The organism is Mesorhizobium sp. M0833 (assembly GCF_040319905.1).
Lineage (GTDB): Bacteria > Pseudomonadota > Alphaproteobacteria > Rhizobiales > Rhizobiaceae > Mesorhizobium.
The window spans coordinates 54723-109928 of the sequence record NZ_JAMYOQ010000010.1; the positions used below are offsets into that span (position 1 = coordinate 54723).

57 protein-coding genes (2 of these 57 running past the window's edge) are annotated in these 55206 nt (G+C 63.1%); 23 read left to right on the plus strand and 34 right to left on the minus strand.

The annotated features are described in order from the left end of the window. From NKH98_RS13665 to NKH98_RS13680, 4 genes are all read right to left on the minus strand, one after another. Positions 1 to 379, minus strand: the 5' end (the start) of a protein-coding gene (locus NKH98_RS13665; protein WP_352899112.1) for an ABC transporter ATP-binding protein. The gene continues 719 nt to the left of window position 1, outside the view; the window shows 379 of its 1098 coding nt (coding positions 1-379); its start codon is at positions 377 to 379; its stop codon lies beyond the left edge, outside the window. A gap of 1 nt (position 380) precedes the next feature. Next, positions 381 to 1247, minus strand: coding sequence for a carbohydrate ABC transporter permease (locus tag NKH98_RS13670; RefSeq protein WP_352737234.1), 867 nt, complete (start codon positions 1245 to 1247; stop codon positions 381 to 383). 2 nt (positions 1248 to 1249) lie between these two features. Continuing rightward, positions 1250 to 2146 carry a carbohydrate ABC transporter permease gene (locus NKH98_RS13675; RefSeq protein ID WP_254818773.1) on the minus strand — a complete coding sequence of 299 codons (897 nt, stop codon included), beginning with the start codon at positions 2144 to 2146 and terminating at the stop codon, positions 1250 to 1252. Between the two features lie 142 nt (positions 2147 to 2288). After that, the gene (locus NKH98_RS13680; RefSeq protein ID WP_352899114.1) at positions 2289 to 3608 is read right to left on the minus strand and encodes an ABC transporter substrate-binding protein; all 1320 of its coding nucleotides are present in this window, start codon (positions 3606 to 3608) and stop codon (positions 2289 to 2291) included. Positions 3609 to 3767: 159 nt separating this feature from the next. Here NKH98_RS13680 and NKH98_RS13685 point away from each other — a divergent pair, with 159 nt between their 5' ends. Together NKH98_RS13685 and NKH98_RS13690 are read left to right on the plus strand one after the other, a co-directional pair. Beyond that, complete coding sequence (locus NKH98_RS13685) at positions 3768 to 4556, plus strand: IclR family transcriptional regulator (protein ID WP_352801313.1); 789 nt, start codon at positions 3768 to 3770, stop codon at positions 4554 to 4556. 67 nt (positions 4557 to 4623) lie between these two features. After that, the gene (locus tag NKH98_RS13690; protein ID WP_352899117.1) at positions 4624 to 5460 is read left to right on the plus strand and encodes an amidohydrolase family protein; all 837 of its coding nucleotides are present in this window, start codon (positions 4624 to 4626) and stop codon (positions 5458 to 5460) included. Between the two features lie 66 nt (positions 5461 to 5526). Here the strand turns inward: NKH98_RS13690 and NKH98_RS13695 are convergent, their stop codons facing one another. Genes NKH98_RS13695 through NKH98_RS13710 form a run of 4 tightly spaced genes read right to left on the minus strand, consistent with a single transcriptional unit; the run spans position 5527 to position 8660 of the window. Beyond that, complete coding sequence (locus NKH98_RS13695) at positions 5527 to 5760, minus strand: hypothetical protein (RefSeq protein WP_352899118.1); 234 nt, start codon at positions 5758 to 5760, stop codon at positions 5527 to 5529. Between the two features lie 21 nt (positions 5761 to 5781). Further along, entirely contained in the window at positions 5782 to 6924 is a 1143-nt protein-coding gene (locus tag NKH98_RS13700; RefSeq protein ID WP_352899308.1) for an extracellular solute-binding protein, read from the minus strand. A gap of 20 nt (positions 6925 to 6944) precedes the next feature. Next, positions 6945 to 8105 carry a CaiB/BaiF CoA transferase family protein gene (locus tag NKH98_RS13705; RefSeq protein ID WP_352899120.1) on the minus strand — a complete coding sequence of 387 codons (1161 nt, stop codon included), beginning with the start codon at positions 8103 to 8105 and terminating at the stop codon, positions 6945 to 6947. 3 nt (positions 8106 to 8108) lie between these two features. Beyond that, complete coding sequence (locus NKH98_RS13710; RefSeq protein WP_352899121.1) at positions 8109 to 8660, minus strand: MaoC family dehydratase; 552 nt, start codon at positions 8658 to 8660, stop codon at positions 8109 to 8111. Positions 8661 to 8850: 190 nt separating this feature from the next. Here NKH98_RS13710 and NKH98_RS13715 point away from each other — a divergent pair, with 190 nt between their 5' ends. Continuing rightward, positions 8851 to 9948: a lactonase family protein gene (locus NKH98_RS13715; protein ID WP_352899123.1), complete on the plus strand. Its 1098-nt coding sequence runs from the start codon at positions 8851 to 8853 to the stop codon at positions 9946 to 9948. Positions 9949 to 9955: 7 nt separating this feature from the next. Here the strand turns inward: NKH98_RS13715 and NKH98_RS13720 are convergent, their stop codons facing one another. Beyond that, positions 9956 to 10669, minus strand: coding sequence for a GntR family transcriptional regulator (locus NKH98_RS13720; RefSeq protein WP_254818766.1), 714 nt, complete (start codon positions 10667 to 10669; stop codon positions 9956 to 9958). Positions 10670 to 10926: 257 nt separating this feature from the next. Here NKH98_RS13720 and NKH98_RS13725 point away from each other — a divergent pair, with 257 nt between their 5' ends. The 6 genes from NKH98_RS13725 (at position 10927) to NKH98_RS13750 (ending at position 16913) form a co-directional block, all read left to right on the plus strand. Then, positions 10927 to 12015: an ABC transporter ATP-binding protein gene (locus NKH98_RS13725; RefSeq protein WP_352899125.1), complete on the plus strand. Its 1089-nt coding sequence runs from the start codon at positions 10927 to 10929 to the stop codon at positions 12013 to 12015. A 36-nt stretch (positions 12016 to 12051) separates the two neighbouring features. Beyond that, positions 12052 to 13341 (plus strand): ABC transporter substrate-binding protein, encoded by a 1290-nt coding sequence (locus NKH98_RS13730; RefSeq protein WP_352801325.1) that lies wholly within the window; start codon positions 12052 to 12054, stop codon positions 13339 to 13341. A 254-nt stretch (positions 13342 to 13595) separates the two neighbouring features. Continuing rightward, a complete protein-coding gene (locus tag NKH98_RS13735; protein WP_352899127.1) occupies positions 13596 to 14504 on the plus strand; it encodes an ABC transporter permease in 909 nt (302 codons plus the stop codon). 4 nt (positions 14505 to 14508) lie between these two features. Next, complete coding sequence (locus NKH98_RS13740) at positions 14509 to 15327, plus strand: ABC transporter permease (protein ID WP_352899128.1); 819 nt, start codon at positions 14509 to 14511, stop codon at positions 15325 to 15327. A 2-nt stretch (positions 15328 to 15329) separates the two neighbouring features. Next, on the plus strand, positions 15330 to 16070 hold the full coding sequence (locus tag NKH98_RS13745) for an aspartate/glutamate racemase family protein (RefSeq protein ID WP_352899130.1): 741 nt from the start codon (positions 15330 to 15332) through the stop codon (positions 16068 to 16070). A gap of 6 nt (positions 16071 to 16076) precedes the next feature. Next, entirely contained in the window at positions 16077 to 16913 is an 837-nt protein-coding gene (locus NKH98_RS13750; RefSeq protein ID WP_352899131.1) for a GNAT family N-acetyltransferase, read from the plus strand. A gap of 47 nt (positions 16914 to 16960) precedes the next feature. Here NKH98_RS13750 and NKH98_RS13755 read toward each other — a convergent pair whose 3' ends face one another. The 6 genes from NKH98_RS13755 to NKH98_RS13780 all read right to left on the minus strand — a co-directional run bounded on the left by NKH98_RS13755 (position 16961) and on the right by NKH98_RS13780 (position 21900). Next, complete coding sequence (locus tag NKH98_RS13755) at positions 16961 to 17107, minus strand: hypothetical protein (protein ID WP_023716676.1); 147 nt, start codon at positions 17105 to 17107, stop codon at positions 16961 to 16963. A 75-nt stretch (positions 17108 to 17182) separates the two neighbouring features. Then, a complete protein-coding gene (locus tag NKH98_RS13760; protein WP_352899133.1) occupies positions 17183 to 18475 on the minus strand; it encodes an NAD(P)/FAD-dependent oxidoreductase in 1293 nt (430 codons plus the stop codon). Next, on the minus strand, positions 18475 to 19455 hold the full coding sequence (locus NKH98_RS13765; RefSeq protein ID WP_352899311.1) for a branched-chain amino acid ABC transporter permease: 981 nt from the start codon (positions 19453 to 19455) through the stop codon (positions 18475 to 18477). The genes NKH98_RS13760 and NKH98_RS13765 overlap by 1 nt, the downstream gene beginning before the upstream one ends. Next, positions 19452 to 20360, minus strand: a complete 909-nt coding sequence (locus tag NKH98_RS13770; RefSeq protein ID WP_352899134.1) for a branched-chain amino acid ABC transporter permease — start codon at positions 20358 to 20360, stop codon at positions 19452 to 19454. The genes NKH98_RS13765 and NKH98_RS13770 overlap by 4 nt, the downstream gene beginning before the upstream one ends. Continuing rightward, entirely contained in the window at positions 20357 to 21106 is a 750-nt protein-coding gene (locus NKH98_RS13775; protein WP_352476507.1) for a branched-chain amino acid ABC transporter ATP-binding protein, read from the minus strand. Before NKH98_RS13775 ends, NKH98_RS13770 begins: the two co-directional genes overlap by 4 nt. After that, positions 21103 to 21900, minus strand: a complete 798-nt coding sequence (locus NKH98_RS13780) for an ABC transporter ATP-binding protein (protein WP_352476508.1) — start codon at positions 21898 to 21900, stop codon at positions 21103 to 21105. Before NKH98_RS13780 ends, NKH98_RS13775 begins: the two co-directional genes overlap by 4 nt. Before the next feature lie 125 nt (positions 21901 to 22025). On the opposite strand from NKH98_RS13780, the gene NKH98_RS13785 reads away from it, so the two are divergent. The 6 genes from NKH98_RS13785 to NKH98_RS13810 are packed head-to-tail and all read left to right on the plus strand — an operon-like array spanning position 22026 to position 26411. Continuing rightward, positions 22026 to 22769: a GntR family transcriptional regulator gene (locus NKH98_RS13785; protein WP_352476509.1), complete on the plus strand. Its 744-nt coding sequence runs from the start codon at positions 22026 to 22028 to the stop codon at positions 22767 to 22769. Then, positions 22766 to 23254 (plus strand): DUF3830 family protein, encoded by a 489-nt coding sequence (locus NKH98_RS13790; RefSeq protein ID WP_352899137.1) that lies wholly within the window; start codon positions 22766 to 22768, stop codon positions 23252 to 23254. Before NKH98_RS13785 ends, NKH98_RS13790 begins: the two co-directional genes overlap by 4 nt. Further along, positions 23255 to 23614, plus strand: a complete 360-nt coding sequence (locus tag NKH98_RS13795) for a TIGR04076 family protein (RefSeq protein ID WP_352801335.1) — start codon at positions 23255 to 23257, stop codon at positions 23612 to 23614. Continuing rightward, complete coding sequence (locus NKH98_RS13800) at positions 23611 to 24666, plus strand: aldo/keto reductase (RefSeq protein ID WP_352899139.1); 1056 nt, start codon at positions 23611 to 23613, stop codon at positions 24664 to 24666. The genes NKH98_RS13795 and NKH98_RS13800 overlap by 4 nt, the downstream gene beginning before the upstream one ends. A gap of 8 nt (positions 24667 to 24674) precedes the next feature. Beyond that, complete coding sequence (locus NKH98_RS13805; protein ID WP_352899142.1) at positions 24675 to 25103, plus strand: DUF4440 domain-containing protein; 429 nt, start codon at positions 24675 to 24677, stop codon at positions 25101 to 25103. A gap of 48 nt (positions 25104 to 25151) precedes the next feature. Beyond that, a complete protein-coding gene (locus NKH98_RS13810; RefSeq protein WP_352899144.1) occupies positions 25152 to 26411 on the plus strand; it encodes an ABC transporter substrate-binding protein in 1260 nt (419 codons plus the stop codon). Positions 26412 to 26485: 74 nt separating this feature from the next. Here the strand turns inward: NKH98_RS13810 and NKH98_RS13815 are convergent, their stop codons facing one another. From NKH98_RS13815 to NKH98_RS13825, 3 genes are all read right to left on the minus strand, one after another. Continuing rightward, entirely contained in the window at positions 26486 to 27403 is a 918-nt protein-coding gene (locus NKH98_RS13815) for a sigma-70 family RNA polymerase sigma factor (RefSeq protein ID WP_352899145.1), read from the minus strand. Between the two features lie 22 nt (positions 27404 to 27425). Next, a complete protein-coding gene (locus tag NKH98_RS13820) occupies positions 27426 to 27965 on the minus strand; it encodes a dihydrofolate reductase family protein (protein ID WP_352899146.1) in 540 nt (179 codons plus the stop codon). Positions 27966 to 28104: 139 nt separating this feature from the next. After that, the gene (locus tag NKH98_RS13825) at positions 28105 to 28644 is read right to left on the minus strand and encodes an Lrp/AsnC family transcriptional regulator (RefSeq protein WP_254818747.1); all 540 of its coding nucleotides are present in this window, start codon (positions 28642 to 28644) and stop codon (positions 28105 to 28107) included. Between the two features lie 48 nt (positions 28645 to 28692). Here NKH98_RS13825 and NKH98_RS13830 point away from each other — a divergent pair, with 48 nt between their 5' ends. Continuing rightward, positions 28693 to 29868, plus strand: a complete 1176-nt coding sequence (locus NKH98_RS13830) for an MFS transporter (protein WP_352899148.1) — start codon at positions 28693 to 28695, stop codon at positions 29866 to 29868. Positions 29869 to 29917: 49 nt separating this feature from the next. Next, a complete protein-coding gene (locus tag NKH98_RS13835) occupies positions 29918 to 30349 on the plus strand; it encodes a GNAT family N-acetyltransferase (RefSeq protein ID WP_254818745.1) in 432 nt (143 codons plus the stop codon). On the opposite strand, the gene NKH98_RS13840 is transcribed toward NKH98_RS13835, so the two are convergent. From NKH98_RS13840 to murA, 9 genes are all read right to left on the minus strand, one after another. After that, positions 30346 to 31476 carry an anhydro-N-acetylmuramic acid kinase gene (locus NKH98_RS13840; protein WP_352899150.1) on the minus strand — a complete coding sequence of 377 codons (1131 nt, stop codon included), beginning with the start codon at positions 31474 to 31476 and terminating at the stop codon, positions 30346 to 30348. The genes NKH98_RS13835 and NKH98_RS13840 overlap by 4 nt on opposite strands. A gap of 5 nt (positions 31477 to 31481) precedes the next feature. Beyond that, positions 31482 to 32483: a serine hydrolase domain-containing protein gene (locus NKH98_RS13845; protein WP_352899152.1), complete on the minus strand. Its 1002-nt coding sequence runs from the start codon at positions 32481 to 32483 to the stop codon at positions 31482 to 31484. Between the two features lie 69 nt (positions 32484 to 32552). Next, positions 32553 to 34301 carry an ABC transporter ATP-binding protein gene (locus NKH98_RS13850; RefSeq protein WP_352899154.1) on the minus strand — a complete coding sequence of 583 codons (1749 nt, stop codon included), beginning with the start codon at positions 34299 to 34301 and terminating at the stop codon, positions 32553 to 32555. Then, positions 34298 to 35137 (minus strand): ABC transporter permease, encoded by an 840-nt coding sequence (locus NKH98_RS13855; RefSeq protein WP_352897785.1) that lies wholly within the window; start codon positions 35135 to 35137, stop codon positions 34298 to 34300. Before NKH98_RS13855 ends, NKH98_RS13850 begins: the two co-directional genes overlap by 4 nt. After that, positions 35137 to 36096 carry an ABC transporter permease gene (locus NKH98_RS13860; RefSeq protein ID WP_352897783.1) on the minus strand — a complete coding sequence of 320 codons (960 nt, stop codon included), beginning with the start codon at positions 36094 to 36096 and terminating at the stop codon, positions 35137 to 35139. Before NKH98_RS13860 ends, NKH98_RS13855 begins: the two co-directional genes overlap by 1 nt. A 34-nt stretch (positions 36097 to 36130) precedes the next feature. Then, positions 36131 to 37651, minus strand: a complete 1521-nt coding sequence (locus tag NKH98_RS13865; RefSeq protein ID WP_352899155.1) for an ABC transporter substrate-binding protein — start codon at positions 37649 to 37651, stop codon at positions 36131 to 36133. A gap of 99 nt (positions 37652 to 37750) precedes the next feature. Next, a complete protein-coding gene (gene murQ / locus NKH98_RS13870) occupies positions 37751 to 38656 on the minus strand; it encodes an N-acetylmuramic acid 6-phosphate etherase (protein WP_502894253.1) in 906 nt (301 codons plus the stop codon). Between the two features lie 169 nt (positions 38657 to 38825). Next, positions 38826 to 39716, minus strand: coding sequence for a glucosamine kinase nucleotide-binding domain-containing protein (locus NKH98_RS13875; RefSeq protein ID WP_352899158.1), 891 nt, complete (start codon positions 39714 to 39716; stop codon positions 38826 to 38828). Further along, a complete protein-coding gene (gene murA, locus NKH98_RS13880) occupies positions 39713 to 40969 on the minus strand; it encodes a UDP-N-acetylglucosamine 1-carboxyvinyltransferase (protein WP_352899160.1) in 1257 nt (418 codons plus the stop codon). Before murA ends, NKH98_RS13875 begins: the two co-directional genes overlap by 4 nt. A 186-nt stretch (positions 40970 to 41155) precedes the next feature. Here murA and NKH98_RS13885 point away from each other — a divergent pair, with 186 nt between their 5' ends. The 3 genes from NKH98_RS13885 (at position 41156) to NKH98_RS13895 (ending at position 44284) form a co-directional block, all read left to right on the plus strand. Continuing rightward, complete coding sequence (locus tag NKH98_RS13885) at positions 41156 to 42004, plus strand: MurR/RpiR family transcriptional regulator (RefSeq protein WP_352899161.1); 849 nt, start codon at positions 41156 to 41158, stop codon at positions 42002 to 42004. Between the two features lie 228 nt (positions 42005 to 42232). After that, complete coding sequence (locus NKH98_RS13890) at positions 42233 to 43342, plus strand: carbohydrate kinase (protein ID WP_352899162.1); 1110 nt, start codon at positions 42233 to 42235, stop codon at positions 43340 to 43342. Positions 43343 to 43354: 12 nt separating this feature from the next. Next, on the plus strand, positions 43355 to 44284 hold the full coding sequence (locus tag NKH98_RS13895) for a pseudouridine-5'-phosphate glycosidase (RefSeq protein WP_352899164.1): 930 nt from the start codon (positions 43355 to 43357) through the stop codon (positions 44282 to 44284). A gap of 35 nt (positions 44285 to 44319) precedes the next feature. On the opposite strand, the gene NKH98_RS13900 is transcribed toward NKH98_RS13895, so the two are convergent. From NKH98_RS13900 to NKH98_RS13930, 7 genes are all read right to left on the minus strand, one after another. Beyond that, positions 44320 to 45735 carry an FAD-binding oxidoreductase gene (locus NKH98_RS13900; protein WP_352899166.1) on the minus strand — a complete coding sequence of 472 codons (1416 nt, stop codon included), beginning with the start codon at positions 45733 to 45735 and terminating at the stop codon, positions 44320 to 44322. Positions 45736 to 45816: 81 nt separating this feature from the next. Then, on the minus strand, positions 45817 to 47097 hold the full coding sequence (locus NKH98_RS13905; protein WP_352899168.1) for an amylo-alpha-1,6-glucosidase: 1281 nt from the start codon (positions 47095 to 47097) through the stop codon (positions 45817 to 45819). A 34-nt stretch (positions 47098 to 47131) separates the two neighbouring features. Further along, the gene (locus NKH98_RS13910; protein ID WP_352899170.1) at positions 47132 to 48172 is read right to left on the minus strand and encodes an ABC transporter ATP-binding protein; all 1041 of its coding nucleotides are present in this window, start codon (positions 48170 to 48172) and stop codon (positions 47132 to 47134) included. 21 nt (positions 48173 to 48193) lie between these two features. Further along, on the minus strand, positions 48194 to 49036 hold the full coding sequence (locus NKH98_RS13915; protein WP_254818730.1) for a carbohydrate ABC transporter permease: 843 nt from the start codon (positions 49034 to 49036) through the stop codon (positions 48194 to 48196). Beyond that, positions 49033 to 49878: a carbohydrate ABC transporter permease gene (locus NKH98_RS13920; RefSeq protein WP_352899173.1), complete on the minus strand. Its 846-nt coding sequence runs from the start codon at positions 49876 to 49878 to the stop codon at positions 49033 to 49035. Before NKH98_RS13920 ends, NKH98_RS13915 begins: the two co-directional genes overlap by 4 nt. 76 nt (positions 49879 to 49954) lie before the next feature. Next, a complete protein-coding gene (locus NKH98_RS13925) occupies positions 49955 to 51223 on the minus strand; it encodes an ABC transporter substrate-binding protein (RefSeq protein WP_352899175.1) in 1269 nt (422 codons plus the stop codon). A 36-nt stretch (positions 51224 to 51259) separates the two neighbouring features. Further along, positions 51260 to 52303: a LacI family DNA-binding transcriptional regulator gene (locus NKH98_RS13930; RefSeq protein ID WP_352645342.1), complete on the minus strand. Its 1044-nt coding sequence runs from the start codon at positions 52301 to 52303 to the stop codon at positions 51260 to 51262. Between the two features lie 226 nt (positions 52304 to 52529). Here NKH98_RS13930 and NKH98_RS13935 point away from each other — a divergent pair, with 226 nt between their 5' ends. The 3 genes from NKH98_RS13935 to NKH98_RS13945 all read left to right on the plus strand — a co-directional run. Continuing rightward, positions 52530 to 53504 (plus strand): sugar-binding transcriptional regulator, encoded by a 975-nt coding sequence (locus NKH98_RS13935; protein WP_352899178.1) that lies wholly within the window; start codon positions 52530 to 52532, stop codon positions 53502 to 53504. A gap of 44 nt (positions 53505 to 53548) precedes the next feature. Then, the gene (locus NKH98_RS13940; RefSeq protein ID WP_352645344.1) at positions 53549 to 54994 is read left to right on the plus strand and encodes an ABC transporter substrate-binding protein; all 1446 of its coding nucleotides are present in this window, start codon (positions 53549 to 53551) and stop codon (positions 54992 to 54994) included. A 151-nt stretch (positions 54995 to 55145) separates the two neighbouring features. Next, positions 55146 to 55206, plus strand: partial view of a carbohydrate ABC transporter permease gene (locus NKH98_RS13945; protein WP_254818724.1) — the start only. The gene runs 863 nt beyond the window's last position; only the first 61 of its 924 coding nucleotides appear in the window; it begins with the start codon at positions 55146 to 55148; its stop codon lies off the right edge, out of view.

Sequence of the window (55206 nt, forward strand, 5' to 3'; positions counted from 1 at the left end):
GCAACTGGTCGAGGCCGAGAATGCCGGACGCTTCGGCGACGCGACGGTCCATTTCTTCCTTCGCGGCGCCGGCTATCTTCAGCGAGAAGCCGAGGTTTTCGCGCACCGTCATATGCGGATAGAGCGCGTAGGACTGGAACACCATCGAGATGTTGCGCGAGCGCGGCGGCAGGTCGTTGACCATGCGGCCGCCGATCTCGATGATCCCGTCGCTGATCGCCTCGAGGCCGGCGATCATGCGCAGGGTTGTCGACTTGCCGCAGCCGGACGGCCCGACCAGCGCGATGAACTCGCGGTCGGCGACCTCGAGGTCGATGCCGTGCACGACCGCCACCGGACCATAGCTCTTGGTGAGTTTCTTGAGCGATACAGTTGCCATGTCAGCCTTTCACCGCGCCGGAAGTGAGGCCGCCGACGAGATGTTTCTGGACGATGAAGGTAAGCGTGAGCGCCGGTATGATCATAACCACGGCGAGCGCGCACATGCCGCGCCAGTCGATGGTGAATTCGGCCGTATAGTCGAGCAGGCCGACCGGCAGGGTCTTGGAGTTGATCGAGCGTGTCAGCTGCGAGGCGAGCGCGAACTCGTTCCAGGAGGTGAGGAAGGCAAAGATGCCGGCCGAGGCGATGCCCGGCCCGGCCAACGGAAACTCGACCTGCCAGAAGGCCTGCCAGCGCGTGCAGCCGTCGATCTGCGCCGCCTCGGCGAGGTCTTTCGGCACCTGGCGGAAAAAGCCGTCGATCAGCCAAACGGTGAAGGGCACGTTGAGCGCGACATAGACCAGGATCAGCCCGAAATGCGTGTCGATGATGCCGAGCCGCGCAAAGACGAAGAACAGCGGCAGCGACAGCGCAATGCCAGGCACCGTGCGCGTCAGCATCAGGCCAAGGAACATCGCCGATTTGGCGCGAAAGCGGTAGCGCGCAAAGGCATAGCCGCCGGCCATGCCGATAACGATGGCGATCACCGTCGAGGTCACCGAGATGATCAGCGAATTGCGGAAGTAGTCGAGCACCGGAATGCCGCCCTGGCCGACGCCGCTGAACATGGCTGTGTAGGCATCGAGCGAGAGTTGCTGCGGGATCCACACCGGCGGCTTGGCCATGATCTCGACGGTCGGCCGCAGCGACGACAGCACGATCCAGATGCCGGGCAGGCAGATGACCAGCATGGCCAGGAACAGTCCGATGCCGTGAACGATGCCGAGCGCTTTGTTGCCGACGCGATGCAGGCTGTTCTGGTCCATCCTCACCACTCCGCCGCGATCTGCGTGCGCGCCGCGGCGAGCTTGCGGTAGAAATAGACGGTGAACAGGATGGACAGCAGGATCGAGAAATAGGCCATGGCGTTGGCCATTCCCATCCGGGCATCGCCATAGGCGGTGCGGGCGACGAGCGTCCAGACCAGTTCGGTGCGGCCGGCAGGACCGCCGTCGGTCATGATCTTGACGATGTCATAGGCGCGCGCGACGTCGAGCGAGCGGATGGTCATGGCGATGAAGGCAAACGGCATGATGAACGGCCAGGTGACATAGCGGAATGTCTGCCACGGCGTGCAGCCGTCGACGCGGGCCGCCTCGACCGGTTCGCGCGGCATCGCCAGCAGCCCGGCAAGGATCAGGATCGCGAACACCGAGGTCGACGACCAGATCTCGGCGGTCAGGATGGCGATGAAGGCGAGATTGCCGTCGATCAGCCACGGGATGGCGCGGTCGGTCAGGCCGAGCCCCTGCAGGGCGTTGTTCACCAGGCCGATATTGTCGTTGAACATGAATTTGAACTGGAATCCGACCAGGATCGGCGAAAACATCATCGGAAACATCATGATGGTGCGCAGAACCCGCTGGCCGCGCGATGCCTTTTCCACCAGCAGCGCCAGCCCGAGCCCGATCACCATTTCCAGGTTGAGCGCCACCGTCAGCAGGACCACGGTGCGGGCAAAGGCAACCCAGAAAGCGCGGCTGGTCAGGATGGCGACGTAGTTGCGCGCGCCGATGAAGACCCAGAACGTCTCCGGCCTGGTCAGCCGGAACGGCGTGAAGCTGGAATAGAGCGACAGCAGCAGCGGCACCACCACCACCGCCGCAAGCACGATCACCGCCGGCAGCAGGAGCAGCAATGGCGGCGAAGGTCTCCAGCCTTTCATGGCGATCCGGTTCTGGTTGGTGCCCGGACACCGAAGGCCGCCATTGGCGAGCTGGGATCAAGACAAAGCGTGTTGCGCATGGTTCGAAAAAAGTTCGGGGCGCCGCTCTTCAATGAGCGCGGCGCCCCCCTTGGTTGAATGATCAAAGCTTGCCTGCGTCCTCGAGGATCTGGGTGGCCTTGGCGGCAGCGTCGTCCAGCGCCTGCTTGGAGGTCTTGTCGCCAAGGATGGCGGCCTGCAATTCGGGATAGACGGCGTTGGAGATTTCGATCCATTCAGGTGTCTGCGGCACGGCAAAAGCGTGCTTTGCCTCTTCCTGGAACGCGGCCAGCACTTCCTTCTTATAGGGATCGCTTGCCGCCTGCTGAATATCCCAGTCCCACACCGCCGTGCGGGTCGGCAGTGGGCCGCTTGCCGCCTCGAGCTTCTGGCTGTCCTCATTGGTCAGGAACCAGACCAGCGACGCCGCCGCTTCCTTGCTGGCGCAGTTTTCGGTGACTGAAAATCCGTGGTGCCCCGACCAGCCGGTGCGAATGCCGGCCGATCCCTTCGGCGCCACCTTCACCCCGACATTGCCGGCGACCTTCGACGACTTTGGATCGTTGAAGAAGCCTGCCCAGCCCGGCCAGTCGAGGTTGATGGCGACGGTGCCCGAGGCAAAGCCCTGGCCGAGATCGTCCCACAGATAGTTGGTGGTGCCGGCCGGCACCGCCTTGGCCTTGTAGAGATTGACGAACCAGTCGAGCGCGTGCACGCCGGCCTCCGAGTTGAAAGCGGGCCTGCCGTCCTTGTCGAGGTACTCGCCACCGTCGGCGATGAGCATCTCGTAAAAACGGCCGTTGATCGCCTCTTCCTTGCCGGCGAACTGGGTGCCATAGAAATCGGGCGGGCTGGCGAAGAATTCCGCCTGCTGGGCGACCTCGTCCCAGGTGTCGGGCGGTGTCAGTTCCTTGCCGTACTTGGCCTTGTAGGCGGCCTTCTTGGCTTCGTCCCGATAGAGGCTCTTCTGGTAATAGAGCGCCGAGACATCGAACTGCGCGCGCGGCAGCATCACCAGCTTGCCGTCGAGCGTCGAGGCCTTGATCGTCGACGGCACGAAGGCGTCGATCTCCTCCTTCGGCAGCAGCTTGTTCAGGTCGGTGTAGATATCAGGATATTGCGGCGCGAAGGACGAGTGGTTCGAGCCGACGCACCAGTTGATGCTGCCGGAGGCGATGTCCGACTTGATCTCCTTGTCGAGCTCGAAGTGGTTCTTTTTCGAGATCACGTTGACCTTGGCGCCGGTCAGTTTTTCCCATTCGCCGATGCGCGCGTAGAGCCCTTCATATTGCTGGCCGCCGATCAGCTTGGCGTCGATGGTGACGCCGTCGAATTTGCCTGGCAGGTCGGCAGCAAGGGCAGCACTCGCACCAAGTGCGAGCAGCGTTACGCCGGCCGACAGGCCGCAGAACAGTTTCGTCATTGGTATCCTCCCAAGAGCTTGCATCGATCGCCTTGTGAGGTCGATCGGCAGCTTCATTCATATACAAACAAAACATTCATGCGATCGTCAAGCCGAAAGTTCTTTCGGAAGCAATACCGTTATGCGTATATGAAAAATGCAATTCACTGGAGAGGCGGAATGGCAGAGGACGAGGAAGACGACCGCTATCGAGCCCCGGCGCTGGACAAGGGGCTCGACATCCTCGAGCTGCTGGCCGGTGTCGATGGCGGCCTGACGCAGGCGGAAATCGCCAAGAAGCTCGACCGCAGCCCGAACGAATTCTATCGCATGCTGGACCGGCTGGTGCGGCGTGGCTATGTCACGCGGCCCGATGGCGACCGTTACTCGCTGACGCTCAAGCTGTTTGGTCTGGCGCAGCTGCACGCGCCGGTGCGACGGCTGGTTTCCTATGCGACGCCGCTGATGCGCGAGCTGGCCGAGACCACGCAGCAGGCAAATCAGCTGGTCGTCTTCGATCGCGGCTCCGCCGTAGTGATCGCACAGCAGGAGGCGCCGGATTACTGGGGCATCTCGATCCGCGTCGGCTCGCATATCAGCCTGTTCGACACCGGCTCCGGCCATGTGTTGCTGGCGTTCCGCCCGCCGGAAGAGCGGCAGATGATGATCTCAGAACATCTGCGAAGCACCGACAAGCCGCCGCAATCGCCGGAGTTCTTTGCCCGCCTCGACCAGATCCGGGAACGCGGCTACGAGATGATGGCATCGATGCAGACCGCCGGTGTCTTCAACCTGTCGACGCCGGTTCTTGGCTCGGACGGCAGGGCGATCGCCGCGCTGTCGATCCCCTACATAACCCTGGTCAACGCACCCAAGGCGCCCGACATTACGAGGACGATTGAGCTGCTGCTGGCAGCGACCGAAAAGCTGTCGCACCTGGCGGGATCGACCGTCAAGCAATCGCGATGAATTCTTATTTGAATGAAGAATTTCTCCATGAGATGATCGCGAAGTCGCCAAGGAGGAGCGCGCCACCATGATTTTCGACACTCATCTGCACCTGATCGACCAGTCCGCGCTGCGCTATCCCTGGCTGGCCGGCGTGCCGGCGCTCAACCGCGATTTCTCCTACGACGAATATGCAGTCCAGGCCCGCCGCGCCGGCATCGAGGGCGCATTGCACATGGAGGTCGATGTCGATCCTGCCGACATCGAGGCCGAGACCAGCCATGTGAAAACGCTGTCGCAGCAGAAGGGCAGCCTGCTACGCGGTGCAATCGCCTCGTGCCGTCCGGAAGAGCCGGGCTTTGCCGGCTATCTCGAGCGCCAGCGTGAAGATTCTTTCGTCAAGGGCTTTCGGCGTGTGCTGCACGTCATGCCGGATGAACTGTCGGAAGGCGCGCTGTTTCGTGAAAACATCAAGCGGCTTGCCGGCAGCGGCCTGACCTTCGACCTCGTCGTCCTGCCGCACCAGATCCCCAAGGCGCTCGTACTCGCCGACCTCGCGCCGGATGTGCAGTTCGTGCTCGACCATTGCGGCGTGCCGGACATCAAGGGCGGTGCCGAGCACCCCTGGCGCGAGCACATGGCGGAGATCGCGCGGCGCCCGAATGTCGTCGGCAAAATTTCCGGTGTGGTCGCCTATGCGGATGCCGGATCCTGGACTGTCGAAACGCTGCGTTCCTATGTCGAGCACACCATCGAATGCTTCGGCTGGGATCGGGTCGTCTGGGGCAGCGACTGGCCGGTCTGCACGCTCGGCGGTGGGCTTACGACCTGGATTGCGGCAACGCACGCGCTGCTTGCCGGCACCAGCGACGATGAACGGCAAAAGCTGCTCTCCGGCAACGCCAAGCGGCTGTGGAGTTTGTAGAGCAATTTTGCAGCCAAGTGGAATCACTTGGCGTCGCACAAATGCGGCTAAAACGAATAGACGGCCTCAGATGGTCGCCGACACGCGCCGCTCGCGACCGTAGAGCGAAACCAGGAGCACGATGACCATGCCAAGTGCCGCCCAGACCGACGACAGCACCTTCTGCGGCGCGCCGTCATATTGCGCCTTCAGTTCGGCCGGCAATCCAGCGATCACGCCCGAAACGTCTTGAGCCCAGGCTATGGTCCTGAGCGATGCAAGTGCGGTTGCGGTCATAAGGCCGCGGATCAGCCTGTTCATGTTCTCCTCTGTTCGGTTGTTTCAGGCTTCTCCGCCGGCAACGCCGGACACCTGCCTCGAAAGGCTCTCCCGAAACAGGCGATTGAGATCGGCAACGACGCGAGCGGCATTGTGCCTTTCGCTCAGGCCAAGATTGATGCGATCTGACGCCGCCTGCTGGAAGGCCATGTAGCCGTCGTGCCGCGGCCTGATCCAGGCACCTTCGAGCGTGGCTCGGGTGTCCTTGTAGAAATTGCCGCTGGCGGCATTGACGGCGGCATCCGCCCAGGCTGCCGCATGGCCGGGCTGGCCGCCGGCCGAGGCGTAAGGGCCGCGCTGCACGTCACCGCTGGCGATCCAGTAAGCGAAGTCGATGGCCGCCCGCCTGGCCTTCGAAAAGGCCGACACGGCGATGCCGGTCCCGCCGAGCGCCGAGCCTTTGGGACCGACATTGCCCGCAGCAGGGATATCGGCGAAAACAACGCGGCTGGGCCGGAATCCGGCGATGGCGTAGGAGACATAGCCATAGATCAGCGGCGCACAGGCGATCCGCGATCCCGATCCGGCCATTTGCTCAAGAACCGCGATCGGGTCCATGCCAAGACAGGCCGGGTCGACGAGCGCCGCGATCTCGCGCATCATCTCGAAAACCTGCTTGCCAGTTGCTGGATCCACATGGTCCCCCGGGCCTTCACCGGCGGGCCGGCCGAGATTGCCGGCGAGCGTGTAGAGCACCATCAGCGAATGCGGCGGCCTGAGCGGCAACAACACGCGGCCCTGCCGCGCCAGATCGAGCGCATCGGCCCAGCTCGCCGGCGCAGCCGAGAGCATGTCGGGCCGCCACGCCTGCACCTGGCTGGCCGCGTCGATCGGAAACGCCCACTGCCGGCCCTGCCAGTTATAGCTGGCATAGGACCGGCCGACGCTGCCCGCCGCAAGTGCTGCGCGTTCGGCTTCCAGGCCGGCGACATCGAGCGGCGTCAGGCAGTTCTCGGCGGTGATCTGGCCGACATGCGGATGGTCGATGACGATCAGATCATAGGCGCGGGCCAGTTCCTCGACCGGAAAGGACTCGAAATCCTGCAGCGAGCGCTTGTCCCATTCGATAGTGACGCCGGTCCGTTCCTTCCACAGCGCCGAACAGGCGACCATTGGGTCATAGCCGCGCGGATGGCTCCAGGTCATGCCTTTGAGTATGACGTCGCTCACAGCCCGAACTCCGCGCGGATTTTTGCGCTGTGCTCGCCGATGCGTGGCGCGGCCCGCTCGACCTTGGCGCGGATGCCGTCAACCCTGAGCGGCGAGCGCGTGGTAAGGATCGAAACGTCATCCTCGCGCGTCACCGTCTGCAGCATGTCGAGAACCTGGAAGCCTTCGCTGGCCATCATTTCCGGCCAGGTCAAAACCTTGGCGCACCAGATGTCGGCAGGTTCGAGGATGGCAAGCCACTCGTCGACCGTTTTCGTCGCGATTTTTTGCGCGATAATCGCCTTGATCTCGTCGCGGGCAGTGAACCAGGTCGACGGCTGATCGCGGTAGGGCGCAAGTTCCTCGAGCCCGAGGAGATCGGCGAGTTTCGAGATCGGCGTCATGGCGATCGCCAGATAGCCGTCCTTGGCCGGATAGACGCCGTAGGGCGCCGACAGATAGGCGTGTGCGCTGCGGAAGCTCGACCGCCGCGGCAGCCGGCGCCCATCATTGAGATGCGTGGTCAGCACCTCGAACTGGAAGTCGACCAGCGCTTCGAGCAGGCTGGTCTCGACATGGCTGCCCTTGCCGGTCACACCGCGCCGCACCAGTGCGGCGAGGATGCCTTGCGCGGCGGCCGAACCCGCCAGCATGTCGGCGATCGCCAGGCCGAAGGGCACCGGCCCCTGGTCCTCGTCGCCGTTCAGCCACATGACGCCGGAACGGGCCTGCGCCAGCAGATCCTGCCCGGGCCGCTTGACCCATGGGCCTTCCTCGCCATAGCCGCTGATCGAGGCATAGACCAAGCGCGGATTGATGTTGCGCACCGCCTCATAATCGAAGCCCAGTCGTTCGATGACGCCGGGCCTGAAGTTCTGGATCAGCACGTCAGCCCTGGCCAGCAGGCCGCGCAGTGCCGCAAGGTCGGCCTCGTCCTTCAAGTCGATGGCAAAGCTTTCCTTGGCGCGGTTGATCGCGTGGAAAATAGTGGAATCGCCGCCGATCTCGGTGTCGCTGAGATAGAGTCGGCGCGACAGGTCGCCGCCATCCGGCCGTTCGATCTTGATGACGCGAGCGCCGAGGTCGAGCAGTCTGAGCGAGCAGTAGGGGCCGGACAAGAACTGGCTCATATCCACAACGATGAGCCCGGTCAGCGGCAGTTCGGCAATGGCAGCCATTGCCTATTTCTCCGTCCTGCCGGCGAAATCGGCCGGATTGCGGTACTTCACCGTCTGCAGGTGCTCGCAATAAAGCACGAGCTCGCCTTCACCTTTGAAGACTTCATAGCTGGCGCGGATCAGCCCCATCTCCTTGTATTTGGGTTTCTTGTCGAGGTTGGAGCGGATCGAATAGATCGTGTCGCCGATGAACACCGGCTTGATGAAGCGCAATTTGTCGTAGCCATAGGAAAAAGCGTTGATGCAATTGGTGGCAACGAGGCCGAGCCCGGCCGAGAACACGAAGGCGCCGGCGACCAGGCGCTTGCCGAAGATGCCTTCTGTTTCGGCGAACATCTGGTCCTGCACGTAAGGATGGATATCGAGCACCAGCGCGTTGAAAAGATGGCTGTCGCCCTCGGCAATGGTCCTGCGCAGCGAGCGGATCTTCTGGCCGACCGGCCAGTCTTCGTAGAACCAGTTCTCCGCGTTCCAGACGGGAAGGTCGGCGTGATCCCTAGGCATGTTGGCGGGGTGTGTCGATGCCACGCCCACGGTTGGCGCGAAACCGCTCATGACGACTTCCCCTGGGAGCGGGAATCGTCCATCAGGGCGCGCCGCAGACCAGCGAAATGCATGATCGATCCTCCCGTCAATCTTCTTTTGTGAATAGTATTTTCACATATGAGGTTGTGATGCAAGCGAGTCTCGGCGAAATTTTGGCGGCTCCGTCGCGGCCAATGCCGGCGGAACATGGGAGGAAGTGATGCAGAATGCCTGTCTGGTTTTCGTCGGCAGCCTCAATCGCGACGCCCCATATTTTCAGGGCGCGCGCGGCGTCGGGCTGGGCGTCTACAGTTTCGACGAGGGGACGCTGGAGACAAAGAAACTGGCCGAGACGGAAGACATCGACAATCCGACCTTTCTGTCGGTGACGCCGGACGGCTCCCACGTCTACGCCAATTCCGAAGTGTTCACCTGGCGCGAAGGGGTTGTCTCGGCCTACCGTTTCGACAGGCGGACCGCCACGCTGTCCTACATCAACAAGCAGCCGACGCTGGGCAGCATCACGGCGCATAACACCATCACGCGCGACGGGACCAAGCTGCTGGTCGCCAATTACGGCATGGGCGAGGGCGGCCCCGATCGCTCGGTCGTGGTCTTGGGGCTGCGCGAGGATGGCGGCCTGAGCGCACCGTTGTCGAGCGTCGCCCATAGCGGGACCGGACCAGACCCCGCACGCCAGGAGCGGCCGCATGCGCATAGCGTAACCGAGACGGTTGCCGGCGGCATGGCGATCGTCGCCGACCTCGGCATCGACCAGCTGGTGTCCTATCGCATCGGCTCAGACGGCAGTCTGGCGAAGCTCGCCGAATCGGCGTTTGCGCCGGGGGCTGGTCCGCGCCATCTCGCGCTGCATCCGGGCGGCCGCTTCGTGTTCGTCATGAACGAGCTGGATTCGACGGTCGTCTCGCTAGCGCTGGAAGACGGATCAGGCAAGCTTGCGGTGATCGACAGTAAGCCGGCGGTGCCGCCCGAGGCGCGCGACGGCAATCACTGCGCCGACATCCAGATCTCGCCCGACGGCCGCTTCCTCTATGGCTCCAACCGCGGTCATAATAGCATCGCCGTGTTTTCGGTCGACCAGCAAACCGGCAGGCTTGCCCTTGTGGGCTATACGCCTTGCGGGGGCGCCACGCCGCGCAATCTGGCCCTGACGCCTTCGGGCGGCCATCTGTTCTCGGCCAACCAGAATGCCGACCGCATCTCGATTTTCGCCCGTGATGCCGCAACCGGCCGGCTCACCGATACCGGCCGATCCATCGATATTGGCACGCCGATGTGCGTGAGGATTGTGCGTTGAAGTGACCTCAGAACTCGAGCGCCTGCCTGAGTGCCGGGCCGCTCCTGACGCGCAAATCGAGGTCGGCCTCGATATGGTCGATGTGGTGCAGCATCAGGGCGCTGCCGCGTTCGGCATTGCCATTTTCCAGCGCTTCGAGGATCTGCGTGTGTTCGTTGTGGCCGCAGCTCGAGATACCCGAGCGGCCATAGAGTGCGATCACCAGCGATGAGCGAGCGACCAATTCCTCCATGAAGCGCTGCAGGATGACGTTTCCCGCGACCGACGCCAGAAGCAGGTGAAAATCCCCCGACGCTTTGATCTCCGATCGCCTTGCGTTCGGTCCGCGTTCGGCGATGAAACGGCCTTCTTCGTCGAGCTGGGCCTTGAACGCGGCGACATGCGCCGGCGTCATCCGCCCGGCGGCGGCAATTGCGATGCCGGGTTCGATGAGCCGGCGCGAGGCAAAGACTTGCCGCGCTTCCTCCGGCGACGGATTGGCGACGAAGGCGCCGCGATTGCGCTCGGTGCGCACCAATCCCTCGAAGGAAAGCATCTGCAGTGCGGCGCGTGCCACGGTGCGGCTGACATCGAACAGCGTGCCGACTTCGCCTTCGGAAAGCTTGGTTCCTGGCGCCAGCCGGCGATCGACGATCGCGTCGCGCAACTGGTCGCGGATCGCCTGCGCGCGATCCTCGTTGGCGGCCTCGATAGCAGGGATAGTCTGGTCGGCAATGTTCATGCAGTGGTCCTGCCTTCTTCTATCCTGAATCGCATCGCTTGGACGAGAGACAAAGTGAATACAGGAACGAAAAATATTGCATACGATTTTTGCGAGGATCGGTGGCAATCGCCTATAATTTGTGCATTGCACAAGGATGCCGTATCGGCAGCCATATTGAGGCGCCCCTGATTTCTTCGAGGATTCAGTCGATTGGTGCGGCGGTGCGCAACTGGCACGCATGATGCTTTGGCTAATCCAACCAAAGGGGAAGCTGGATGTCCAAAGCCGCCGAAATCGACATTGTGTCCGTTTCGAAAGTCTATGGCGCGACGACTGCCGTCGAAGGCATCAGCCTGAAAATCCCTGCGGGAACCTATTGCTGCCTGCTCGGTCCGTCCGGCTGTGGCAAGACCTCGACGCTGCGCATGATCGCCGGGCACGAGAGCATATCGGGCGGCGACGTGCGTCTCGGCAACACAGTGGTTACCGACCTGCCGCCGGCCAGGCGCGGCACCGCCATGATGTTCCAGTCCTACGCGCTGTTTCCGCATCTCGACCTGATCGACAATGTCGCCTTCAGCCTGAAGATGAAGGGCGTCGGCAAGGAAGAGCGCCGCGCCAAGGCACTCGACATGCTGAAGCTGATGCAGATGGAGGCCTATGCCAGCCGTCGTCCGGCGCAGCTTTCCGGCGGGCAGCAGCAGCGCGTTGCTCTCGCCCGCGCATTGATCACCGATCCCGAGGCGCTGTTGCTCGACGAACCGCTTTCGGCGCTCGATCCGTTCCTGAAGATACGCATGCGGGCCGAACTGAAGAAGCTGCAGACATCGCTCGGCATCACTTTCGTCCACGTCACCCACAGCCAGGAAGAGGCGATGGCGCTGGCCGACCTGATCGTGGTGATGAACGACGGCCGAATCGAGCAGGCGGCGCACCCGCGCACGGTATTCGAGCGGCCGGCCACCGCCTTCGTCGCTCGTTTCATGGGCGACCACAATGTCATCTCCGGCCGCGTCGCCGGTAGTCGCGACGGCATGGTCGTTTTCGACGTGCCCGGCGGCGTCGCGCTCGCCGCGAGCGGGCAGGGCAGGGAGACCGGGGAGCCCATCGACATCGCCATTCGCACCGACCACGTGCGCATCGGCGAGCCGCCGGCAGCCGGGCTCGGCTTCACCGGCATTATTGCAAACGTCGAGTACCGCGGTTCGACCGTGAAGCTCTTGGTCAATGGCGCCGGCATCGAGGATTTCACGGTGATCGTCGACGACACCAGCTTCTTCGCCAGGCCGGTCGCCGTCGGCGACGCAGTGCCGATCGCCTGGGACGCCGAGGACGCGATCGTCCTTGGCCGTCTCGATTCCTGAAACCCAGCATAACCAACCAAAACAGGGGAACTGAACATGACGAATACCACCGACAAGAAGACTGGAATATCGCGACGTTCGCTGCTCAAGACAGGTGCCGCCGCCGTCGGTTTCGCCGCCGGTTCCGGCGCCATATCAGGCTTTCCGACCATCTGGGCGCAATCGAACATCACGCTGCGCCAGTTCGGTACCGGCGTGTCCAATCTCAACGCCATCGCCGACAAGTGCAAAGCCGATCTCGGCATCACGCTGGAGATGACGGCAACCGATTCCGACGCCGCCGCGCAGCGCGCCGTGACGCAGCCCGACAGCTACGACATCGCCGACATCGAATACTGGATCTGCAAGAAGGTGTTCCCCACAGGCGTCCTGCAGCCGATGGATGTCAGCAAGCTGAAATATTACGACGAACTGGTGCCGCTGTTCAAAACCGGCAAGCTGACGCCGGACAGCGTCATTGCCCAGGGCACCGCGCCGCATACCGTCGGTTACGTCGAGGCGCAGGACAGCAAGGTTTTCGCCAAGGCGCCGACCAATTGGTTCACCATGGTGCCGACGATCTACAATGCCGATACGCTCGGCATCCGCCCCGACCTCGTCGGCCGCGATATCACCACCTGGGCCGACATCATGGATCCGGCCTTCAAGGGCAAGACCGCCATCCTCAACATCCCGTCGATCGGCATCATGGATGCGGCGATGATCATGGAGGCAACGGGCAACATCAAATACGTCGACAAGGGCAACATGACCAAAGAGGAGATCGATAAGACGATCGACTTCCTGATCAAAGCCAAGCAAGCCGGCCAGTTCCGCGCCTTCTGGAAATCCTTCGACGAAAGCGTCAACCTGATGGCTTCAGGCGAAGTGGTAATCCAGTCGATGTGGTCGCCGGCCGTGGCCGCAGTCCGCTCCAAGGGCATCGCGTGCCGCTTCCAGCCGCTCAAGGAAGGCTACCGCTCCTGGGGTGGCGGGCTTGGCCTGGCAGCCCATCTCTCCGGCGCCAAACTCGACGCCGCCTATGAATACATCAACTGGTACACGTCAGGCTGGGTGGGCGGCTATCTCAATCGCCAGGGCTACTACTCGGCCAACATGGTGTCGGCCAAGAAGTTCATGTCCGAGGACGAGTGGGGCTACTGGATCGAAGGCAAGCCGGCAAAGGGCGATATCCTGTCGCCGGACGGCAAGGTCATGGAAAAGGCAGGCGCCGTGCGTGACGGCGGCTCGTTCGAAGAGCGCATGGGCAAGGTCGCTTGCTGGAACTCGGTCATGGACGAGGATCGCTACATGGTGAAGCGCTGGAACGAGTTCATCGCTGCTTGATGCAGCCGGGCAACAACTGAGATGCCTCATTCCTTCCCACCCCCCTCTGTCCTGCCGGACATCTCCCCCGCAAGGGGGGAGATTGCGCCGTCATCTCTGATTTCGCCAATCTCCAATGCTTCAAGAGGAGAGCTAGCAGCCAAATTGCCGATCTCCCCCCTTGCGGGGGAGATGTCCGGCAGGACAGAGGGGGGTGGGAAGGATCACGGCGTGCCGGACTATCGGCCCTTTGCGACACCCCAGGGCTTTTCCAGATGACAGTGGCACTCGATCAGCCCGCAACCATTGCCACAAAGCCTGCCAGACGTAGGCGCTCCTTTGCCGGCGTCGCACCCTATCTCCAGGCGGCACCGCTGGCGCTGATCCTCGGCGCGTTCCTCCTGCTGCCGATCCTGATGATCGCCGTGGTCTCATTCTGGGACTACGATTTCGCGGCGATGTACCCGGATTTCCTGACCACCAACTACGCCGACACGCTCGGCTCGTGGGTTACCTGGAAGACCTATCTGAATACGCTGAAATACGCCGCCATCGTCTGGGCGCTGACGCTGTTCATCGGTTTCTGGGTCGCCTATTTCCTTGCCTTCCATATCAGGACCACGGCAATGCAGATGGTGCTGTTCCTGGTCTGCACGGTGCCGTTCCTGACCTCCAACATCATTCGCATGATCTCGTGGATTCCGGTGCTTGGCCGCAATGGCCTGGTCAACTCGACGCTGGTGCAGATGGGACTGGTCCCGAAGCCGATCGAATGGCTGCTCTATTCCGAATTCGCCGTGGTGCTGGCCATGGTGCATCTCTACACGCTGTTCATGGTGACGCCGATCTTCAACACGCTGATGCGCATCGACAAGTCGTTGATCGAGGCCGCGCGCGACGCCGGCGCTTCCGGCTGGCAGGTTCTGTGGAACGTCGTCATTCCACTCGCCAAGCCCGGCATGGCGATCGGCACCATCTTCGTCGTCACGCTGGTGATGGCCGACTTTTCGACGGTGCAGGTGATGTCCGGCGGCCAGAGCGCCTCCGTCGCGCTGATGATGAAGAACCAGATGTCGCTGCTGCAGTATCCGGCGGCCGCTGCCAACGCGGTCGTGCTGCTGGTACTGGTCCTGCTGATGGTCGCGGGCATCCTGCGCATCGTCGACATTCGCAAGGAGCTGTGAGGCGATGAGCCACGACAAGCGCACCCTCGAATTCTATGTGCTGGCGGGGTTCTTCGCGGTTTTCGTGCTGTTCCTCTACGGCCCGCTTTCGGCGATCCTGATCCTCTCTTTCCAGGGCGAGAATGGCGGTCTGACATTTCCGCTGAACGGCGTCTCGCTGCACTGGTTTGCCGCCCTGTTCGAGCGCCAGGCGGTCGGCGACTTCGGCGGCAGCTTCAAACGCTCGCTCGTCCTTGGCCTGATGGTGATGGTCGTCACTGTCGCCGTGTCGCTGCTTGCCGGCCTTGCCTTCCGGCAGAAATTTCGCGGCGCAACCGCACTGTTCTATCTGGCCGTCGCCAGCCTGGTCGTGCCCTCGATCATCATCAGTCTCGGCATTGGCGTCGTCTTCCAGCAGATCGGCTTCCGCCCCGCCTGGTACACATCCGCTTTCGGCGCCCATCTGACCTGGACCTTGCCTTTCGGCGTGCTGATTATGTTTGCTGTCTTCAACCGGTTCTCGCCCGCCTACGAGGAAGCCGCGCGCGATCTCGGAGCATCGTCGTGGCAAACCTTCGCGCATGTCGTCCTGCCGATGATCGCACCCAGCCTGATCGGCGTCGGCCTGTTTGGTTTTACCCTCTCCTATGACGAGTTTGCTCGCACGCTGATGACGTCGGGCACCTTCAACACGCTGCCGCTCGAAATCTACGGCATGACGACGAATGTCACGACGCCGGTGCTCTATGCGCTGGGCACCGTGACGACCGTGTTTTCCTTCCTGGTGATCTTGCTGACGCTCGGCACAATTGTCTATGTCGGCCGCCGCCGCGAGCGTGCCTGACCGTGCAGATCCTCGTCGTCAATCCGAACACCACCGCCAGCATGACCGAGACTATCGCGGTCGCCGCCCGATCGGTCGCTGCTCAATCGACGAAGATTGTTGCCGTTACCTCTACGATGGGCCCGGTGTCGATCGAAGGCTATTACGATGAAGCGCTTGCCGTTCCCGGCCTGCTGGTCGAGATCGCCACCGGTGAGCGCTTGGGCGCACAGGCCGCGATCGTCGCCTGTTTCGACGACACCGGCCTCGATGCCGCGCGCGCCATGGCCAACATTCCGGTCATCGGCATCTGCGAGGCATCGCTCAGCACGGCCTCGTTCATCGCCCAGCGCTTCACCGTCGTTACCACCACCGGGCGTTCGCGCGTGCCGGTCGAAGGGCTGGTGCAGCGCTATGGCATGGCGCGGCGGGCACGCGTGCGCGCTGCCGACATTCCGGTCCTTGCCCTCGAAGATCCGGCGTCCGATGCACTGCTCAAACTGCGCAACGAGATTGCGCGCGCCATCGACGAGGATCGCGCAGAGGCGATCGTGCTCGGCTGTGCCGGCATGGCCGATCTGGCGGCGGCGCTGCAGCGGGAATTCGGCCTTCCGGTCATCGACGGCGTCGGTGCCGCGGTCAAGCAGGCCGAGGCCTTGATCGCGCTTGGCCTGACGACATCCAAGCGCGGCGCCTATGCAAGCCCATTGGCAAAGCCCTATCATGGCGCGTTGAAGTCCTTCGCGCCTGGTGCCGCCGAGTAATCGCAAATGCTCAGAACGATCCGAACACTCGCACTTGAAGAGGTGGAAACCCTTGTCGACTGGGCGGCGCAGGAAGGCTGGAATTCCGGCCTCGGCGACGCCGCTCTGTTCCAGGCAGCGGACCCGCAGGGCTTCATCGGCGCCTTTGTCGAAGGCGAGATGGTGGCCGGCATTTCGGCTGTGGCGTATGGCGACGATTTCGGCTTCATCGGCCTCTATATCTGCCGGCCGGACAGGCGCGGTGCGGGCCATGGCAAGGCGGTCTGGGATGCCGGCATGGCGCGGCTCGGCAATCGCACGATCGGACTCGACGGCGTCGTCGAACAGCAGGCCAACTACCGCAGCATGGGTTTTGCACCGGCCTACCGGACGATCCGGTTCGTCGGATTGCCGGATGTTCCGGCAGCCGTCGGCAGTGACATTTGCGCAATAGGGCCGGACCTCGTGCCGGACATACTGGACTATGACCGCCGCTTCTTTCCCGGCCCGAGACAGTCCTTCCTGGAACACTGGCTGCGCCCACCGCACTCAGCGCTTGCGGTCGTCAAGGACGGCGCCATTGCGGGATACGGCGTCGCGCGCCGATGCCGCGACGGCTGCAAGGTCGGCCCGCTCTTTGCCGACAATCTGGACACGGCAAGCCGTCTCTTCGCCGCGCTCGCGCAGATGTGCGGCCCCGGAAACGTCCATCTCGACGTTCCCGAAACCAGCGGGCAATTTGCAGATTTGCTGCCATCCGCAGGTCTTCAACCGGGCTTCGAAACGGCTCGAATGTACAAGGGAAGCGCGCCGCAGCTCACGCAGTCCGGTGTCTATGCGATAACGACCTTGGAGCTTGGTTGAGACGGTGCAAGTCGGCTTCTAGCGCGCAAGTCGGGGAGCAGAAATGTCTACTTTTCCTGAACTGAAATGCCGGAATCGTCGATACGAAGTTCCACGCCTTTCGGCTTGGTCTCCTCGCGATAGACGTAAATGCCCAAGGCAATGACGGCGACGACCAAAGCGCCGATGATTAGATAAAGATAGTTCTGCTTCATCCGCTGTCGTTAACAACATGATCTGAGCGAGTCTAGCGGTTCGGTATCAGGACGGTGGACGGACACGCACGTCGATCAGCCATCCAGCCGATCGCGCAGCATGCTTAGGGGAAGCAGCATGTTTGGCGCGTGCCGCGTCAGGCCGTGGAACGGGATCGGCGACGGCGGCGCAAACGGCAGCGGCAAATCCTGAGGCTTTGTTCCATCAGCCCAATCCGCAAGCACCTTGCCCATGCTCGTCGTCATGGCGATGCCGCGTCCGTTGCAGGCAAAGCCCGCGATCAGGCCGGGGCCGAGATCGACGAGGCGCGGCAGGAAGTCGGGCTCGACGGCAGCCATCCCCGACCAGCTATATTCAAGCGGCGGGATCTCCGGGAGGTCGAGGTGTTTTGCCAGGCGCCGCCAGATCGCCCGCGGCACCCGCGTGTCGGCACCGGGGCCAAAAACATGCATGCCGCCGGTGATCAGCCTGTGTTCGCCGTCGAAGCGGAAGGTGAAGAGATTGCGTCTTGTGTCGCCGACGCCTTGCCCGCCAGGAAGCAGGCGAGTGCGTATTTCGCGCGGCAGCGGCGCTGTCGCGATCTGGAAGATTTTCAGCGGGAAATAGGTTCGCCGCAGCGCGCGATCCAGCGGCCCGCCATAGGCGTTGGTGGCGACCAGCACCTTTCCTGCGCGCACCGAGCCGGAGGCCGTCTTCAAAGCCCAACCATCGCCTATGTGATCGATCGACGCGACACGCGTATGTTCGAAAATGCGCGCGCCGGCTTTTTCCGCCGCATCGGCGAGGCCGCGCGCATATTCGACCGGATTGAGGACGCCACCCGACCGATCCATCCAGCCGCCGAGATAGCCGCGAACGCCGGTCAGCTCCTCGACCGCCGGTCTATCCAGCGCAACAGTCGGTCTTCCGTGCCGTGCCCATTGTTCGACACGCGATCTGGTCTTTTGCAAAGCGGTCGGTGAATGGGCTGGTTGTATCCAGCCGCTCTGGACGGCATCGCATTCTATGCCGTGCCGCTTGATCAGGTCGAAGACGAGGTCGGCGCTGCCGGCGGCGAACCCGACAAGGTGTTCGCCGCGTTCGGGTCCGAGCTGGGCAATGATATCGTCGGGGTCTCTTTTCGCGAAATTCGGCACGACGAAACCGGCGTTCCTGCCGGTCGCCCCCCAGGCGTTGATTTCGGCTTCGAGGACGGCGACCGAGATGCCTTTTTCGGCGGTGTGCAGCGCGGTTGAAAGGCCCGAAAATCCGCCGCCGACAATCGCCAGATCGACATCGAGTGCACCTTCGAGGGCGGGTCGTTCTCGGCGGTTGCGGCCGACGGCGTGCCATAGCGAAAGGCCGCGTGGCACTGCAGCGCTGCTCATCACCGTGCCGCGCTCTCGTCCGGAGCCGCTTTCGCGCCCTTGCCGAACCTTGCGCGCCGCGGCCTGTCGCCGAACAGGCCGTTCGGCCTGACCAGCAGGATGACGCACAGCATCACGCCGATGGCGACGATCTGCAGGGAGGCGGCACGAGCCTGCTGTTCCGGCGAGAACAACACACCGGTCAAGGCTCCCGAACCGGCCCATATCGCCCAGACCAGGATGCTGCCGATGACGGCGCCGATGTTGCTGCCGGCGCCACCGACGATCAGCATCACCCAGACCTGGAAAGTCAGCGCCGGCAGATAATTATCCGGAGCGATGAAGCCGGTGAAATGGGCTTGCAGCGCACCGGCCAGTGCCATGATGGCACCGCCGACGCCAAAGGCCTGGACACGGTAGAAACGTGCGCTTTTACCTAGGGATATCGCGGCCCGCTCGTCCTCGCGAAGCGCCTTCAACACGCGCCCCCACGGGCTGCGCGACAGATGCTCCAGCGCGAGATAGACGATCAGCGTCACCACCGAGACGATCGCAAGGTTCGAAAGGTTGAACAGCAACGGCGTTTCGGCAAGACCGCCGAGCGGACGCGGAATGAAGCCGATGCCGAACGGGCCGCCGGTCAGCGTCTGGGCATTGACCGCTACCAGTTGCACGACGACGGCGACGCCGAAAGTAGTGATCGCCAGATAGTCCGATCTCAGGCGCAGCGTCGCGATGCCGGTGATGGCGGCCGCGACGCCGCCCACCAGCATGGCGCCGAGCCAGCCGACAAGGATCGGCAGATCGAAGCCGCCGAGCCGCGCGGCATCGTCGGGCGTGGTCAGCAGTGCCGAGGTGTAGGCGCCGATGGCAACGAAGCCGGCGACCCCGACATTGAAAAGCCCGGTCAGCCCCCATTGCAAATTGAGCCCGAGCGTGACGAGCGAAAAAATCAGCGCGGTGGTCAGGAAGAAAGCGCCGTAGCCGAGCAGATCCATCAGCGTTCCCTCACTCCGAAAAGGCCGATGGGGCGCACGAACAGCACCGCCATCAGGATGACGAAGGAGACGGCCGCCCGCCATTCGGCGCCGATCAATTGCACGGCACCCGCTTCGGCCATGCCGATGATCAAACCGCCGAGGACGGCGCCGGGCACGCTGCCGATGCCGCCGAGGATGGCGGCCGCGAACATCGGCAGCAGCATCTCGAAACCCATGAATGGGCGGATCTGGATGAGAATGCCGATCATGACGCCGGCGACGCAGGCCAGCGCCGCGCCGATGATCCAGGTAACGCGCACCACCTTGGCGACGTCAATGCCAACGATGCGCGCCAGTGCCGCGTTCTGGCTCAATGCCTGCATCGAACGGCCGGTCTGGGTGCGGGTCATCAGGAGGTGCACACCGAGCACGAGCACGGCCGTCAGCAGCAGCAGCGCGATCTGGTCGGGGGTGATGCGAATGCCGAAGCCGACGGGCATGGCGATCTGGATGGCCCGGCTGAAATAGGTCGGACGCGAGGTGAAGATGAATTCGAGCAGGCTTCTCAGCGCCATGGAGGCGCCGAAGCTCGCCATCACCACGATGATCGCCTGGCCCTTGGCCCGCAGCCGCGCGAACAGCACCAGATCGAGCGCCAGTGCCAGCAGGCCGGTGACCGCCATGCCGATGATGAGCGCGGCGATCAGCGGCCAACCGAAGGAGAGGGGCGCGATCGGCGCGATCTTGCCGAACATCGCACCAATGGCGCCAACCACGGCCAGCGTCGCATAGGCGCCCCAGGCCATGAAGTCGCCATGGGCGAAGTTCGAGAAGCGCAGGATCGAATAGGTGAGCGTCACGCCGATGGCGCCGAGGCCGATCATCGAGCCTGCCAGCAGTCCGTCGACGACAAATTGCAGGTTCATGCCGCGCCTCCTTTCCCAAAGTCGGGGCGGCGCTGGCCAAGGTAGAGTTCGGCGACGACCGGATCGTTCCAGAGCTCGGCGGCGATGCCCTGGTGCCGCTCCTTGCCCTCGACCAGCACGTAGGCGCGGTCTCCAACGGCAAGCGCTGCCTTCGCGTTCTGCTCGACCAGCAGGATGGTGACGCCGGATTTGCGGATGCCGGCCAGCATCTCGAACACCATCGATACGAATTTCGGCGACAGGCCGGCCGACGGCTCATCGAGCACCAGCACCTTGGGATGGACGATCAATGCCCGCGCGACGGCCAGCATCTGCCGCTGTCCGCCTGAGAGATTGCCCGCGGCTGTTCTGCGCTGACGGGCGAGATCGGGAAAGACCGCATACATTTCCTCAATGCGGGCGGGGACCTCGCGCGGCCTCAGAATGCCGCAGGCGACCCTGAGATTGTCCTCGACCGACATCAGCGGGAAGATGTTCTCTGTCTGCGGCACGAAGGCAAGGCCAAGGCGGACCATGGTGTGGGCGGGCGACGCCGTGATATCCTTGCCATCCAGCAGCACCGTGCCGCCGGTGATCGGGACAAGGCCGGCGATGGCCTTGATAAGGCTCGACTTGCCGGCGCCGTTGGGACCGAGGACGACGACGATCTCGCCCTTGTCGACGGTGATCGAGGCGCCGCGCACGATCGGAACGCCGGGCTCATAGCCGGCTTCGAGCTCGCGGACATCGAGTACCCTTTGGCTCATGCCGTGCCTCCGAGGTAGGCCTCGATGACGCGTGGGTCACGCGCCACCTCGTCCGGAGTGCCTTCGCGCAGAAGCTGGCCGCTCGCCATGACCAGCACGCGGTGGCAGAGTCGCGTCACCATGTCGATATTGTGCTCGATCAGCAAGAAGGTGATGCCGCGCGCATTGATGTCGCGGATGCGGTCGATGATGATCTCGAGCAGGGTTGCGTTGACCCCGGCCGCCGGCTCGTCGAGCAGGATGATCGCCGGGTCGGCCATCATCACGCGGGCCAGCTCGAGCAGCTTGCGCTGGCCGCCTGAGAGTACGCGCGCCGGCTCGTGCGCGAGGTGAGCGATCGTGACGAGCTCGAGCAGTTCGACGGCTCTTATCTCGGCAGCCCTTTCTTCGGCAGCGACCCGCCGGGGCGTCAGGAAATTGGCGAGCAGTTTTTCTCCGGCCTGCCCTTGCGCGGCCAGCATGACGTTTTCGATCAGCGTCAGGTTAGGCAAGGGCCGGGGGATCTGGAACGTGCGGCCGAGGCCGCGGCGGATGCGGCGATGGGCAGCTTCCCCCGACACCGATACGCCGTTGAGGAGGATTTCGCCGCTGGTCGGCAGAATGCTGCCGGCGAGCAGGTCGAACATCGTGGTTTTGCCTGCGCCGTTCGGGCCGATAAGGCCAAGTATTTCGCCCGGCCGGACGTCGAACGAGACATTGTTGACCGCAACGAGCCCGCCGAAGCGTCTGAGGACGTTCCTGGCCGTGAGGACCGGCGTGCGGATCTCCTCCTGCCATTCCGTCGTGTCGCTCATCAATCCCTCAGGCCGAAAGCGATCTTCGTCGCCTATGATTTGATTTGTGATCACACTTGCTTTGATCACGCTATTCGGCTTTAATTTCTTCCGCAAGCCGAAAAAGGCCAAGACCGGAATTGCCAATGCACAAGGCCGCCGTCGAAAAGAACAAGAACAATGAGGTGATCGCGGCCCAGCTTACACCGGTCGGCCGCGAGACCGTGCAGGATCGCGTCTATTCGGAGCTTCGCCGCGCCTTGATCGGCGGCCTTTTCGAGCCGAGCCAGGTTCTGACCATCCGCGGCCTCGCCGACGCGCTGGTCACCAGCACCATGCCGGTGCGCGAGGCGCTCGGACGGCTGATCACCGAGAAGGCGCTGGAGGCGCTTCCCAACCGTTCGGTACGTGTGCCGCCGATCACGCTGGAGCGTATCGACGATCTGTTGCGGGCTCGGTCCCTCATAGAGGGCGAAGCGATAGCACTTGCCGCCACGCGCATGAGCCCGCGCCAGATTGCTTCGGTCGAAGCCATGCTCGGCGAATGGGACGAGATGCGGGCGCTGAAGCACAAGCAGGATATCGATCGCGAGGCGACGCTCAACCAGAGCTTCCATTTCGAGATCTACCGTTGCTGCGGTTCCGCCGTGCTGATCCCGATGATCGAGAGCCTTTGGCTGCAATCCGGACCCTGTATCCGCGTCGCCATCTACGCCTTTTCCGACGCCGGCGAGGTCGACACCGCCCACTATCACCGCAGCATCGTCGCCGCGCTTGCCAAGCAGGATGCGCAAGCGGCGCGTGAGGCGCTGGTGGCCGACATCAGCCGGCCCTTCGCCTTTCTGCGCGACAAGCTCCAATCCACAAGCAAGGAAGGATTGAGGGCATGACGGCGCTTGGCATCAGCATCACCGAGCCGCGCTCACAGCTTTCCGTGACCGCACTGCTGTTGCCTGAAAAGGCGCCCGACAACGCCGCCTTCCTGCTGGCCTATCTCGAGCAACCGCGCGTTGTTGCCGGCATCCATGCGATGTGGACAGGGCCTGAGATTTCCTGCCCGGTTCCATCAGTCGATCTTGAGGGCCAAACCTATGCCAGGCCCTTGCCGGCGGAGAATGCAACGCTGACGCCGCAGCCGGGCGACATCGTGTTGTCCTACGTGCCGCCGCGCATGTGGGGCGGCAATCCGAATGCTATTTTCGACATCGGCTTGTTTTATGGACAGGGTGCGCGGCTGCTGTTCCCGATCGGCTGGCTTGCCGGAAGCGTCGTCGCGCAGGTGCTGCCTGAGCAGCGCGATAAATTCGCAGCCGCTTGTGGCGTGATCCGCCGCAACGGCGCCTGCGACATCACCTTTACCCGGGTGGAGATCTGAATGGCTGAGCAAGACGACAGTTTCGAACTCTTCGACCTTCGTGTCGAAGCGGTCATCCCTGAGGGCAAGCCAGTCTATTGCGGTGCCAAGGCCGGCGACTATTTCGAGCTGAAGGGCGAGATGCTGTCGATGCCGGCGGGCCAGGGTTTTTCGATCTATTCGATATCAGCCGTTCTGCCGCTGCTCGCGGCAAAACAGCGCCCGACCCACAGGAATGACTGGATGACATCGGACGCCGAGATCGCTTGTCCAGATCCCAATTGCGCCAGCCGGCTCAGGATCATCAGGACCGGCAAGCGGCGGTTCAGCCATGCCGAAACCACGGCGGTGCCGCTGCCCAGGGAAAGTGACCAGAGATGACCGCCAAGGCATTCGAGCTCAGCCCCGGCTACACGATCTCGCGCGTCATTCGCGGCGGCTGGCAGCTTGCCGGCGGGCACGGCGCGGTCGATCGCCAACAGGCGGTGAGCGACCTGATCGCCACGTTCGACGCCGGAATCTGGACCTTTGATTGCGCCGATATCTATACCGGGGTCGAGGAACTGATTGGTGCGGCGCGCCTGCGCCTCGCCAATGAGCGTGGCCTCGACGCTGCCGCCAAGATGAAGGTGCACACCAAGCTGGTGCCTGACCTCGAACGGCTCTCCACGATCGGCCGCGACTACATCAGCAGCATCGTCGACCAGTCGCTGCGGCGGTTGAAGACTGAGCGCCTCGATCTTGTGCAGTTCCATTGGTGGGACTATTCGGTGCCCCGCTATGTCGATGCGATGGGCTGGCTCGATGAGATCCGCAGGGAAGGCAAGGTGCGCAATATCGGCACCACGAACTTCGACACGCTGCGGCTGGCCGAGATCCTGGCCGCGGGTGTGCCGCTGGTCAGCCAGCAATTGCAATACTCGGTGCTCGACCAGCGGCCGGCCAACAGCCTTGCAGCACTCGCCAGCCGGCATGGCGTCAGTTTCCTCTGCTACGGTTCGGTGGCGGGCGGCTTCCTTAGCGAAAAATGGCTTGGCGTTACCGAGCCGCAGACGCCGCTCGAAAACCGGTCGCTGGTCAAATACAAGCTGATCATCGATGATTTCGGCGGCTGGGAGCTTTTCCAGGAGTTGCTTCGCACACTGAAGGCCGTCGCCGACCACCGCGGTGTCGACATCGCCACTATCGCCAGCGCCTGGGTGCTGGAGCAGCCGCAAGTGGCGGCCGTCATCGTCGGCGCCCGCAACCAGGCGCACGCCCTTGCCAATGCCAGAATCATGGACGTCGCGCTCGATGCAGACGAACGGGCGAGGATCGCTGCCGTAATCGCGCAAAGCCGAGGGCCGCTGGGCGACGTCTACACATTGGAACGCGACCGTCACGGCCGCCACGGCTCGATCATGCATTACAATTTGAATGCAGGCAGGAAATGAACGCGGCCATGGACGAAAACCCCTCCTTGCTTTCCCGCGCCAGCGTCGAGGTGGTCGATCTCCACCGCTTCTTCGTCGACTGGTTCAATGCGGCAAGTGCGGACAATGCAGATTTCAGGCGCTTCGAAAGCGTCATGGGCGAAGGCTTCCAGATGGTTGCGCCGGATGGCCAGGTCCTCGATCGCGATGCTGTGCTTGACCATGTCGGCGCAAGCCGCGCCAGCTGTGACGGCGGTTTCACCGTCTCGATCGAGGATATCCGGGCCGGCTGGCAGGCCGGCGACACGATCGTCGTCTGCTATGTCGAGGCACAGCAACGTGCCGGCAAGCACAGCCGCCGCCGCTCGAGTGCCGTTTTCACCACCAGTTCATCGGCGCCTAACGGCGTCGAATGGCGACATCTGCATGAAACCTGGCTGCAGGTGCCGGAAGGCTGAACAGGCTCAAGACGTGAATGAGAGTCGTGTAACGAAAGGGGAACAACAATGACAAAGACCATACTTCAGATCACCACTGCGCTGGCTCTGGTGACAGCGGCCGGTGCAGCGCAGGCCGCCGACTGCAAGATCACGGTCGGCCTCGTCATGGAACTGACCGGCCCGGCCGGCGAATATGGCCAGGCCGGCGCCAAATCGGTCGAAATGGCCTTCCGCGATATCAACGATGCCGGCGGCGTGCGCGGCTGCGATCTCGCGACCGACACCCGCGACAGCCAGAGCCAGGGCAACATTGCGGTCGACGCCGCAACCCAGCTCGTGCAGGTCAAGAAGGTGCCGGTCATCATAGGCGGCATCATCTCCTCGGTGTCGATCCCGATCCTGACTTCGGTCACCGCGCCGGCCAAGATCGTCCAGGTGTCGCCGGCTTCGTCGTCGCCGACGCTGACGGCGCTCGGGCGCGACGGCAAGACCAACGGCATCTTCTTCCGCACCATCACCTCGGACGCTCTGCAGGGCGTCGCCGCCGCCAACTATGCCATCGACAAGGGCTTCAAGAAGCTGTCGGTCATCCACGTCAACAACGACTTCGGCGTCAACATGGTGGCGGAATTCTCGCGTGCCTATAAGGCGCTCGGCGGCACCATCGTCTCCGACACGCCCTACAATGAAAAGCAGTCGAGCTATGCCTCTGAAGTGACCGCGGCCATGGCCGGCGAGCCGGACGGGCTTTACCTCGTCAGCACGCCTGTCGATGGCGCAACCATCGCCCGTACCTGGATTTCGCAGGGCGGCGTCCAGAAATTCCTGCTCAATGACGGCATGAACAGCCCGGATTTCATCGAATCCGTCGGCGCCGACTATTTGAAGGATGCCTATGGCACTTCCTCCGGCACCAGCCCGACCGCATCGACCGAATATTTCACCAAGAACTACAAGGAATTTTCGGGCATTGAGCCGTCGAACCCGGCGGCCGACCGATCCTATGATGCCGGTGCCATCGTCGGCTTGGCTATCGCGATTGCCGGCTCCGAGGATCCGGCCAAGATCAAGGACGCGATGTACAAGGCGGTCGATCCGGCCGGTACGCCGATCTATGCCGGCAAGGACGAGTTCGCCAAGGCGCTCGGCCTGATCAAGGAGGGCAAGCCGATCCGCTACGAAGGCGTCATCGGGCCGGTCGCCTTCGATAAGTACGGCGACATCACCGGCCCGTTCCGGCTCTGGAAGATCGTCGACGGCAAGGTGACGACCGACGGGGAAATGACGACGGATGACGTCAACGCCTTGCAGGCGAAGCTTCAGTAAGCGTCCATGCCCCGTCCGGCATCGATCCCATTTCATTGAGGTCGATGCCGGACGGTTGCATATCCTGTTGCTGGTTATGCCGGCCTGGAAACGACCACCGCACCAGCCGTCGGCATGATCCAGGGGCAGGCATAGTAATCGGTGATGCGATTTATGGTCCCGCCAGCGGCTTCGATCCGAACCGGATGGGCCGGCCTCCAACCGTCTTCGCCATGGCGGAGCACGAGCAGCACCGCCTCGCCATCGATCATGCCAATCGCCATTTTCCAGGCCGTCGAGGCTCTTTCATATTCAACGAAGTAAGGTGATTCCGACAGCCTGCCCTTGAAGCAATCCGCGACCCGCAATTGTGCGTCGGCGCTGGTCAACGCCCGAACCCCGTCCCAGTCGCGACGGTTGAACAGTTCGACATAGCGGCTGAGCAATTCCAGAAGTTCCGGATCGCGTTGGGGCTCCGAACGCACGATTGGCTCGCCTGACAAGGCGGCCAATTTGGAGCGGCCACGGCTCAACGCGGCCTTGACGCCACCCACGGTCGAGCCGACGAGATCGGTAATCTCTTCCAGCGAATAGTCGAAGACGTCCTTGAGCAGGACGCAGGCGCGTTCCTTGGGCGGCAGGTGGATCACCAGCCGTTCGATCGCGCGATCCGCGCCCTTGCCCGCCGGCTCGACCGGCAGGATGATCTCGTCTTCGACAAAATTGGCCTCCGCATGCTGACGCACCTGCCGGCTTCGCAGGAAATCGATGCAGCGATTATGTGCAATGCGAAACAGCCAGGGGCGAAGAGCACTCGCATCGTCCAGCTTCTCGATCTTCCGATATGCCTCGAACAGCGCCTCTTGCATCACGTCGTCGGCGTCGAGCGTCGAACCGGTCATGCGTGCACAGTAGCGGTGCAGCCGTCCACGCAAATGCGCGACTGTCTCCAGGAAGCCGGCGTAGCGGACGTCGAAAAGCCCGGTCGGGTCAAGTCTTGGCTGCATCTTCATTGGCATTCGATTCGGCCGCGGATCACAGCGGGACGTAGGTCAGCGTGATCACGCCGTTCTTGAAACGGTGCGTATCTATAAGCTCCAGCTTGACCAGGGACGGGTCGACATCCTGGAAAGCGCGTTTGCCATGCCCGACGCGGGTCGGCACGATCGAGAGTTGATACTCGTCGACAAGCCTGTTGGCGAGCAGCGTCTGGTCGAGATTGCTCACTCCATACTTCAATATGTTGCCGCCGGTTTGCTGCTTGATCCTGGCGATTTCGGCAGCGACGTCGCCTTCGATCAGCGACGCGTTCCAGCTCACTTCCTTGAGGCTGCGCGAAGCGACGAGCTTGTTCAGCCCGTTCATGCGGTCCATGTACTTGCTGCCTTTGACCTGCGGCCAACGCGCCGAAAACATTTCATAGGTGATGCGGCCGAGCAGGAAAAAATCCGCCTCGCCGGCCTTTTCATAGGAGTGTTCCTTCATCTCCTCGTCGAAGAAGGGCGAGGCCCATTCCATTGGTGCTTCGATGACGCCGTCCAGCGAAATGAAGCTGCCTACGATTAATTTTCTCATCGCGTGTCTCCGGTTGCGCAACAGGCATCCCGTCGGATCCAAGAACCGGCGCAAACGAACCGGCCCGACGGATGACCACAGGATGCAGTGCCTAAGACGTTTCCGGTTCGACTTTGGATACGCGTGAGAATCGTATGAGCTAATAAAGCGGCTTGGCCATGTGCCGGGGGGTCGGCCATTCCGTCGTTATCCCCGGCTGCACCGGCCGCTCGAGATAGGTCGACAGGACCACATAGCTTCGGGTCGAGGTGACACCGGGCGTTTCGTAGAGGCGCGACAACAGGCCTTCGAGTGCCCGCGTGTCCTCGGTGCGGACCTTGATCAGCATGCATGTGTCGCCGGCCACCGAATGAATTTCCTCGACTTCGGGGTGTTCGGAGATTGCCATCAGCTCCGGCGTCTTGCCCCACCCCTTGGTGTCGATATGGACGAAGGCAAGCAGCGGCTTGTGCACCGCTTTTGGATCGATGATGATCGCGGTGTTGCGGATGGCGCCGCTGCGCCGCAGGCGCTTGACGCGTTCATGGGCTGCCGGCGGTGAAAGGCCGACCCGATCGCCGAGCTCGGCATAGCTGATCGTGGCGTCGTCGACCAGAACGCCTAATATTTTTCGGTCGATTGCATCGATATCGCGGGCGGCAGGCCTGTTCTGCGGAATGCCATCTGTTTCTTCATCCATAATGAAATTCCCTGTTGATGCAGAATTTAATACGGCCATTATCGCCATATGTCGAACAGTGATCAAGTCGCAACATTTACGGCAAGGCCGCCTATCCCGGCGCTCGCTTACCTCTTCACCGGATGCATTGCCGTGATCGGCTCGAACTCGCTGGTGCTCGGTCCGATCGCACCGGCGGTGGCCGCGTCCTTCGGCACAAGCGTGCCGGCGGTTATGATCGCGTCCGCCGCGTTCGGGCTCGGTACGTCGGCGAGCGCCTTGTTCCTGGCGCGCTATATCGACCGGCTTGGTGCCCGCCGCATGCTGCAAGGAGCGCTGCTGCTGCTGGCGATAGCGCTCGTCGCCAGCGCTGCTGCGCCGACGGTGACGGCGCTGGTTGCGGCCCAGCTTCTCGCCGGCATCGCTGCAGGTGTCGCCATGCCGGCAATCTACGCCAGCTCCGCCGCGATTGCACCGCCCGGCCGCGAAAGCGGCACCATAGGCGTCGTGCTGACCGGCTGGACGCTGAGCATGATCGCCGGGGTTTCGCTATCGGCCGTACTTGCCGACCTGCTGCATTGGCGCGCTGTTTTCGCGGCGGTCGCGGTGCTCTCAGCACTCGCATTGGCAAGCCTGACGCTGACGTCGCTGAGCGATGTCAGGAAGAGCGGCCCGGCGCCGACGCCGCTGGGCGCCTTGAGCGTCCCCGGCATAGTGCCGCTTCTGGTTGCCTGCGCCGCATTCATGACCGCGTTCTACGGTGTCTATGGCTATCTTGGCGATCACCTTCACAATGGCTTGGGACGGCCGGTCAGCGCCAACGGGCTGGCCGCGCTCGCTTATGGCGCCGGATTTGGTGCGGCGGCACTTCTTGACGGCGTTATCGACCGCCTGGGCGCGCGGCGTATCATGCCATTTGCCTACCTGCTCGTCGCGGCCGTCTATGTCGCGATTGCCGCGGCGAGCAGTAGTTTCCATCTGACTATAGCGATGATAGCCGTCTGGGGCCTTGCCAATCATTTCGGCCTGAACGTCCTGGTAATGCGCCTGTCCGCGCTCGATCCTGCGCGGCGCGGCACGATCATGGGCTTGAACAGCGCGGTGACCTATCTCGCGGTGTTCGTCGGCACCACGGCGTTCGGACCGCTTTATTCCACATTCGGTTTTGCGACGTCGGCGGTGGTTGCAGCCCTGCTCATGCTGATCGCTGCTGTGGCAGCGGCGTGGCGTTCGCCGAAGCCATAGCGCAGCAAGGCTTGCGTCTCGGCCCCGTCCATCGATAGATGCTTGGTGGATGGACAATACAACGCTTGAGACAACCGCCGATCCCTTGCCGCACGAGCTGGCTTTTCTCGGAGAGCGGCTTGCTGCGTTCAACGACAGCGATGTCGGCGCCTCCCGCAGGAAGGCATTGGCCGTGTTCGTGCGCGATGAGCACGGCGTTATTGTCGCCGGCATCTCGGGATACACCGCCTGGGGCTGGCTCTATGTGCAATGGCTCTGGGTCGATGAAAAACTGCGCGGCCACGGCATGGCCGGCAGGATGCTCGAGGCGGCCGAGAGGGAGGCGATCGCGCGCGACTGTCACGGCGCCTGGATCGACACGTTCAATCCCAAGGCGGCCAAGGCCTATGAGCGCCACGGCTACCGGCCGTTCGGTGCGCTCGCCGACTTTCCCATTGGCCGCAGCCGCATCTTCTTACAGAAGAACCTGAAGCACGACTAGCCGGCGAGCCGCCCTCCGCGCATCGCCTGCGGCGCGCCGGTCGTGCTGGGGAAGCTGATCGGCAAGCCCCTAAGCACACGCACTGCCAGGAAGGCAAAACACTCCGCCTCCACCGCATCGCCCTTCCAGCCCATCGCCTCAGCCGGCACGGCCTCGACACCGGCGCGGCTGGCAAGCATGGCCATGATCGTTGGATTGTGGCGCCCGCCGCCGCTGACCACCAGCCGCTTCGGCCGGCGCGGCAGAAGATCGAGCGCTTTGCCGACTGCGGCCGCGGTGAAGGCCGTCAGCAGTGCTGCGCCATCCTCGGCATTCATCCCGTCCGCCATCGAGGCGTCGAAATCGAAACGGTCCAGCGATTTCGGGTAAGGCTTGGTCAAATACGGGTGCTGCAGGAGCTTGGCCAGCCGTGACTCGTCGATCGTCCCGGCGCGGGCCAGCGCGCCGTCGCGGTCCATTTCGCCAAGACCCTTCGATTTGATGAAGTCGTTCAGCGGTGCGTTGGCGGGCCCGGTGTCGAAGGCAACAATATTGTCCGTGCCGTCCCACCAGGTGATGTTGGCGACGCCGCCGAGATTAAGCACCGCCGTGTCGCCGCTGGCGTCTGCTTCGCGCAGCAGCGCAGCGTGATAGGCGGCCGAGAGCGGCGCACCCTGGCCGCCGGCGCGCATGTCGGCCGAGCGGAAGTCATAGGCGACTTTGGTGCCCAGGATGGCATGCATCAGCTCGCCGTCGCCGAGCTGGCGGGTCTGGCCCAGTCGGCCCACTTGCGGGGCACGGTGCAGTACGGTCTGGCCATGGAAGCCGACGACGCCGATATCGGCCATGGTCAGGCCGTGACTTTCGACAAGATCCATGACCGCGGCGGATTGGGCGCGCGTCAGTGCCTCCTCTGCCTCACGAAAAATCGCCGGTTCCGGTCCGGTGAAATTCCAGATCCTGGCCTGGCGCAACGTCTCCTCCAACAGGCTGCGGATCGATCTGGGGTAGGGTGCCAGCGTGTAGGTGCCGAAATCCGCGATCCGTTCGCCGTCGGTCTTGATCAGCGCGACGTCGATATTGCCGTCCAGCACGGTGCCGGTCATCAGGCCGACAGCCCACATTGGTTCGCCATTTTTCGCAATCATGCTTGTCAGGCTCCGTTGACGAGATCGCCGATCGATTGCCTTAGCGCTGCGATCCCGCTGTTGAAATGACGTGTCGGATGGATCCGGTTGGTGAGCAAGGTCCATGCTCTGCCTTTGTCGAAGTCGACCCAAAGCCCGGTGCCGGTGAAGCCGGTATGGCCAATTGTGCCGGGGCTGCACAGCCGGCCGCCGGACCAGCCTTCGTAAGGCCGCTCCCAGCCATGGGTGCGGGTTGCCGACACGGGCGTGCGCATCAGCGCTATTGAACGCTCGGATGCGCCGCTCCCGTCCAGCAGCCCTAGCGCAAAATCGAGGATCGCGGCCGCCGTTCCGAACAGCCCGGCGTGACCGGCCCCTTGCAATGCCGAGCAATTGTCGTCGTGGACCTCGCCGCAGAGAACACGATGGCGCCATGTGCAGTCTTCCGTGGCCGCCGCGCGATCCGGTTCGGTGGAGAACGCGAAGCCCGGACCGGGATCCATGTCGCGAATGGTCTTGCCGGACAGGCGCTCCAGGACGAAGCCGAGCAGAATGAAGTTGACATCGGAATAGACCGGCTCCCCGACCTGCCATTCGCGCTGCAGGATGAAGGCGCGCAGCAGTTCGGGATCGCGGCCATAGGTGTAGATCGGCGCGACGGCGGGAAACGGCGTCTGATGACCGAGACACTGGCGAAACGTCACCTTCCGTTCCCAGGCTTTTTCGTCATATTGGCGAAGGTCGGGCAGGACCGAAATCAGCGGCGCGTCGAGGTCGATGACGCCTTCCTCCGCCAGTGCAAGGATACGCGGCGTGGTGAAGATGACTTTGGTCAGCGACGCCAGATCGAACCATGTTTCGATATGCATCGGCCGTATCTTCGGCACGACTTGGGCCGAGCCGATTGCCCGGACGATGCGTTGACCGTCCCGGTCGACCACGCCGAGCACGCCGCCCGGAATGCGCGACGCAGCCACGGCCGCTTCGAGCGGGGCGAATGCGCGGTCGAAGAGATCATGGTCGATCAATTGCGGCTCCGTCTGAAAGGCAGCGAGGAGGCTGTCCGTCTGACTCTGCATGCTTTCGGGTGATAGTCATCACACGTCCACCCTCGCTCTATGATCCGGCCCGAATTGCTGCCAGTTGGCCGGGCCTGGCTCAAATCCCAGCGGACGCACGAGCGAGGGGACCTGGCGCGTGTCCAGCTCGAAACGTTCATGGCGCCGGTCTATGGAGGGAACGGCCGCGATAAGCTGTTTGGTATAGGAGTGCTTCGGCTCCGAGAGCACCGATCTGGCATCGCCGATCTCGACGATCTGGCCGGCATAGATGACCGCGATGCGATGGGCGATCCGCTCGACGACAGCCATGTCATGCGAGATGAACAGATAGGCCAGCCCGAATTCACGCTGCAGCTCGATCAAAAGCTCCAGCACCCTGGCCTGCACCGACACATCGAGCGCCGAAACCGCTTCGTCGAGGACGACAACCGAAGGATTGAGCATCAGCGCGCGAGCGATGCACAGGCGTTGCCGCTGGCCGCCGGAGAATTCGTGCGGATAGCGCTGCAGGCTGTTTTCCGGAAGGCCGACCCGTTTCAACAGCGCGGCCATTTTCGCCCGCATTTCAGCAGTTATCCGTCCGCCGGTAGCGATCACCGGCTCTGCGAGGATGCTTTCGATGGTGAGTCTGGGATTGAGCGAGCCATAGGGATTCTGGAACACCATCTGCACGGGAAGGGCGCTCTGCCCGGCGACGGCCTTGCGCGCGCTGCCCGAGATCGTGCCGTGCGTCGGGCGCACCAGCCCCAGAATCGCGCGGGCGGTGGTGGACTTTCCGGAACCGCTCTCGCCGACGACCGCCAATGTCTCGCCCGGCATTAGCTCGAAATCCACCCCGTCCACTGCGTGCACGGCACCGCTGACGCGGCTGAAAAACCCAGCCTTGACCGGAAACCGCACCACGAGGCCATTGACCGTCAGCGCCGGCTCGGCAGCTTTTTGCGTTTCGCGTCGCACGTCCTTGCGTGCGGCACTGCCGCCGGCGAAATGCGGCACCGCATGAAGCAGATGCCGCGTATAGGGATGCTGCGGATTGTCCAATATCTGGTTCAGCGCGCCCTGCTCGACAGCTTCTCCGCTTTGCATCACCATGACCTTGTCAGCGATGCCTGCAACCAGACCGATGTCGTGGGTGATGAAGATCATCGACATCCCGGTTTCCTGCTTCAACTCGGCGAGCAGCGCCATGATCTGCGCCTGCACCGTAACATCCAGCGCCGTCGTTGGTTCGTCGGCAATGAGCAGGCGCGGGTTGCAAGCGAGCGCCATGGCGATCATCACCCGCTGCAACATGCCGCCCGAAAGCTGGTTGGGCGTGTATTTCAGTCGCCGTGCAGCGTCGGGAATACGCACGCGGTCGAGCGCGTCCTTGGCCGCCGCCGTCGCCCGCCGGCCGGTCAGGCCGCGATGCAGGCGAAACGATTCCTCGATCTGCCTGCCGATGGTCAGCACCGGATTGAGCGAGCTCATCGGCTCCTGGAAGATCATGCCGATTTCACCGCCGCGGATCTTCGTCAGTTGCGGCTCGTCCGCGGCGGTCAGGTCGAAAATGCTGTTGTCGACCCGCTTCAGCTTGATCGAGCCCGCGGTGATGCGGCCGCCGCCATAATCGACAAGGCGATTGATCGACAGCGCCGTGACCGATTTGCCCGAGCCGCTTTCGCCGACGATTGCCAATGTCTCGCCGTCGGCGAGATCGAAGCTGACGCCGCGCACGACCTCATTGGCTTTCGGGTTGCGGCCGAAGCCGACGCGCAATCCGCTGACGGACAGCAGCGGGATCATGCGATCGATCTCCGCATCTTCGGGTCGAGGACATCACGCAACGCATCGCCGAGCAGGTTGAAACCGAGGATGCTGATCATGATCGCCACGCCCGGGAAGATCATCAGCCAGGGAGCTGTCTCCATCAGATTGCGGCTGTCGCTCAGCATCAGACCGAGCGACGCGGCGGGCGGCTGCGTGCCTAGCCCGAGGAAGCTTAAGCCGGCCTCGGTCAGCAGTGCCCAGGCCAGCGCCAGCGTCACCTGAACCGTCAGTGGCGCCACCAGATTGAGCAGCAGATGCCGTGTTACGATATAGCCCGCACTGCTGCCGAACGTGCGGGCCGCGTCGACGAACTCGCGCGCCTTGAGCGACAGAGCCGGACCTCGCACGACGCGCGTGAAGATCGGCGTGTAGACGATGGCGATGGCAATGACGCTGGTCGAGGTTCCCGGTCCAGCAACCGCGACGATCAGCAGCGCCAGCAGGATCGCCGGGAACGCCAGCACAACGTCCATGATGCGCATCACCAGGCCGTCCCAGCGGCGCCCGAACCAGGCTGCCGCCAGCCCGAGCACGATGCCGGCCAGTGTCGCGAAGGCGACCGAAAGGAAGGCCACGATGAAGGACTGGCCGATCCCGGTCATCAGCCGACTTGCGACATCGCGGCCGAAAAGGTCCGTGCCCATCCAGTAGGTGCCGTCAGGCGCATGCAGTCGCTCGACCCGGTGCTGCGTCAGCGGATTGTGCGGCGTCAGCCCCAGCATGCCAAGCACGGCAAGCAGCAGATAAAGCGCAACGATGGCACCGCCGATGCGGCCGCTGGGATGCGCAAATATAGCCCGCAATGTCGCCATCAGTGCTCGCTTAGCCGGATACGCGGGTCGAGCGCGACATAGGCGAGGTCGACGAGGAGATTGACGATCATGAAGTTGAAGGCGATGAACAGCACGCTTCCCTGCACCAGCGCGTAGTCGCGCTGCAGGATGGCATCCAGCACCATACGGCCGAGACCGGGCAGCGCAAATATCTGCTCGACGATGACTGCCCCGCCCAGCAGATAGCCGAACTCTATGCCGCTCAGCGTCACGACCGGGATGAGCGCGTTGGGCAAAGCATGCCGCCAGATGACGCCGCGCGCCGAAACGCCTTTGCTGCGCGCCGTCCTGACATAGTCGTCGCAGAGCACATCGAGCATCGCCGAACGCGATATGCGGGTCACCGAAGCCGCGAAGGCAAATCCAAGCGTGACCGCAGGCAGCAACAGTTGGCCGAGATTGCGCAGCGGATCCTGCCACAGCGGCGAAAACTCGCCCATCGCCGGCAAAACGCCGAACCCCGCCGACAGTGTGTAGATGATCAGCAGGGCAAGGACAAAGTTCGGCGTCGACTGCCCGATCATTGCGACAACGCGCACGCCGAGGTCGGACAGCTTTTCATTATGGGTGGCGGCAAAAATCCCGGCCGGCATGCCGACAACCAGGGCGATGACCATCGAAAGCAGGGCGAGCTCCAACGTTAGCGGGAAACGCTCGAGGATGACGTCGAGCACCGGCCTGCCATAGGTGGACGAAATGCCGAGATTACCTTGGAAAAGACCAAGCAGCCAGCGCCAGTACTGGATGAACCAAGGCTGGTCGATGCCGAAATAAGCTGCAAGCGCATCGCGCTGCTGCGGCGTCAGCAGGCCGGCTTCGGTCCCCAGCATTGCCGTGATCGAATCGCCCGGAACCATCCTGATCGCCAGGAACACGACGATGGACACGCCAAGCAGGACGAGAGGGAAGGTTGCCAGTCGCCGCATCAGATAGTTCACGCGAAGAATACCCTCTCGTCCGGCACCAAAGCAGCTATTGGATCGTCACCTTGGCGAGGCTGAACAGCGAACCTGTCGGCACCGGTTCGAATCCTGCGATATTTTTCTGCTGTGCCGTGTAGCTGTAGGACGTGTAGAGCCAGATCCAGGGCGACATCTCAGTGATGTGCTTCTCGAAGTCGGCGAAGATCGCTTTGCGCGCTGCCGGGTCGGTCTCGCTGCGGCCCTTCTGCATCAGACTGTCCAGTGTATCGTCGATATAGTTCGCGACCTTCTGCAGATTGCCCGTCTTGGTCCAGTAACGGTTGTACATAGTGTAGGGATCGGCCCTGCCGCCGTTCAGGGCGATGGCCATGTCGAAATCGCCCTTCAGCCAGGCATCGACATAGACGTTGAGCTCCATCATTTTGATGTCGAGCTTGACGCCGATTTCTGCGAGTTGCGACTGGATGACCTGGGCTTCCGCCGCTGCCGTCGGCGGCTCGCCGGTGGCGCCGATCACGGTCGCCGAAAAGCCGTCGGCGTAGCCCGCTTCGGCCATCAGCTGCTTGGCTTTCTCGACGTCGCGCTTATAGCAGAACAACTGGCTCGGATCGGTCGCCAGGGCCGGGATAGTCAGCGGGCCGGTGACTTTGCCTTCACCGAGCGAGGCGGTGTCCAGCACTTCCTGCCGGTCGATGGCGCAGGAAATCGCCTGACGCACCTTGAGTTCGGTCATCGGCTTGCGGGAAGGATTGAGCTGCAGCACGTGATAGGCAAGCACCGGCACACGGTTCAACTGCAGACTGGCTTCCTTGGGCACAAGGGTGGCGACAAGCGGATCGTTGAGCAGGGCAAAATCGATCTGCTTGCTGCGCATCGCCGCCAGGATCGCCGTCTCGTCCGGCAGCACGCTGATCTCGATGCCGTCGACGCCGGTCATGCCGCCCGCCCAATCCTTGTTGGCGACGAGCACTTCCTTGGAATTCGGATCCCACTTTTCCAACTTGAACGGACCCGAGCCGATCGTCATCGTGCCGATCGAGCCGGCCGTGATTTCGCTTGCCGGGACGATCGCGGCGTTGACGTCGCTCATCGCCGTCAGGATCGGCACATCCGGCTGCGAGAGGTGGAACACGACGGTGGCTGGATCGGGTGTGTCGATGCTGGCGATCGAGAGAAAGTTGGCACGCGCGGCCGCGCCGGTCTTCTCGTCGAGTATGCGCTCGAACGATGCCTTGACATCGGCCGAGGTCACGGCGGCGCCGTTCTGGAATTTTGCTTTCGGATTGAGTTTGAAACTCAGCTCCTTGCCGTCCGGCGAGAACTGCCATGAATCGGCAATCGCGGGCGTGATTTGCAGGTTTGCGTCGAGCCGCACCAGTGGCTCATAGATGAGTTCCAGCAGCCGCAGTGAGGAGAATGCCGTCTGCTTGTGCGGATCAAGACCGGTGGCGTCCTGCGACCACGCCATATGCAGCGTCGCCGCACTCGCCTGCGCCGGTAGCGCGGCGATGCCAACCATTGCCGCGAGGGCCATGCCGGAAAGCAGTTTCTTGCCAATGTGCCGTACCATTGTCGTCTCCCATTATTGTTAAACCTGATGCCTTGCAGTTCGCCGGACCGCTTCAAAGGGACACACGCCCCAGAACATCGGCCCAGTGTCGATGCGGTCTTACACCGTCTTTTCGCCTATCGCCTTGCGCAGGAAACCTCCCGCGTTGGCAAGCGTCTTACGTGCTTCTTCGACGCCCATGCCGGTGATCGTCACCAAGATTGCCAGTTTTACATCGTTGCCGGTCTGGTCGAGTGCCTGTCGTGCCTGCTGTGCCGCGCAGCCGGTCGTCTGCATCACGATCCTGACCGCCCTGGCGACAAGCTTCTTGTTGCTTGGATTGAGGTCAACCATCAGGTTCTGATAGCTCTTGCCGATGCGGATCATGCTGGCGGTAGACAGCATGTTGAGCACCAGCTTTTGCGCGGTTCCCGATTTCAGTCGAGTCGAGCCGGTGAGAACCTCCGGGCCGACCACCGGAGAGATGGCAATGTCGGCTATGCCGGCAATGGTCGATCGCGGATTGCAGGACAGCGCCACAGTGGTCGCTCCCACCTGCTTGGCATAGGTCAGGCCGCCGATGACGTAGGGCGTGCGCCCGCTGACAGCGATGCCGACCACCACATCGTCGGCGGTCAGCTTGATGTCCTGCAATGCCTTTACACCCTGTTTCGGGTCATCCTCGGCGCCTTCCGCGGAGCGCACCAGCGCGTCGTCGCCGCCGGCGATCAGGCCCACCACCATGTCCTCGGGTACGCCGAAGGTCGGTGGACATTCCGAGGCGTCGAGGACGCCGAGCCGGCCGCTGGTGCCAGCGCCCAGATAGACAAGGCGCGCACCCTTCTGGAACGCGCTGACGATCCGGTCCACGGCAGCAGCAATCTCAGGAATGACCTTCTCGACGGCGGCCGCAACGCCTTTATCTTCGTCATTGATCTTGCGCAGCACCTCGATGGTCGGCAACAGGTCGATGTCGATGGTTCTCGGGTTGCGGTCCTCGGAAACCAGCCGCTCCAACTCCGACATCAACCCGTGTTCGACCACTTGCTTACTTTCAATCTGCCGTGAGCGGGAACGCGATGCCGTGCCGGGCAGGCGACCGGCTGTCTTGTTTCTGCTTAGTTAACTTTTTAGAATTTGGTATTCCCGGTGTCAACGGATTGCAGGAATAAAATATTCCACTTTGAGTAGCGCGTTACTCGCCGCAAAGCGACTTTCTGGCCAGGATTATGGCTCCCGAAACCGCATCGCCGTCGGCCGGCTTCAGCCGTCGGCGGACGTCGGGAGCAAGCCATGGCTCAAGCGGGCTGGACAACCCTCCGAGCAACGTAACCCGCGGCGCGCCTTTTTCGAACAGCACCCGCACGAAGGTGTCGATCTGCTCGGCAGCGCCTTGCACGATCCGCCGACCGGCCGGATCGCCCTGGTCGGCGTGGCGGATCACCATCGGCGCCATGGCGGCATAGTCCGTCGCGCTGGCGCGGTCCATCCAGGCCACCGCCTCGAACGGGTCGTCCTTGAAGCGCTGCATCACCTCGGCCAGCAGCGCGGTCCGCTCGTGCCGGCCGTCATGGGCGCGCAAGGCGAACTGTACCGCTTTCAACCCTAGATCGGCGCCGCTTCCCTCGTCGGAAATCGGAAAACCGTAGCCGCCGACACGCAGGTCGCGCCCTTCGACAAAGCCGAGCCCGATCGAACCGGTCCCGGCTATGACGATGGCGCCGTCCTGGCCCGAATGCGCGCCCAGGCAAGCCGCGACGCCGTCGCTGACGAAGTCGAGACTTGCAAAGGGATGGGAGATCGCACGAAACGCCTCAAGCGACCCCTTGCGGCCGATGCCGGCAAGACCGACGCCGGCACGGATCCTGGCGATTTTCGTCGCCGTGAACCCTGCCTCTTTGATCGCAGCACCAAAGGCTTTGGCAACGGAGGCCCAGGCCGCCTCTATGCCGAGCCGCGTTGCCGCCGGACCTGAGAGACCTTGCCCGAGCACGGTTCCCGCCTCGTCTTCGATACGCGCCCGACAGCCGGTTCCGCCGCCATCGACGCCCAGGAAATAATGCGAAGACGCCGCGCCGGCACTCATCCACTTATCCGCTCGATCTGGGCGCCGCAAAGCCGGAGCTTGCGGTCCAGCTGCTCATAGCCGCGATCGAGATGATAGACGCGGTTGATCGTCGTCTCGCCCTGAGACACCAGCGCTGCCAGCACCAGCGAGACGGAGGCGCGCAGGTCGGTGGCCATCACTTGCGCGCCCTTCAGCTTCTCGCCTCCGCGCACCAGCGCCATGGTGCCTTGCAGCTTGATGTTGGCGCCGAGCCGCATCAGTTCAGGCACATGCATGAAGCGGTTCTCGAAGATCGTCTCACGCAACAGCGAAGCGCCCTCGGCACAGCACATCAACGCCATGAACTGCGCTTGGAGATCGGTCGGAAAGCTCGGATAGGGCTCCGTCGTCACATCGACGGCTTTGAGCGGCCCGTCTCTCGATACGATCAGCCCGCGGTCGCCCGGCCAGATTTTCACACCGGCTGTTTCGAGCAGCTGGACGACGGATGCCATGTGCTCGAGCCGCGCGTGGGTCAGCTCGAGCTGACCGCCGGTGATAGCCGCCGCGACGGCATAGGTGCCGGCCTCTATCCGGTCCGGGATGATGTCGTGCGTGGCGACGCGCCAGCCTGTGCCGCCCTCTATCAGGATACGGTGCGTGCCGGCGCCCTCGATCCGCGCGCCCATGGCGTTCAAGCAGGCGGCAAGGTCGGCCACCTCCGGTTCGCGCGCCGCATTGAGGATCTCGGTTTCGCCCTTTGCAGTCGTCGCTGCCATCATCGCCGTTTCGGTCGCGCCGACTGATGGTGAGCTCAAAACGATACGCGCACCTTTCAGTCCGCTCGGCGCGGACGCGACGATCAGCCCGTTTTCGATCGCAATGTCGGCGCCAAGTGCGGCAAGTGCGGCGACATGCATGTCGACCGGCCGTGCGCCGATCGCGCAGCCGCCGGGCAGCGAAACCCTGGCGTGGCCGAAGCGGGCAAGCAGCGGGCCGAGCACCAGCACTGTCGCGCGCATACGCCTTACGGTATCGTAGGTTGTCTCCTTGGAGACGGCAGCACTGGTGTTGATCGTTGCGGCGTGTGTCGATCTGGTGACCTGGGCGCCGTGGAGCCTGACGACGCCAAGCATGTTTTCGACGTCGGTCACCGCAGGCAGGTTGGTCAGTTGCAGCGGATAAGGGCTGAGCAACGCCGCCGCTATTTGCGGCAAGGCCGCGTTCTTGGCGCCGGAGATCGTCACCGCGCCCTCAAGCCTGTGCCCGCCGACGATCCGCAATTTGTCCATGGCTCTGACCTAATCCCGAGCTGTCGGTGTGTCTACGATCTTTCATGGCCGAATCGTCGACATGCCCGAAGGCTGGGCCACATCCGCACCGGTAGAGATTTGATGGTTCATTCTTCGCTGTCAATCAGAGACGGAATAATTTATTCCATGGCTTGGCATTGTCCGTGACTGGCAACAGGTGAACGCATGTCCATCCTGAAGAAAATCGAGGCCAAGCTCGAAATCATGGCGCCCGGTGACCGCGAGATCGGTCGGTATATCGTCGATAATCCCGACCAGATGCTGCGCCTGTCGACGGCGGCGCTTGCCGCCGAGATCGGCCGCAGCCAGTCGAGCGTCGTCAAGTTCAGCCAGAAGCTCGGCTATTCCAGCTATCAGGAGCTCAAGCTCGCCGTCAGCGAGGCCAAGTCGCAGGAATGGCACGTGCCGGCCGGCATGATCCACGGTTCGATCGAGGTCGGCGACAGCTATCTGGTCATCCTGCGCAAGCTGATCGGCAGCAAGCTTTTGTCGATGCAACAGACGGTCGCGGCCAACACCGAGCATGAAATCGGCAAGGCCCTCGAAGCGTTGATCGGTGCGCGCCGCATTCATTTGGCAGGCGTCGGCGCATCCTCTCTGGTGGCGCGCGATTTCTCATACAAGCTGATGAAGCTCGGCCGCAACGTGCTGCACGACAGCGACAGCCATGTGCAAATGGCCAATGTCTCGACGCTTGGACGAGGCGACGCGTTATTCGCGCTCTCCTATTCCGGGGCGAGCATCGAAACCCTGCGGATAGCTGAACTCGCACATAAACGCGGCACCACCGTTATCGCCGTCACGGGACTTCGCGACAATCCGCTGAGCCGGGTTGCCGACATTCGCCTCCACACGATCGCCGATGAAGAGCGCGCGCGCTCTTCATCGATAACCGCGCGTGATGCACAACTGACGCTAACCGACCTGCTGTTCATCCTGCTTGTGCAGAAGCAGCCTGACGCCAATGAATATGTCCACAACAGCGAATTGGCCGTCTCGGTGCTGAAGACTTAGCAGTCTTCGGCGTGGCGTTAAGGCCTCTGTTCCTCCCTGATGCTGCACGTCGACAAGAGCGAGTTTCGTCCTCCGAAGTAGCTTTGTTCAATGCGCTCACACGTTCTCCGGCCGGCAGAGCCGCGGGCGCCGATTGGTCAAACGCGGCCATGGCAAACCAATGTTGACAAGATCATCTGTTGTTTCATACATCGAGTTCAGCCTCGAATTGGCGGGCCAGGTGAGACGATGGACGACCTTGGAGCACAAGAGCAAGCGGTTCTCGACCTCATTGCGGCGAATCCGTTCGCCGGCCAGCAGGATATTGCAACCGCGCTCGGCATTGCCCGCTCGACGGTCGCCGCCCACATCGTGCAACTCATCAACAAGGGCTACATTCTCGGCCGCGGCTATGTCTTGCCGGCGTCCAAACGTATGGTCTGCATCGGCGGCGCGGTGCTCGACCGCAAATACCACGCCAAGAAGGATCTGATCTTCGAGACATCGAACCCGGTCGACGGCTATCGCAGCTTCGGCGGGGTTGCCCGCAACGTCGCCGAAAACCTTGCCCGCCTCGGTGTCGACATAAGCTTCGTCTCGATCGTCGGCGAGGATGAAACCGGCCGCGCGCTGGTGCGGCATTTGCGTGACTTCGGCGCCGATGTCAGCCAGGTCATCACCACCACGGAGCGGCCGACGGCCGAATACGCGGCCATCCTCGACCGCAACAACGATCTCGTGCTCGGCATCGCCGACATGGAGATCTTCGATCTGTTTTTGCCGTCCTATCTCGACCGTTTCTGGCCGCATCTGGCTTCGGCGACATGGGTGTTCATCGACTGCAACCTGCCGGCCGCGACCATCGCAGCGCTGATCTCGCGCAAGCACGGTGCGCGCTTCAAGCTCGCAGTCGACACGGTATCGTCGCCGAAATCGGCGCGCCTGTCGAAGGACCTGACCGGCATCGATCTTCTGTTCACCAATCATGACGAAGCCAATGCGATGCTCGGCGTGACGGATGCCGACAAGCGGCTGACGCCGGAGGGAGCAGCAGCGGGGCTGCGCGCGGCCGGCGCCGCCGAAGTGATCGTGACCGCAGGCGCGCATGGATTTGCCGTTGCGACCGAGAGCGGTGTGACGGCCATGCGCTCCGTCCCGGCCCAGCCCGTCGACATCACCGGCGCCGGCGACGCGATGATCGCCGGCACCCTGTACAAGGTGCTTTCGGGTGAGCCGGTCGCTCATGCCGTGCGCACCGGCGCGCTGCTTGCCACACTGACCACCGAGAGCGAATCCAGCGTCCACCCCGATCTGTCGCCGCGCTTCCTTGCCGCCGGCATGTACCGCATTCCTGCCTGAAAGCGAGATGATATGAAACCTTCCCTTGTCCATTTGAACGATGAAGTCGCTGCTGCGCTTAATAAAGGCCGCGCGGTGGTGGCATTGGAATCGACGATTATCACCCACGGCATGCCATATCCGGCCAATCTGGAAACTGCCCGTGGTGTCGAGACCGTGGTGCGTGAAAACGGCGCCGTGCCCGCCACGATCGCAGTGGTCGCCGGCAAGATCAAGGTTGGCCTCGACGACCGTGAACTGGAAGAGCTGGCAGCGGCAAAGGGCGTGGTCAAGGCTTCCGGGCGCGATCTCGCCGCAATCATGGTGCGCGGCGGCTCGGCCGGAACCACTGTCTCGGCGACGATGCGGATTGCCGCTTTAGCCGGGATCGGTATTTTTGCGACCGGCGGCGTCGGTGGCGTGCATCGCGGTGCCGAAGCCACTTTCGATATTTCCGCTGACCTGACCGAACTCGGCCAGACCGGCACGACCGTCGTCTGCGCCGGGGTTAAGTCGATACTCGATATTGCGAAGACGCTGGAATATCTGGAAACTCAGCGCGTGCCGGTCATCGCCTATGGGAGCGATGATTTTCCGGCTTTCTACACCCGCTCCAGCGGGCTCAAGGCCGACCATCGCCTCGATACCCCCGACGAGGTCGCGCGAGCCATGCTGCTGCATGACGAGATGCAATCCGGCACCGGCATTCTCGTCGCCAACCCGATTCCCGAAGCGGACGCGCTAGATCCGGCGTTCATCGACGGCACGATCGCAGCGGCCGTGGCTGAGGCCGAGAAGCGCGGCATCGGGCGCAAGGAACTGACGCCGTTTCTGCTCGCCCGCATCAACGAGCTTTCACAAGGCCGCAGCCTGAAGGCCAACATCGCGCTTGTCCGCAACAACGCCGCGCTTGCTGCCCGCATCGCGGTTGCGCATGCGGAATTGAAGGCCGCGACCAGGTAGAGACAGCGCCCGGCCAGCGCTACGTGCCTTCGATTTCAGCCCGGCGCGAGGTCGAAGATGCGCCCGGCATTGAGGATGTTGTTCGGGTCGAAGGCTGCTTTCAGGCGGCGCATGGCCGCGATCTCGGCGTCGCTGCGCACCAGATGCAGCCATTCCTTCTTGTCGAGGCCGATGCCATGCTCGGCCGAGACGCCGCCGCCAGCCGCCGCCACACCCCGGTAGATGATCCCGTATGCGGCCGCCGGATCCACGGTGCGGACCTGGTAGTGCAGATTGCCGTCGCCGAGATGGCCGAAGACGTAGATGTCGGCGCTCGGGTCGACGGCTTTGATAGCGGCTTCCGTTTCGCGCAGAAAAGTCGCCATTTTCGCCAGCGGGATGCTGATATCGACGCCGATCAGGCCTGCCATCGAAAACAGGAAACGGTTGGCCTCTTCGCGCACCGCCCAGAGCGCCCGGAATTCGCGCGGCGATTGCGAGACGACGACGTCGTCGATCACGTCGTCCTCGACCGCCTGCATCAGCACCGCGGCGAAGCGGTCGCCGTCGCGGTCCGGCTCGTTGCCCTGTATCTCGGCCAGCACATAGACGGGCGAGCCGACGGGCAGCGGCGCCGGCGCATCCATGCCGGCGACCATGGCGCCGTAGAGCGGCGCGAGGTTCACCTCATAGGCCGAGAGCAACGGCCCAAGCTTCTGCCGGAGCTGCGCAAGCAGCGCAATCGCCGCATCGAGCGATGGAAGTGCGCAGAAGGCATTGACCTCGGTGGCAGGTTTGGGATGCAGCCGCAGGCAGGCGCGCGTGACTACCCCGAGCGTGCCTTCGCTGCCGATGAAGAGCTGGTTGAGGTCATAGCCGGAATTGTCCTTTGGCAAGCCCTTGAGCGACGTGAGCACACTGCCGTCGGCAAGCACCGCCTCCAGCCCAAGCACCTGCGCCCGGTACATGCCGTAGCGCAGCACGCGGATGCCGCCGGCATTGGTGGCGACATTGCCGCCGACGGTGGCCGTGCCGCGCGCGCCGATGTCGACGCCGAAAAGCAAGCCGGCCGCATCGGCCGCGTCCTGCACCATTTGCAGCGGCGCGCCGGCCTCGGCGACGATCGTCGCCGCCTCGCGGTCGGGCGCCGCGACCGCCGTCATGCGCTCCAGCGACAGCACCGCCTCGCCGGGCTGGATGCGCGCCGCGCCCGCAAGACCGGTGCGGCCACCCTGGACGACGAGCCTCTGCCTGGCCTCGTTGCACAGGCGCAGAATGTCCGACACCTCGCCGGTCGTGCGTGGACGCAAGACGATCGCCGGCGGCGCGCTGTCCTTGCCGTCGGGATCTTCCCGGTAGCGTGGTCCGGCCTCCTCAGCCGAGACAATCGCTGATCTGTCCAGCCGCTTTTCCAGCCGCGACAGAAGCTCGGCGGTCAGCGGGGACAGAGCGCTCACGGATGTTGTCATCATGCGCCGCTCCTGGAAAAGGCCGACGATAGACACGGACTGCTGGTTGTCAAACCTTGCGGGACTGCCAATCGCGACCGGCCGTCAGCCTCGAGCCTTCAGGAACTCGATCACCATCGCCGCGGTCCAGGTGAACCGATTGCCGCCGAGCGGCTCGCCGCTGAGGGGACCGTAATATTCGGCAAAACCGCTCTCGGCGATCAGGTCGAGACTGGATTGCGTGATCCGTTGTGCGATTTGGCTGTGGCCGGCGGCGGCAAGGCCGTCGGCGATCATGTAATTGACCACCAGCCAGACCGGGCCGCGCCAGTAGCGCTTTGGGTCGAAGCGTCCATCGCCAGGATCGTGCGAGGGGACGATGTAACGCGCTTTGCCGGCGATGCGCTCGATCGTTGCAGCGATGGCCGCTGCCCGGCTTTCCGGAATGGCCGAAAACACCGGCAGAGTGCCGCCGACCGACGCGCTGTCCACGAGCTTTCCGGCCACTCGGTCGAAACAAATGTACTGGCCATGTGTGTCGCTCCACAGCCGTTCCATCGTCGAAAGCCCCTTTTCGGCACCGGCGCGATTGGCTTCTGCGATTTCAGTTTCGCCAAGTGTATCGGCGAGATCGGCAAGGTCGGCGGCGGAACGGATCAGGATGGCGTTGAAGCCGGGATCGACGACCTGGAAGGGCGAGGCATCGTGCAGCCGGGTGTTGTCCCAACCAAGTCCGCGGAAATGCTGCAGCAGCCAGATATAGCGATCGTACTGGGCCCTGGTCGGTCGATGCGCAGGGTCGGCGTGCAGGATGTCGCGGCGGGTGTAGGGCTCGACGCCTTCGGTCGGCACGCGCTCGAACGCCTCGTCCCAGTCGATCGAGTTGTCGCGGCCGGACTCCCATGGGTGAATTATGGCGACGAGCCCTTCGCCGTTCGGGTCGCGATTTTCGTAGAACCAGCGGTGCCAGGCGTCGATCTTCGGCAGCAGCGCGCGGGCGCGCTCGGCCGCCAGTTTCTTGTCCTTGGCCCGGTCGAACAAGCGGCGCACGGCAAAGCCGGCGACTGCCGGCTGGGTGATGCCCGAGGTGGCGGTCGGGCGGTCCGTTCGCCAGACCTCCGGCCCGGGGAAATAGCCGTCGCTCCAGACATGGAAGACGATGTGCGGCACCATGCCGTCCGGCCACTGGTGAGCGAACAGCGTGTCGATCTCGGTCCAGGCTCGGGCCTCGTCATAGTGGGCAAGACCGAGGGCGGTCAGGCAGGAATCCCAATTCCACTGGAACGGGTAGAGGCCTTTAGTCGGTATGGTGTAGGTGCCTTGGTCGTTTTCCCTGAGCACCTCGACGGCGCGGGCGATGGTTTCGTCAATGGCAAGAGATATCATTGAGGCGTTCGTGCTTTCAGGATCGAAGGAGGAATCAAAGGGAGTTCGTGGTTTCGGGATCGAACCAGCGGATGCGGTCGGGTTTGGGAGCAAGCCGAAGATGATCGCCGACCGCGACCGTGGCGTTCGATTCGAGGATGGCGCGAAACAGGCCGCCCTCGACATCGCAAGTGACCAGCGTGTGCGGTCCGAGCGGCTCGACGACACGCACGGTGGCGTTAATACCTTCGTTGCCGGCGTCCACATCCTCGGGGCGAATGGCGAACTCTATCGTCTGCTTGTCCGATTTGGGGCCGGGCAGCCTCAGGCCGGCGACGGTCCAGCTGCCGTTCGCCGTCTTCGTCGCCGGGATGAAATTCATCGGCGGGTTGCCGATGAAGGAGCCGACGAAGCGGGCCGCCGGATTGCGGTAGACCTCTACCGGCGAGGCGGCCTGGACGATACGGCCCTGATGCATGACGGCGATGCGGTCGGCGAGGCTCATCGCCTCGACCTGGTCGTGGGTAACGTAGATGGTGGTGGTCTTGGACGCCGCCAGCACGCCCTTGAGCTCGGCGCGCATTTCGAGCCTGAGCAGCGCGTCGAGGTTCGACAGCGGCTCGTCCATCAGGATCACATCGGGCTCCATGGCGAGCGCGCGGGCGACGGCCACACGCTGGCGCTGGCCGCCGGAAAGCTGGCCCGAATAGCGCTTCAAAAGATGCTCGATATGCATGAGCTCCGCGGTGCGGTTGACGCGCCCGTCGACCTCCTGCTGCGGCAGCTTCTTCATGCGCAGGCCGAAGGCGATGTTCTCGAATACCGTCAGGTGCGGAAAGACCGCGTAGTTCTGGAACACCATGGCGATGCCGCGCTCGCGCGGCGGCAGATGGTCGACGCGACGGCCGCCGATCCAGACCTCGCCCTGGCTTGGCGTTTCCAGCCCGGCGACGATCCTCAGCAGCGTGGTCTTGCCGCAGCCCGAGGCGCCAAGCAGCACCATGAATTCCTGGTCGGCGATGGTCAGGTCGATCGAATGCAGCGCGGTGAAGCCGCCGAAACGTTTTGCCACCTGCTTGATGACGATCTCAGCCATCGGCGTTCTCTTTTGTGCGCGTCATCGATTGGCGATCCCCCACATGGCGAACAGATATTTGCGGACGGCGAAGATGAAGATCAGCGCCGGGATAACCAAGGCAGCACCGCCGGCGAATTTGAGGTAGAGCGGCGATTCGCCAAGGCTCTGCAGCAGGAAGGCGGTCAGCGTCCGGTTCTCTATGGTGAGCACTGCGGCGGCAAACACCTCGTTCCAGGAGATGGTGAAGGCAAACACCGCCGACGCCGCGATGCCCGGCAGCGCCAGCGGCAGAATGACTTTTCGGAATGCCTGCAATCTCGTGCAGCCGAGCGTCCAGGCAGCTTCCTCCAGCTCGACTGGGATGCCGGAGAACAGCGAGAAGGTGATCAGCACGGCAAACGGCAGCGCCAGCGTGGTGTGGACCAGCGCCAGCCCGATCGCGGTGTCGTCGAGGCCGGTGCGGATGAACATCACCGCCAGCGGTAGCGCCAGCAGCGGTAGCGGGAAGGCGCGGGTCATCAGCACGAGGAAACGGAACGTTTCCTTGCCTGGGAAATCGAAGCGCGACAGCGCGTAGCCCGCGGGTGCGCCGAAGCCGATCGAGAGGAGCATCGTCAGCGTGGCGACGAGAACGGAGTTCCACAGCGCCTTGGCGACACCGGCGAAATTGATGAAGAAAGAAAGGCTGCCGAAATCGAATGACGGGAAGAAGCGCTTGGGAAAGGCGGTCACTTGTTCCGGCGACGACAGCGCGTTGACGATCAACAGATAGATCGGCAGTAGCACCCAGACGCAAAGCAGGATGACGGTGGCGACCAGCAACCAGTTACCGGCTTTGCGGGCCTCAGGCGCGGCGATCGAGAGCTCCGCGACCGTGCTCATATCCGCGCCTCCTTCGGCACACGCAGCACCCGCAGGAAGAACAGCGTGAAACCGATCGAGATGGCGAGGATGAACAGCGCCATGGCGGCGGCGACATTGCGGTCCTGCAGCGTGAACTGCCAGTTGTAGGTCTCGCCCATCAGCACCGGCAGATTGGTGCCGCCGAGTGCTGCAACCACGGCGAAGACTTCAAAGGCAAGGATGACGCGCAGGATGATCGCCGTCTGCAGGCTTGGGCGCAGCAGAGGCAGCGTGATCTTGATGAAGCGCTTCCACGGGCTAGCGCCAAAAACCTCCGCCGCCTCGTAGTATTCCCGGGGGATCAGCCCCATGCCGGCGACCAGAATGACCATCATGATGGCGGTCGCGCGCCAGATCTCGGCCAGCGCCACGGCGATGAAGATCATCAGCTTGCTCTGGTAGCCGAGGAACATAACCGGCCTGTGGATGACGCCGAGATTGGAGAGCAAGGTGTTCAGGAAGCCGGACTCGTCGAAGATGGCGAGCCAGATCAGTCCGGCGGCGAGATCGGAAATGCCGAGCGGAATAGCGAAGATGTAAAGCGCAGCGCTGCGTCCGGTTTCAAGCCGCGACACCATCGTTGCCATCAGCAGCGCCATCACCAGTTGGATCGGCACGACGATGGCGCTCAGCAGCAGCGTGTTGCGGACAGTGACCGGAAACTTCCAGCTGCCCGCCATGGTGCGGAAATTGTCGAGCGTAAAGCCGCCGTCGCGGGTGAACGCCTCGAAGGCGACCAGCGCGAACGGATAGAGGAAGAAGACGCAGAGGAACAGCGTCGCCGGCATCAGCAGCAGATAGGGAAGGGCCTTGCCGTGCATGGAGCGCTCTCTATTCGACGCTTGAAAACGGGTGGGCGCCCGGCGCGCTGGAAATCCGGACGCCCAGGGAGGATTCCTAATCGACCGGGCAGGCGCCTTGCGATGGCTTGTCGGGCGCCCAGCACGGCGCCTTCGCCTGTTCGATGATCGCCTTCAGCGCCGTCGCCTGTTCGTCGAGCACGCCGTGCACATCCTCCCCGCCGAGCACGATGCGCTCGAAGCTGTCGGTGTAGATCTGATTGAACTTGCCGCCGAGGCCGCCAAGTCCCATCGGCAGTAGCGCCGGCAACGCATCGGGAGCTCCGGTCATGGTGGCGATCACTGGGCTGAAGGCCTTCACCGAGGCCGGGATGTCGTCGGGCAGCTTGACGTCGACGATGGGGAAGAAGTTTGTCGCCCTCAGCGTCGCGATCTGGGTTTCCGGTTTCAGCATATAGGCGACCAGCGCCTTGGCCTTGTCCATGTCAGGCGAGGTCTTCGGGATAGCGACACCGGCCACCACCGGCATGTAGCCGCGGCCTGCCGGGCCAGCCGGCGCCGGAAAGGCGACGAAGTCATTGGGTTTCTGGTTAAAGGCGTCGGCGAGGCGCGCCACGTGATCGAATGCCACCCAGACTTCGCCGGTCAGCAGCGGCTCCTGCATGAAGGCATAGTTGGTCGAATTCGGGTTGGTGTACTGCCACAACTCCTTGAATTTGTTCCACGCCGTCTCGGCCTCCGCCGAGCGGAACTTGGTCACCATCGAACCGGTATAGGACGGAAGGAGAAAACCCTCGAAGAAACGATGCTTCAGCCCTTTCGGGCCGGCCGGAAAACCGAACTTGGGCGAACCGGTCTTTTCAGCGATGTTTTTCGTCCACTCGATCAGTTGGTCATAAGTGATGGTGTTGAGATCGGTGCCGGCCGGCAGATATTGCAGCGCCTGTTTGTTTGCCGCCATCAGAAAGGTGGCCTGCATCCATGGCAGGTATTTCTGCTCGCCGGTGCCGAGCATGCCGAGCTTCTTGTAGGTGTCGTTGACCTTGACGCCACCGAGATCGACGCCAGAGAGATCGACAAGGTTCGCGCCGACGGTGGAGAAGTCTCCGTGCAGGCCGCCGAGCACACCTATGGTGCCGGAGCCGGCCTGCAGTTCGGCCTGAAGGCGGGTGAGCCAGGGCCCGTCCTCGGCGACCTGATAGTCGACCTGGCCGTCAAACCCCTTCAGCACTTCGCTGCGCATCTTCTGTGTCTCTTCCACTGGTCGCGCCTGTGTCGACCAGAACAACACCTGCTGGGCTTGTGCTGCGCCAGCAGCAAGCGACAACGCCAGCACCGCACCTGCCAATGTCCTCAACGCGTTCATCGTCATCTTCCTCCCTGGTTGTGCGCCGCTAAGGCGTCAGTTCCGTCCTGTAGGTGCCGGGCCATGGCTTGCCCGCGAGACAAGTGTCGGCCGCACCAGCCGCGTCAGCGGCGTGGTCGGCCTGTCGCCGATGACGGTCAGCAGCATCTCGCCGATCTCGCGCGCGCACTGGCGGATCGAGGCGTCGAAAGTGGTCAGCCCCGGCGGCGCATAGGCGGAGGCGGCTATGTTGTCGAAGCCGATCACCGAAAGGTCGCGAGGAATGGCAAGTCCGGCGCGCCCCGCCTCTTCTATGACCGTCAGCGCCAGCTCGTCGAACAGCGCGACAATGGCCGTCGGCCGCTCGGCAGCGTGCAGCAGCCGGTTGATCGCCTGGATGCGGGCACCGCGATCGAAACGCGGCGCCGTCGCCACATCGAGCCTGACCGACGGATCGCCCCGGCGGGCGATCGCGGCGGCGAGCCCATCCTGCCTAAGATGGCGAAACGTCATCGGCTCGGAAATCGTCACCAGGCCGAAATGCCGGTGTCCGAGGTCGTAGAGCATGTCGAAGGCTTCGCCGAAAGCATGTGCGCCATCGGTATCGAGCCAATGGTAGGCAAAGTCGCCGTCGAGCAGCCTGCCATGCGCGACGAAAGGGAAATTGCGTTGGCGCAAATAGGCAAGCCGCTCGTCGACCTCGGCGATACGGGTGACGACGACCCCGTCGGCGCGGCCCGATTCGACGACATGGCGAAGCACGGAAAGTTCCGACTGGCCCTGCGCCGCTGCGGCCAGGATCAGGTCGGAGCCGTGCGAAACCAGCCCTTCGCCGAGCCCTGTGACGAATTCGCCGAGGAAGGAATCGACCAGATTGGGGCCGCGGATCGGCAGCACCATGCCGACAAAGCCGCTGCGGCCGGAGACCAGCGTGCGGGCTGCGGTATTCGGCACATAGCCGGCCAGGCGCGCGGCCTCGGTGACACGTTGGCGCGTTTTCAAGGCGATCTGCTCGTGGCCGGCAAGGGCCCGCGAAACGGTGGTGATTGACAGGCCGAGCTGCGCAGCAAGTTCCTTGAGGGTGGTAACGCGGGCCGGCATCGTTCCTCCCGAACGAAATTTGAAACGTTTGTAATCACTTCAAGCGAAATTGCAAACGTTTTAAATGGCGCGCGGTTGGTGTGATTTCCTGCCCGTTGGGTAGCGCGGCCCTATCGACCCCGGCCCGCAAGCTCCTGGTCGGCGATTTAAACGCAGCGGTTGCTTGACTCGGGCGACGCCTTGTGAAAAATTTTGCAGCAACTGATAAAAATATCAAAGGGCGGAAATGGTTGGTTTTGGTAACGGCCTGCTGCGCGACGATGAGACAGGTATGGCAGCCCGTGCCGCCTGGCTTCACTATGCCGGCGGCCTGACGCAGTCGGAGGTCGCCAAGCGGCTCGGCCTGACCAGCCTCAAGGCGCATCGTTTGATCACCAAGGCCAATCAGGAAGGCCTGGTCAAAGTCTATATCGACGGCGAAGTCTCCGAATGCGTGGAGCTTGAGGACGAGTTGTCCGGCCGCTACGGCCTCGACTATTGCGAGGTGGTTCCGGACTTCGATGCCGAAGACCTGCCGCTCAAGGCGCTCGGCATCGCCGGCGCGCAGTTTCTCAAGCGCGAGATCGAACGCGGCGAAGAGGCGCTGATCGGCGTCGGCCACGGCCGCACGCTTGCCGCCTGCGTGGAGTATCTGCCGCGCATATCGGCCGGCCGGATCCGTTTCGTCTCGCTGCTTGGCGGCCTGACGCGCAAGTTCTCGGCCAATCCGCATGACGTCATCCACCGCGTCGCCGAACGGACCGGTGCGGAGGCCTATGTGATGCCCGTACCGATGTTCGCCAACACGGTCGAGGATCGAATCGTGTTGCTCGGGCAGAAGGGCGTCAGCGATGTCTTCGACCTCGCCAAGTCCGCCGACTTGCTTATCGCCGGCATCGGCACCGCCGAGCGTGAGGCCTCGCTTGTCGCCACCGGTATGATCGAGAAGGGCGAGATGGAGGAGATCCGCCGCAATGGCGGCGTCGGCGAACTGCTCGGGCATTTCTTCGACGATGCCGGAAAGGCCGTTGCGACGACGCTTTCCGACCGGGCGCTGGCGCTGGCGCGCGAAGACATCAGCAACCGCAGGATTGTCGCCGTCGCAGGCGGCAAGGTGAAGGTTCGCGCCATCAAATCAGTGCTGGAGGGCCGCTATCTCAAAGGCTTGATAACTGACGAGCGGACGGCGCGATCGCTCGTGGAACAGACGCCGGTCGGGTAGCCGGCAACCATTTCGTTGAAACTACCCTGTGGAGGAGAAGAGAAATGCATGAGAAAGAGAAAGACCTCATCGACGCGTTCCTGCGTGGACAAGTCGACCGCCGTGGGCTGATCAAGGGCCTCGGTGCAATGGGCCTTGCCGCCAGCACCGCCGGCACACTGCTCAATTTCGGGCAGACCCGCGCCCTGGCGGCTGATTTCGACTGGCAGGCGCATAAGGGCAAGACCATCAAGCTGTTGCTCAACAAGCATCCTTACGCCGATGCGATGATCGCCAACCTCGACAATTTCAAGCAGTTGACCGGCATGAATGTCGTCTATGACGTGTTCCCCGAAGACGTCTATTTCGACAAGGTCACCGCCGCGCTGTCGGCCAGCTCGCCCGAATACGATGCCTTCATGACCGGCGCCTACATGACCTGGACCTACGGCCCGGCCGGCTGGATCACCGACCTCAACGAATGGATCAAGGATTCGGCCAAGACCAACCCGAAATATGCCTGGGACGACTTCCTGCCCGGCGTCAGGAAGTCCTGCGCCTGGAACGGCCAGCCTGGCGGAGTGCTCGGTTCCGACGACGCCAAGCAGTGGTGCATCCCGTGGGGCTTCGAACAGAACAACATCACCTACAACAAGGGCATGTTCGACAAGGTCGGCGTCAGCGTTCCCGGCAATATGGATGAGATGGTCGCTACGGCGGCGAAGCTCACCAAGGACGTCGGCGGTGGCGTTTACGGCATCGGCGTGCGCGGCTCGCGCTCCTGGGCGACGATCCACCCGGGCTTCCTGTCGGCCTACGCCAATTTCGACCAGAAGGACCTGAACGTCTCGGCTGACGGCAAGCTGTCGGCCGCGATGAGCACCGCCGAATCCAAGGCTTTCCACAAACAGTGGGTCCAGATGATTCAGGAGAGCGGCCCGAAGGACTGGTCGACCTACACCTGGTACCAGGTCGGCACCGATCTCGGTGCAGGCGCCTCGGCGATGATCTACGATGCCGACATTCTCGGCTACTTCATGAATGGTGGCGATAACAAGATGGCCGGCAAGCTCGCCTTCGCGGCGTTCAAGGCCAATCCCGCCGCCAAGGCACCGACGCCCAATATCTGGATCTGGTCGCTGTCGATGTCCAACTTCTCCAAGGACAAGGACGCCACCTGGTACTTCATGCAATGGGCATCCGGACCCGAGCATGCACTGTTCGGTGCGACCAAGATGGACTTCGTCAATCCGGTCCGCCAGTCGGTCTGGAACGACCAGATGTTCCGGGACAAGTTGAACAAGAGCTATCCCGGTTATGTCGAGATGTTCGATGTCTCGGCGCCGGGCGCCAGCATCAAGTTCACTCCGCAGCCGCTGTTCTTCGATCTCACCACCGAATGGGCGGCGACGCTGCAGAAGATGGTGGCCAAGGAAGTGCCGGTCGACGAGGGCCTCGACAAGCTGGCCGAGAGCATCAACGGCCAGCTCAAGGAAGCCGGGCTCGGCTAAGCCGCGGCAAAGGCTGGCCCGTCGCGGGCCAGCCTTTGAGATGTGATACGTTTGCGACGCGGTCCCGAAAGGTGCCGCCTGCTCGCCCGACCGGCCGCCTTGCTCCCTTGGGCGGTCGGGACGGCGAAGCAACAGGATGACGGAGCAGCAGATGACTGCGGCGACAATACAAAGAAACAGGCCGTCGGGCTTCAGGATCAGCAAGCGTGTGC

What these genes read in the sequence shown, in the direction of transcription:
- NKH98_RS13670 (WP_352737234.1), bottom strand. Translation starts at nt 1,247, where the DNA reads ATGGACCAGAACAGCCTGCATCGCGTCGGCAACAAAGCGCTCGGCATC.
- NKH98_RS13675 (WP_254818773.1), bottom strand. Translation starts at nt 2,146, where the DNA reads ATGAAAGGCTGGAGACCTTCGCCGCCATTGCTGCTCCTGCTGCCGGCG.
- NKH98_RS13680 (WP_352899114.1), bottom strand. Translation starts at nt 3,608, where the DNA reads ATGACGAAACTGTTCTGCGGCCTGTCGGCCGGCGTAACGCTGCTCGCA.
- NKH98_RS13685 (WP_352801313.1), top strand. Translation starts at nt 3,768, where the DNA reads ATGGCAGAGGACGAGGAAGACGACCGCTATCGAGCCCCGGCGCTGGAC.
- NKH98_RS13690 (WP_352899117.1), top strand. Translation starts at nt 4,624, where the DNA reads ATGATTTTCGACACTCATCTGCACCTGATCGACCAGTCCGCGCTGCGC.
- NKH98_RS13695 (WP_352899118.1), bottom strand. Translation starts at nt 5,760, where the DNA reads ATGAACAGGCTGATCCGCGGCCTTATGACCGCAACCGCACTTGCATCG.
- NKH98_RS13700 (WP_352899308.1), bottom strand. Translation starts at nt 6,924, where the DNA reads ATGACCTGGAGCCATCCGCGCGGCTATGACCCAATGGTCGCCTGTTCG.
- NKH98_RS13705 (WP_352899120.1), bottom strand. Translation starts at nt 8,105, where the DNA reads ATGGCTGCCATTGCCGAACTGCCGCTGACCGGGCTCATCGTTGTGGAT.
- NKH98_RS13710 (WP_352899121.1), bottom strand. Translation starts at nt 8,660, where the DNA reads ATGAGCGGTTTCGCGCCAACCGTGGGCGTGGCATCGACACACCCCGCC.
- NKH98_RS13715 (WP_352899123.1), top strand. Translation starts at nt 8,851, where the DNA reads ATGCAGAATGCCTGTCTGGTTTTCGTCGGCAGCCTCAATCGCGACGCC.
- NKH98_RS13720 (WP_254818766.1), bottom strand. Translation starts at nt 10,669, where the DNA reads ATGAACATTGCCGACCAGACTATCCCTGCTATCGAGGCCGCCAACGAG.
- NKH98_RS13725 (WP_352899125.1), top strand. Translation starts at nt 10,927, where the DNA reads ATGTCCAAAGCCGCCGAAATCGACATTGTGTCCGTTTCGAAAGTCTAT.
- NKH98_RS13730 (WP_352801325.1), top strand. Translation starts at nt 12,052, where the DNA reads ATGACGAATACCACCGACAAGAAGACTGGAATATCGCGACGTTCGCTG.
- NKH98_RS13735 (WP_352899127.1), top strand. Translation starts at nt 13,596, where the DNA reads ATGACAGTGGCACTCGATCAGCCCGCAACCATTGCCACAAAGCCTGCC.
- NKH98_RS13740 (WP_352899128.1), top strand. Translation starts at nt 14,509, where the DNA reads ATGAGCCACGACAAGCGCACCCTCGAATTCTATGTGCTGGCGGGGTTC.
- NKH98_RS13750 (WP_352899131.1), top strand. Translation starts at nt 16,077, where the DNA reads ATGCTCAGAACGATCCGAACACTCGCACTTGAAGAGGTGGAAACCCTT.
- NKH98_RS13755 (WP_023716676.1), bottom strand. Translation starts at nt 17,107, where the DNA reads ATGAAGCAGAACTATCTTTATCTAATCATCGGCGCTTTGGTCGTCGCC.
- NKH98_RS13760 (WP_352899133.1), bottom strand. Translation starts at nt 18,475, where the DNA reads ATGAGCAGCGCTGCAGTGCCACGCGGCCTTTCGCTATGGCACGCCGTC.
- NKH98_RS13770 (WP_352899134.1), bottom strand. Translation starts at nt 20,360, where the DNA reads ATGAACCTGCAATTTGTCGTCGACGGACTGCTGGCAGGCTCGATGATC.
- NKH98_RS13775 (WP_352476507.1), bottom strand. Translation starts at nt 21,106, where the DNA reads ATGAGCCAAAGGGTACTCGATGTCCGCGAGCTCGAAGCCGGCTATGAG.
- NKH98_RS13780 (WP_352476508.1), bottom strand. Translation starts at nt 21,900, where the DNA reads ATGAGCGACACGACGGAATGGCAGGAGGAGATCCGCACGCCGGTCCTC.
- NKH98_RS13785 (WP_352476509.1), top strand. Translation starts at nt 22,026, where the DNA reads ATGCACAAGGCCGCCGTCGAAAAGAACAAGAACAATGAGGTGATCGCG.
- NKH98_RS13790 (WP_352899137.1), top strand. Translation starts at nt 22,766, where the DNA reads ATGACGGCGCTTGGCATCAGCATCACCGAGCCGCGCTCACAGCTTTCC.
- NKH98_RS13795 (WP_352801335.1), top strand. Translation starts at nt 23,255, where the DNA reads ATGGCTGAGCAAGACGACAGTTTCGAACTCTTCGACCTTCGTGTCGAA.
- NKH98_RS13800 (WP_352899139.1), top strand. Translation starts at nt 23,611, where the DNA reads ATGACCGCCAAGGCATTCGAGCTCAGCCCCGGCTACACGATCTCGCGC.
- NKH98_RS13805 (WP_352899142.1), top strand. Translation starts at nt 24,675, where the DNA reads ATGGACGAAAACCCCTCCTTGCTTTCCCGCGCCAGCGTCGAGGTGGTC.
- NKH98_RS13810 (WP_352899144.1), top strand. Translation starts at nt 25,152, where the DNA reads ATGACAAAGACCATACTTCAGATCACCACTGCGCTGGCTCTGGTGACA.
- NKH98_RS13815 (WP_352899145.1), bottom strand. Translation starts at nt 27,403, where the DNA reads ATGAAGATGCAGCCAAGACTTGACCCGACCGGGCTTTTCGACGTCCGC.
- NKH98_RS13820 (WP_352899146.1), bottom strand. Translation starts at nt 27,965, where the DNA reads ATGAGAAAATTAATCGTAGGCAGCTTCATTTCGCTGGACGGCGTCATC.
- NKH98_RS13825 (WP_254818747.1), bottom strand. Translation starts at nt 28,644, where the DNA reads ATGGATGAAGAAACAGATGGCATTCCGCAGAACAGGCCTGCCGCCCGC.
- NKH98_RS13830 (WP_352899148.1), top strand. Translation starts at nt 28,693, where the DNA reads ATGTCGAACAGTGATCAAGTCGCAACATTTACGGCAAGGCCGCCTATC.
- NKH98_RS13835 (WP_254818745.1), top strand. Translation starts at nt 29,918, where the DNA reads ATGGACAATACAACGCTTGAGACAACCGCCGATCCCTTGCCGCACGAG.
- NKH98_RS13840 (WP_352899150.1), bottom strand. Translation starts at nt 31,476, where the DNA reads ATGATTGCGAAAAATGGCGAACCAATGTGGGCTGTCGGCCTGATGACC.
- NKH98_RS13850 (WP_352899154.1), bottom strand. Translation starts at nt 34,301, where the DNA reads ATGATCCCGCTGCTGTCCGTCAGCGGATTGCGCGTCGGCTTCGGCCGC.
- NKH98_RS13855 (WP_352897785.1), bottom strand. Translation starts at nt 35,137, where the DNA reads ATGGCGACATTGCGGGCTATATTTGCGCATCCCAGCGGCCGCATCGGC.
- NKH98_RS13865 (WP_352899155.1), bottom strand. Translation starts at nt 37,651, where the DNA reads ATGGTACGGCACATTGGCAAGAAACTGCTTTCCGGCATGGCCCTCGCG.
- murQ (WP_502894253.1), bottom strand. Translation starts at nt 38,656, where the DNA reads ATGTCGGAGTTGGAGCGGCTGGTTTCCGAGGACCGCAACCCGAGAACC.
- NKH98_RS13875 (WP_352899158.1), bottom strand. Translation starts at nt 39,716, where the DNA reads ATGAGTGCCGGCGCGGCGTCTTCGCATTATTTCCTGGGCGTCGATGGC.
- murA (WP_352899160.1), bottom strand. Translation starts at nt 40,969, where the DNA reads ATGGACAAATTGCGGATCGTCGGCGGGCACAGGCTTGAGGGCGCGGTG.
- NKH98_RS13885 (WP_352899161.1), top strand. Translation starts at nt 41,156, where the DNA reads ATGTCCATCCTGAAGAAAATCGAGGCCAAGCTCGAAATCATGGCGCCC.
- NKH98_RS13890 (WP_352899162.1), top strand. Translation starts at nt 42,233, where the DNA reads ATGGACGACCTTGGAGCACAAGAGCAAGCGGTTCTCGACCTCATTGCG.
- NKH98_RS13895 (WP_352899164.1), top strand. Translation starts at nt 43,355, where the DNA reads ATGAAACCTTCCCTTGTCCATTTGAACGATGAAGTCGCTGCTGCGCTT.
- NKH98_RS13900 (WP_352899166.1), bottom strand. Translation starts at nt 45,735, where the DNA reads ATGATGACAACATCCGTGAGCGCTCTGTCCCCGCTGACCGCCGAGCTT.
- NKH98_RS13905 (WP_352899168.1), bottom strand. Translation starts at nt 47,097, where the DNA reads ATGATATCTCTTGCCATTGACGAAACCATCGCCCGCGCCGTCGAGGTG.
- NKH98_RS13910 (WP_352899170.1), bottom strand. Translation starts at nt 48,172, where the DNA reads ATGGCTGAGATCGTCATCAAGCAGGTGGCAAAACGTTTCGGCGGCTTC.
- NKH98_RS13915 (WP_254818730.1), bottom strand. Translation starts at nt 49,036, where the DNA reads ATGAGCACGGTCGCGGAGCTCTCGATCGCCGCGCCTGAGGCCCGCAAA.
- NKH98_RS13920 (WP_352899173.1), bottom strand. Translation starts at nt 49,878, where the DNA reads ATGCACGGCAAGGCCCTTCCCTATCTGCTGCTGATGCCGGCGACGCTG.
- NKH98_RS13925 (WP_352899175.1), bottom strand. Translation starts at nt 51,223, where the DNA reads ATGAACGCGTTGAGGACATTGGCAGGTGCGGTGCTGGCGTTGTCGCTT.
- NKH98_RS13930 (WP_352645342.1), bottom strand. Translation starts at nt 52,303, where the DNA reads ATGCCGGCCCGCGTTACCACCCTCAAGGAACTTGCTGCGCAGCTCGGC.
- NKH98_RS13935 (WP_352899178.1), top strand. Translation starts at nt 52,530, where the DNA reads ATGGTTGGTTTTGGTAACGGCCTGCTGCGCGACGATGAGACAGGTATG.
- NKH98_RS13940 (WP_352645344.1), top strand. Translation starts at nt 53,549, where the DNA reads ATGCATGAGAAAGAGAAAGACCTCATCGACGCGTTCCTGCGTGGACAA.